Annotated in this window: 58 protein-coding genes and 2 pseudogenes (1 of these 60 only partly in view); 21 read left to right on the top strand and 39 right to left on the bottom strand. The window is 53.7% G+C overall.

The window, feature by feature from the left end:
- On the bottom strand, positions 1-178 hold the start of the coding sequence (locus tag NLX71_RS16975) for a J domain-containing protein (RefSeq protein WP_254364996.1). The gene continues 578 nt to the left of window position 1, outside the view; the window shows 178 of its 756 coding nt (coding positions 1-178); it begins with the start codon at positions 176-178; its stop codon lies off the left edge, out of view.
- A gap of 28 nt (positions 179-206) precedes the next feature.
- On the bottom strand, positions 207-854 hold the full coding sequence (locus NLX71_RS16970; RefSeq protein WP_254364995.1) for a helix-turn-helix transcriptional regulator: 648 nt from the start codon (positions 852-854) through the stop codon (positions 207-209).
- Positions 855-1063: 209 nt separating this feature from the next.
- Between NLX71_RS16970 and NLX71_RS16965 the strand changes: the two genes are divergently transcribed.
- On the top strand, positions 1064-1867 hold the full coding sequence (locus NLX71_RS16965) for a sugar phosphate isomerase/epimerase family protein (protein WP_254364994.1): 804 nt from the start codon (positions 1064-1066) through the stop codon (positions 1865-1867).
- Between the two features lie 161 nt (positions 1868-2028).
- The gene (locus tag NLX71_RS16960; RefSeq protein WP_254364993.1) at positions 2029-2715 is read left to right on the top strand and encodes a class I SAM-dependent methyltransferase; all 687 of its coding nucleotides are present in this window, start codon (positions 2029-2031) and stop codon (positions 2713-2715) included.
- 82 nt (positions 2716-2797) lie between these two features.
- Here the strand turns inward: NLX71_RS16960 and NLX71_RS16955 are convergent, their stop codons facing one another.
- The 6 genes from NLX71_RS16955 to coxB all read right to left on the bottom strand — a co-directional run bounded on the left by NLX71_RS16955 (position 2798) and on the right by coxB (position 8118).
- Positions 2798-3259: a DUF420 domain-containing protein gene (locus NLX71_RS16955; protein ID WP_254364992.1), complete on the bottom strand. Its 462-nt coding sequence runs from the start codon at positions 3257-3259 to the stop codon at positions 2798-2800.
- Between the two features lie 46 nt (positions 3260-3305).
- Entirely contained in the window at positions 3306-4175 is an 870-nt protein-coding gene (locus tag NLX71_RS16950) for a cytochrome c oxidase assembly protein (protein ID WP_254364991.1), read from the bottom strand.
- Positions 4176-4294: 119 nt separating this feature from the next.
- On the bottom strand, positions 4295-4609 hold the full coding sequence (locus NLX71_RS16945; RefSeq protein WP_254364990.1) for a cytochrome C oxidase subunit IV family protein: 315 nt from the start codon (positions 4607-4609) through the stop codon (positions 4295-4297).
- Positions 4610-5233 carry a cytochrome (ubi)quinol oxidase subunit III gene (locus tag NLX71_RS16940; RefSeq protein ID WP_254364989.1) on the bottom strand — a complete coding sequence of 208 codons (624 nt, stop codon included), beginning with the start codon at positions 5231-5233 and terminating at the stop codon, positions 4610-4612.
- A complete protein-coding gene (gene ctaD / locus NLX71_RS16935; RefSeq protein WP_254365005.1) occupies positions 5230-7041 on the bottom strand; it encodes a cytochrome c oxidase subunit I in 1812 nt (603 codons plus the stop codon). The genes NLX71_RS16940 and ctaD overlap by 4 nt, the downstream gene beginning before the upstream one ends.
- A 69-nt stretch (positions 7042-7110) precedes the next feature.
- Complete coding sequence (gene coxB / locus NLX71_RS16930) at positions 7111-8118, bottom strand: cytochrome c oxidase subunit II (protein WP_254364988.1); 1008 nt, start codon at positions 8116-8118, stop codon at positions 7111-7113.
- Positions 8119-8414: 296 nt separating this feature from the next.
- On the opposite strand from coxB, the gene NLX71_RS16925 reads away from it, so the two are divergent.
- From NLX71_RS16925 to NLX71_RS16905, 5 genes are all read left to right on the top strand, one after another.
- Entirely contained in the window at positions 8415-9128 is a 714-nt protein-coding gene (locus NLX71_RS16925; RefSeq protein WP_254364987.1) for a YhcN/YlaJ family sporulation lipoprotein, read from the top strand.
- A gap of 140 nt (positions 9129-9268) precedes the next feature.
- Positions 9269-10771, top strand: a complete 1503-nt coding sequence (locus NLX71_RS16920) for a DEAD/DEAH box helicase (RefSeq protein WP_254364986.1) — start codon at positions 9269-9271, stop codon at positions 10769-10771.
- 99 nt (positions 10772-10870) lie between these two features.
- On the top strand, positions 10871-11461 hold the full coding sequence (locus NLX71_RS16915) for a guanylate kinase (protein WP_254364985.1): 591 nt from the start codon (positions 10871-10873) through the stop codon (positions 11459-11461).
- A 93-nt stretch (positions 11462-11554) separates the two neighbouring features.
- Entirely contained in the window at positions 11555-12076 is a 522-nt protein-coding gene (locus tag NLX71_RS16910) for a DinB family protein (RefSeq protein ID WP_254364984.1), read from the top strand.
- A gap of 55 nt (positions 12077-12131) precedes the next feature.
- Entirely contained in the window at positions 12132-13328 is a 1197-nt protein-coding gene (locus NLX71_RS16905) for a virulence factor (protein ID WP_254364983.1), read from the top strand.
- A gap of 155 nt (positions 13329-13483) precedes the next feature.
- Here NLX71_RS16905 and NLX71_RS16900 read toward each other — a convergent pair whose 3' ends face one another.
- Positions 13484-14428: an MBL fold metallo-hydrolase gene (locus NLX71_RS16900; protein WP_254364982.1), complete on the bottom strand. Its 945-nt coding sequence runs from the start codon at positions 14426-14428 to the stop codon at positions 13484-13486.
- Between the two features lie 152 nt (positions 14429-14580).
- Here NLX71_RS16900 and NLX71_RS16895 point away from each other — a divergent pair, with 152 nt between their 5' ends.
- Complete coding sequence (locus NLX71_RS16895) at positions 14581-15249, top strand: thiamine diphosphokinase (protein ID WP_254364981.1); 669 nt, start codon at positions 14581-14583, stop codon at positions 15247-15249.
- 163 nt (positions 15250-15412) lie between these two features.
- Here the strand turns inward: NLX71_RS16895 and NLX71_RS16890 are convergent, their stop codons facing one another.
- On the bottom strand, positions 15413-15505 hold the full coding sequence (locus NLX71_RS16890; RefSeq protein WP_143006957.1) for a dihydroorotate dehydrogenase: 93 nt from the start codon (positions 15503-15505) through the stop codon (positions 15413-15415).
- A gap of 981 nt (positions 15506-16486) precedes the next feature.
- Between NLX71_RS16890 and NLX71_RS16885 the strand changes: the two genes are divergently transcribed.
- Complete coding sequence (locus NLX71_RS16885; RefSeq protein WP_254364980.1) at positions 16487-16732, top strand: hypothetical protein; 246 nt, start codon at positions 16487-16489, stop codon at positions 16730-16732.
- 131 nt (positions 16733-16863) lie between these two features.
- On the opposite strand, the gene rnhA is transcribed toward NLX71_RS16885, so the two are convergent.
- From rnhA to NLX71_RS16870, 3 genes are all read right to left on the bottom strand, one after another.
- Positions 16864-17526 carry a ribonuclease H gene (gene rnhA, locus NLX71_RS16880; RefSeq protein ID WP_254364979.1) on the bottom strand — a complete coding sequence of 221 codons (663 nt, stop codon included), beginning with the start codon at positions 17524-17526 and terminating at the stop codon, positions 16864-16866.
- 66 nt (positions 17527-17592) lie between these two features.
- The gene (recQ, locus tag NLX71_RS16875; protein WP_254365004.1) at positions 17593-19368 is read right to left on the bottom strand and encodes a DNA helicase RecQ; all 1776 of its coding nucleotides are present in this window, start codon (positions 19366-19368) and stop codon (positions 17593-17595) included.
- A gap of 275 nt (positions 19369-19643) precedes the next feature.
- Positions 19644-20483 carry a glycosyltransferase family 2 protein gene (locus NLX71_RS16870; protein ID WP_254364978.1) on the bottom strand — a complete coding sequence of 280 codons (840 nt, stop codon included), beginning with the start codon at positions 20481-20483 and terminating at the stop codon, positions 19644-19646.
- A gap of 307 nt (positions 20484-20790) precedes the next feature.
- On the opposite strand from NLX71_RS16870, the gene NLX71_RS16865 reads away from it, so the two are divergent.
- A complete protein-coding gene (locus NLX71_RS16865) occupies positions 20791-21489 on the top strand; it encodes a hypothetical protein (protein ID WP_254364977.1) in 699 nt (232 codons plus the stop codon).
- 178 nt (positions 21490-21667) lie between these two features.
- Here the strand turns inward: NLX71_RS16865 and NLX71_RS16860 are convergent, their stop codons facing one another.
- The 3 genes and pseudogenes from NLX71_RS16860 to NLX71_RS16850 form a co-directional block, all read right to left on the bottom strand.
- Positions 21668-22051, bottom strand: a complete 384-nt coding sequence (locus tag NLX71_RS16860) for a hypothetical protein (RefSeq protein WP_254364976.1) — start codon at positions 22049-22051, stop codon at positions 21668-21670.
- A gap of 74 nt (positions 22052-22125) precedes the next feature.
- Positions 22126-22320 (bottom strand): annotated as a pseudogene (locus NLX71_RS16855) (CcdC protein domain-containing protein); the annotation flags it as partial.
- A 60-nt stretch (positions 22321-22380) separates the two neighbouring features.
- Positions 22381-23121: a YheC/YheD family protein gene (locus NLX71_RS16850; protein ID WP_254364974.1), complete on the bottom strand. Its 741-nt coding sequence runs from the start codon at positions 23119-23121 to the stop codon at positions 22381-22383.
- Positions 23122-23238: 117 nt separating this feature from the next.
- Here NLX71_RS16850 and NLX71_RS16845 point away from each other — a divergent pair, with 117 nt between their 5' ends.
- Positions 23239-23583 (top strand): hypothetical protein, encoded by a 345-nt coding sequence (locus NLX71_RS16845; protein WP_254364973.1) that lies wholly within the window; start codon positions 23239-23241, stop codon positions 23581-23583.
- A 99-nt stretch (positions 23584-23682) separates the two neighbouring features.
- Here the strand turns inward: NLX71_RS16845 and NLX71_RS16840 are convergent, their stop codons facing one another.
- Positions 23683-24297, bottom strand: coding sequence for a nitroreductase family protein (locus NLX71_RS16840; RefSeq protein WP_254364972.1), 615 nt, complete (start codon positions 24295-24297; stop codon positions 23683-23685).
- 261 nt (positions 24298-24558) lie between these two features.
- On the opposite strand from NLX71_RS16840, the gene NLX71_RS16835 reads away from it, so the two are divergent.
- The 3 genes from NLX71_RS16835 (at position 24559) to NLX71_RS16825 (ending at position 27765) form a co-directional block, all read left to right on the top strand.
- A complete protein-coding gene (locus NLX71_RS16835; RefSeq protein ID WP_254364971.1) occupies positions 24559-25566 on the top strand; it encodes a diguanylate cyclase domain-containing protein in 1008 nt (335 codons plus the stop codon).
- Between the two features lie 207 nt (positions 25567-25773).
- The gene (locus NLX71_RS16830) at positions 25774-26679 is read left to right on the top strand and encodes an SDR family oxidoreductase (RefSeq protein WP_254364970.1); all 906 of its coding nucleotides are present in this window, start codon (positions 25774-25776) and stop codon (positions 26677-26679) included.
- A gap of 135 nt (positions 26680-26814) precedes the next feature.
- A complete protein-coding gene (locus NLX71_RS16825) occupies positions 26815-27765 on the top strand; it encodes a helix-turn-helix transcriptional regulator (RefSeq protein WP_254364969.1) in 951 nt (316 codons plus the stop codon).
- A gap of 85 nt (positions 27766-27850) precedes the next feature.
- On the opposite strand, the gene NLX71_RS16820 is transcribed toward NLX71_RS16825, so the two are convergent.
- From NLX71_RS16820 to NLX71_RS16765, 12 genes and pseudogenes are all read right to left on the bottom strand, one after another.
- Entirely contained in the window at positions 27851-28684 is an 834-nt protein-coding gene (locus tag NLX71_RS16820; RefSeq protein ID WP_254364968.1) for a protein-glutamine gamma-glutamyltransferase, read from the bottom strand.
- 87 nt (positions 28685-28771) lie between these two features.
- Entirely contained in the window at positions 28772-30088 is a 1317-nt protein-coding gene (locus NLX71_RS16815) for a deoxyguanosinetriphosphate triphosphohydrolase family protein (protein WP_254364967.1), read from the bottom strand.
- Between the two features lie 289 nt (positions 30089-30377).
- Positions 30378-32321, bottom strand: coding sequence for an LTA synthase family protein (locus NLX71_RS16810; RefSeq protein WP_254364966.1), 1944 nt, complete (start codon positions 32319-32321; stop codon positions 30378-30380).
- Positions 32322-32570: 249 nt separating this feature from the next.
- Positions 32571-33515: a TRM11 family SAM-dependent methyltransferase gene (locus NLX71_RS16805; RefSeq protein WP_254364965.1), complete on the bottom strand. Its 945-nt coding sequence runs from the start codon at positions 33513-33515 to the stop codon at positions 32571-32573.
- A gap of 111 nt (positions 33516-33626) precedes the next feature.
- Positions 33627-33908: an ABC transporter permease family protein gene (locus NLX71_RS16800; RefSeq protein WP_254364964.1), complete on the bottom strand. Its 282-nt coding sequence runs from the start codon at positions 33906-33908 to the stop codon at positions 33627-33629.
- Between the two features lie 136 nt (positions 33909-34044).
- On the bottom strand, positions 34045-34728 hold the full coding sequence (locus tag NLX71_RS16795; RefSeq protein ID WP_254364963.1) for a carbohydrate ABC transporter permease: 684 nt from the start codon (positions 34726-34728) through the stop codon (positions 34045-34047).
- A gap of 222 nt (positions 34729-34950) precedes the next feature.
- Positions 34951-35037: pseudogene (locus NLX71_RS16790) on the bottom strand (S26 family signal peptidase); the annotation flags it as partial.
- 50 nt (positions 35038-35087) lie between these two features.
- Positions 35088-35729, bottom strand: coding sequence for a GTP pyrophosphokinase (locus NLX71_RS16785; protein WP_254364962.1), 642 nt, complete (start codon positions 35727-35729; stop codon positions 35088-35090).
- A gap of 189 nt (positions 35730-35918) precedes the next feature.
- Positions 35919-36380 (bottom strand): hypothetical protein, encoded by a 462-nt coding sequence (locus tag NLX71_RS16780; RefSeq protein ID WP_254364961.1) that lies wholly within the window; start codon positions 36378-36380, stop codon positions 35919-35921.
- A 31-nt stretch (positions 36381-36411) separates the two neighbouring features.
- Positions 36412-38616, bottom strand: coding sequence for an MMPL family transporter (locus tag NLX71_RS16775; RefSeq protein ID WP_254364960.1), 2205 nt, complete (start codon positions 38614-38616; stop codon positions 36412-36414).
- A gap of 83 nt (positions 38617-38699) precedes the next feature.
- Positions 38700-40076 (bottom strand): sensor histidine kinase, encoded by a 1377-nt coding sequence (locus tag NLX71_RS16770; protein ID WP_254364959.1) that lies wholly within the window; start codon positions 40074-40076, stop codon positions 38700-38702.
- Positions 40073-40753, bottom strand: coding sequence for a response regulator transcription factor (locus NLX71_RS16765; RefSeq protein WP_254364958.1), 681 nt, complete (start codon positions 40751-40753; stop codon positions 40073-40075). The genes NLX71_RS16770 and NLX71_RS16765 overlap by 4 nt, the downstream gene beginning before the upstream one ends.
- A 372-nt stretch (positions 40754-41125) precedes the next feature.
- Between NLX71_RS16765 and NLX71_RS16760 the strand changes: the two genes are divergently transcribed.
- A complete protein-coding gene (locus NLX71_RS16760; RefSeq protein ID WP_254364957.1) occupies positions 41126-41263 on the top strand; it encodes a substrate-binding domain-containing protein in 138 nt (45 codons plus the stop codon).
- A gap of 76 nt (positions 41264-41339) precedes the next feature.
- Here NLX71_RS16760 and NLX71_RS16755 read toward each other — a convergent pair whose 3' ends face one another.
- Together NLX71_RS16755 and NLX71_RS16750 are read right to left on the bottom strand one after the other, a co-directional pair.
- Complete coding sequence (locus tag NLX71_RS16755; RefSeq protein ID WP_254364956.1) at positions 41340-42983, bottom strand: MDR family MFS transporter; 1644 nt, start codon at positions 42981-42983, stop codon at positions 41340-41342.
- Positions 42984-42992: 9 nt separating this feature from the next.
- Positions 42993-43433 (bottom strand): MarR family winged helix-turn-helix transcriptional regulator, encoded by a 441-nt coding sequence (locus NLX71_RS16750; protein WP_254364955.1) that lies wholly within the window; start codon positions 43431-43433, stop codon positions 42993-42995.
- A 263-nt stretch (positions 43434-43696) separates the two neighbouring features.
- On the opposite strand from NLX71_RS16750, the gene NLX71_RS16745 reads away from it, so the two are divergent.
- Positions 43697-44770 (top strand): phosphotransferase, encoded by a 1074-nt coding sequence (locus NLX71_RS16745; RefSeq protein WP_254364954.1) that lies wholly within the window; start codon positions 43697-43699, stop codon positions 44768-44770.
- A gap of 104 nt (positions 44771-44874) precedes the next feature.
- On the opposite strand, the gene NLX71_RS16740 is transcribed toward NLX71_RS16745, so the two are convergent.
- From NLX71_RS16740 to NLX71_RS16705, 8 genes are all read right to left on the bottom strand, one after another.
- Complete coding sequence (locus NLX71_RS16740; RefSeq protein ID WP_254364953.1) at positions 44875-45744, bottom strand: riboflavin biosynthesis intermediates N-glycosidase; 870 nt, start codon at positions 45742-45744, stop codon at positions 44875-44877.
- 324 nt (positions 45745-46068) lie between these two features.
- The gene (locus tag NLX71_RS16735; protein WP_254364952.1) at positions 46069-47124 is read right to left on the bottom strand and encodes an RNA-guided endonuclease InsQ/TnpB family protein; all 1056 of its coding nucleotides are present in this window, start codon (positions 47122-47124) and stop codon (positions 46069-46071) included.
- Positions 47125-47128: 4 nt separating this feature from the next.
- Positions 47129-47527 carry an IS200/IS605 family transposase gene (tnpA, locus tag NLX71_RS16730; RefSeq protein WP_254364951.1) on the bottom strand — a complete coding sequence of 133 codons (399 nt, stop codon included), beginning with the start codon at positions 47525-47527 and terminating at the stop codon, positions 47129-47131.
- A gap of 208 nt (positions 47528-47735) precedes the next feature.
- Positions 47736-48368, bottom strand: coding sequence for an NAD(P)-dependent oxidoreductase (locus tag NLX71_RS16725; protein WP_254364950.1), 633 nt, complete (start codon positions 48366-48368; stop codon positions 47736-47738).
- Positions 48369-48423: 55 nt separating this feature from the next.
- Positions 48424-49077 (bottom strand): DsbA family oxidoreductase, encoded by a 654-nt coding sequence (locus tag NLX71_RS16720; protein WP_254364949.1) that lies wholly within the window; start codon positions 49075-49077, stop codon positions 48424-48426.
- Positions 49078-49168: 91 nt separating this feature from the next.
- The gene (locus NLX71_RS16715) at positions 49169-49597 is read right to left on the bottom strand and encodes an Rrf2 family transcriptional regulator (protein ID WP_254364948.1); all 429 of its coding nucleotides are present in this window, start codon (positions 49595-49597) and stop codon (positions 49169-49171) included.
- Positions 49598-49714: 117 nt separating this feature from the next.
- Complete coding sequence (locus NLX71_RS16710; RefSeq protein WP_254364947.1) at positions 49715-50827, bottom strand: GIY-YIG nuclease family protein; 1113 nt, start codon at positions 50825-50827, stop codon at positions 49715-49717.
- A 55-nt stretch (positions 50828-50882) separates the two neighbouring features.
- A complete protein-coding gene (locus tag NLX71_RS16705; protein WP_254364946.1) occupies positions 50883-51752 on the bottom strand; it encodes a GNAT family N-acetyltransferase in 870 nt (289 codons plus the stop codon).
- A gap of 557 nt (positions 51753-52309) precedes the next feature.
- Between NLX71_RS16705 and NLX71_RS16700 the strand changes: the two genes are divergently transcribed.
- The 5 genes from NLX71_RS16700 to NLX71_RS16680 all read left to right on the top strand — a co-directional run bounded on the left by NLX71_RS16700 (position 52310) and on the right by NLX71_RS16680 (position 56904).
- A complete protein-coding gene (locus NLX71_RS16700; protein WP_254364945.1) occupies positions 52310-52669 on the top strand; it encodes a hypothetical protein in 360 nt (119 codons plus the stop codon).
- A gap of 72 nt (positions 52670-52741) precedes the next feature.
- Entirely contained in the window at positions 52742-53434 is a 693-nt protein-coding gene (locus NLX71_RS16695) for a DUF5819 family protein (protein WP_254364944.1), read from the top strand.
- 14 nt (positions 53435-53448) lie between these two features.
- Entirely contained in the window at positions 53449-54777 is a 1329-nt protein-coding gene (locus NLX71_RS16690) for a DCC1-like thiol-disulfide oxidoreductase family protein (RefSeq protein ID WP_254364943.1), read from the top strand.
- Positions 54778-54803: 26 nt separating this feature from the next.
- Entirely contained in the window at positions 54804-55931 is a 1128-nt protein-coding gene (locus tag NLX71_RS16685) for a serine hydrolase (protein ID WP_254364942.1), read from the top strand.
- Positions 55932-56007: 76 nt separating this feature from the next.
- The gene (locus NLX71_RS16680; protein ID WP_254364941.1) at positions 56008-56904 is read left to right on the top strand and encodes a M23 family metallopeptidase; all 897 of its coding nucleotides are present in this window, start codon (positions 56008-56010) and stop codon (positions 56902-56904) included.
- The last annotated feature ends 351 nt before the right edge of the window (positions 56905-57255 follow it).

Below are 57255 nucleotides of genomic sequence, written 5' to 3'. Positions count from 1 at the left end.
GCTCATGGCTGAGCTTCTTTCCGATCTGTACGGCCATCGGAAGGTTGACGGCGCCTTTGCTTAGCCGGGTCTTCCAGCTTTCCGTCAAATTCGTCAGCGCCGCCACAACCGGAATCAACCGCTCATCCGTCACCGTAATCTTCTCAGGGTCGGGGGAGCCCATTATCGTATCGTCCATTCGCTGCACTCCTTTTCCGCTTCCAAGTCTAGGCCTGAACCGAGTTGATTCTATACTGGCACTTCCGCCCGCCTTCGGCCATGCATTCTGTGCGGACAACGGGGACGGCAAGCAAAGCTTGAAACAGCGACAGTTCGCACTGGCATGCCTGCCGGTAGCGGACAGCCACCTGATAGATCGGGCAGTTCGCTTCCTCGAAGACGAACGTTCCGTCCCCTCTCTTTTCTACCTTAACCATGTACCCTTCCTGCTCCTGCAGCCGTGCCAGCCGCTCCACCCGTTTTTCCAAATCCAGGCCTTGAAACGAATCCTCATGCTTCTGCAGCCATTTCTCTTTCCGCCGATCGAACAAGCGGCTGACCTGGTTCACCCCGAATTTATCCTTCACTTCGTCGATCAAATCGGTAACTAGCGCATCGTAGCCGTTCGCAAACAAAGCGCCCGCCTTTTCCGTAAGACTGTATAAATAAGTCGGTCTCCCCGCGCTTTGGCGTTGAATATTCGTCTGCACATATTGATCCTTTTGCAGCTCGTGAATATGGCGCCGAACGGCGACCCCCGATATGCCTAGCTGCTCCGCCGCTTCCTGAACGCTGATTTTGCCCCGCTTTTTTAACAAGTTCAGAAGCGCTCTCCGGGTCGAGCGATCCTCTTGATGCGAGCTTCGAATGTTCACGGTTCGTTTACACCTGCCTATCTTTTCATCATTTTGATCTCCGGACGGTTCCATTATTCCCCATTATATACCGAACGAAATAGTTTTGTACATGGAAAACTTTTTTGCTTTAAGGAAACTTTTATTTTTATCGGGCGCTTGAAAAACCGCTTCAGGTGTTGGTAAAATATGTAGAATCTATCATTCTATCAGCATAAGGGGATTGGATCATGAACCGAAGAAGATTGCAAATGGGGATGTGGAATGCATTCAGCGAAGAAAAAATGGAACGTTTCGGTTCCGATGCAATTAGCGGCATTGAAATTTGCCAGTATCGCGATAACGAAAGCTTATTGTATACCACGAAAGTCTGTAAAGAGAAGGGTCTTTCCTTTGGCATCCATACGCCGGTTTTCGGCGGGCAGCCTTACAGGCTCCCGCGGATTACATCCACAGACCGGGAGGAGCGAGAAGAAGCGTTGCGCTGCGTAGAACGGGAAGTCCGTACAGCAGCGGAATATGGCGCCGATTATATTTTGTTTCATTATCCTTTCGTGCCGATATTCCCATTGGAAACGAAACACGATTATTCGAATATGCCGAAGCCGGGCGAACGCTATGAAGCCGATCAGATCGATGCGGCGCTGTTTACAGACATCTCCCTTCAATTGTTTGATGCGCTTTGCGAGCTTCAAAACCGTTATGGGCAGCGTATCGTATTAGAGCACGATTTTTGGGGTGAGCATGAGAAACTGCTTACGATGATGTTCCGGGAGCACCCGGAGATTGGGCTGGTCGTAGATACGTCCCGGTTGGATATTTCCGCGAGAGCGTTTCATACTATCGAACCGATGCGCTGGCTTGAAGATATAGCGCCTTATGTTTATTTGGTCCATTACAGCAACGTCCGGTACGAGGAAGACCGGTTCATTCATCATCTTCCCGTTCTGCCGGAGCATGACGAGGACGACCGATTTGGGGACGCCTACACTTATCTCGCCTACCTGGCGCAGCGACCGCGATCTTCTGCTTGAGCTTTATGCCCGGACGGAACGGCTGTTCAAAAGCTCTCTGGAAGAGTCCGCCCTGGCCTAGACGGATAAATACACAAACGGGTTTTATTCCCCCTTGACCTTCACGTTACGGAAAGGTGTACGCTATCGGTGTAACGACATCCGATGAAGGAGAGGTACTTATGCCGAAACATGATCAAATTTATGCCCAGCAAGCCGGGCGCTACCACCGCTTAGTCAGCAAGCAAGCCGAACTGACGCATATTGTGCAATCCATCAAGCCGTTCGCAGGACTCGACATCGTCGATATGGGCGCCGGAAGCGGCAGGCTTTCGTCCGTCTTGATCGGACAAGCACGGTCGCTAACGGCAACCGATACATCCGCCGCGATGCTGGGCGTCCTGAAGGAACGCATTGCCGAAGCGGACCGTCCCCGCCTGCGTACAGTCGTCGCGGATCACCGCGAGCTGCCGTTGCCGGACGCCAGCGCGGACTTGATCGTATCCGGTTGGAGTCTGTGCTACTTGGCGAGCAGCAACAATCCGACCTGGTCGTCCAACCTGGAACGCATCTTGCAGGAAATAAACCGGGTGCTTCGTCCCGGCGGAACCGTCATCATCTTCGAAACGATGGGCACAGGCTTCGAAACGCCGAATCCACCCGATTTTCTCTTGAGCTATTATGCGGCTTTGGAGCGGCAGTATGGCTTTACCCACCAATGGATTCGCTCGGATTATACATTCGAGAGCCTGAGTGAAGCGGAAGAGCTAACCCGCTTTTTCTTCGGCGATGAACTGGCCTCCCAAGTCGCCGCAAGAGGCTGGACGACCGTTCCCGAATGTGCCGGCATCTGGTTCAAGCATTACTAAATATTCCCGGCAAGGCAAAGAGGCTGTTCTCCCCGAGCGGTATCCCCCTCGGACAGACAGCCTCTGTTTAGTTTAGAACGGCCTACAGCCCCAAAATCGCATCAAACATCGACTTCGTCTCCCCGCCCGGGTACAGCAGGTAGAGCAAAATGTACACGGCCACACCGGTCGGCGCGGTCAGCAGCCACATCACTGCTGTCCAGCGGCCGATTTTGCGGTGCTTCGCAAACCTCTTATTGAACGCGTGCAGCAGCGTTACGATGCCGAAAACACCTGCGAGCGTTGCGAGCGTAATATGGAAAAACAAAAACAAATGATACGCCAGCTTCAAGTTTTCCGGTCCGCCGAAGGCCGTATTGCCGACAAAGATCGTCCGGCTGGCATAAATCAGAAAGAACGCCAACGCAAATCCAGAGCCCCAGAGCATCAGCTTTTGGTGCGTTTCCCGGTTCCCCTTCACAATATGGTACCAGCCAAACGCAACAAAGACGGCGCTTATTACAATAAAAGACGTACTGATCGTTGGTAAAATCGCTATTTTCACGTGTATCCCACCCGTTCACTTCGCAATAAACATTTCACCTTGCCCATTAGGCCCGATTGGCGCTCCCTGCCGGAAAATAAGGCTCGTCGGGGAGCTCGTCGTCCTGCTTGCGCTCCCTCCGATACCAGCGGAAGAAGGTAAAGCCCAGCGCAATACCGTACACAATCTCCTGTACGATCTTCATGATGACGCCGCCAAGCTGCTGATCGTCGAGCATCGGAAGCAGCAAGAACTGCTCCGGAACGGCCGAGTACATCGCATACATCGGATCTTTAGCGAAAATAATCAGCGCACAGGCCGGTGTCAGCAAAATCCCGTTTACGAAAATATACGCCATCCGTTTCATTTCAGACATGGTGTTGTATTCTGGCAGCGGACAAAACACCGGGAACCACATTTGGAAGGCGGCCAGCAGGAAAAAGATTTTATAAACGAACAACGCTGCGGCGTTGGCCATCAAAGCATCCATGATCATCGGAATGTGGTACATCGAGAAAATGAAGTTAAATAGAAACAGCGACAGCAGCGGATTGGTCAAAAAACGCATGACCCGTTTGGCTGTCTCTCCTTTTAACGCAGGGCGCAGCAGCCACCCCGGCAGGCCAAGCAGCAAACACGGCGGCATGATCAGATACAGAATCGACTGCTGGAACATATGAACGCTGAAAAAGTAGTGATGGCCGTAATAGGAAAGCGGGCTGCCTTCCGCCGCGTACCATAAAGCCAGTCCGAGCCAGAACCACAGCTTTTGTTTCAATGCTACCGGCTCGCTATTCGCAAAGTCTTTACGCCAGCGGCCTACCGCAAGCGTATATAATACACCGACAACAATCAACAGCAGCAAAAAACCGGGGCTCCATAATGCAGCAAACGTAGGGCCGGTTTCGTGCCCTCCATGGGACATCGTAGGGTCCAAGACGATTATGCTCCTTTCCCAACCCGGTTTTTGCGCCGGGAATTGTGTCGAAACGGTGAGAATGTCTACCGTTACGCAAAAGAGAGGGGCCTGCGCAACGCAGCCGCCTCTCCTTTATCTTACCACCAAACCCAATATACGGCCATGATGACCGCCGTTAATGCAATAATCGCGCCGAATGCCAATCCCATGATCGGGAAGAAATGCCCCCGGTCTTTCATGTGCATCCAATAGGCCAATTGGAATATAATCTGAACAATCGCCAATCCGACGATAAAGAACAAAATAAACGAACGGTCCAACCCGCCGTACAGCACGACGGCAAATGCCAGCATCGTGAGTACAATGGAGATAATGTACGCCAAGTAGTGATTTTTCGGACCTTCCAAACGATGACGATCACCGGCAGACGACGAATGGTGTTGATTGCTCATTTATGGACCCACCTTCCCCATCAGGTATACGACCGTAAAGATGAATACCCAAATGACGTCGATAAAGTGCCAGTATAAGCCGGCGACGTAATATTTGGGCGCCGTGACTACAGTCAAGCCTTTCTTGAAACCGTTGATAATCAAAAGCGAGATCCACAGAACACCGAAAGCAACGTGAGCGCCGTGAAAGCCTACCAATGTATAGAAGGAAGTAGCGAACGCGCTTTTCGTGAACGTATGACCTTCATTGACGTAGTGTACGAACTCGTAAATTTCAAGGCCCAGGAAGGCAAGACCGAGCAATACGGTAACGGCCATCCAAGCTTGAAGCTTTTGGAACTGGTTGCGGTGCAGCGCCATCGTGGCGAACACGCTGGTCAAAGAACTGGTAAGCAAGATAAACGTCGAGATAGCGACCAAGTCGAGCGAGAACAAATGCTGAGCCGTTGGGCCGTCCGGCACCTGATTGCGCAGTGCGATGTAGGAGGCGAAGAGCGAACCGAACAGTACGCACTCGCCGCCAAGGAACAGCCAGAAGCCTAGAACTTTATTTTTGCCTTCTAATGTTGCCGTTTCTGCGTGAGGTGGCAAAGCGCCGCCCACTTCATGATGTGCTGCACTCATGCCTTCGCCCCCTTATCGTTTAATTCCTCCGGTTCGATATGGAAACCGTGATCATCGTACACCGAACGGAAGAACATGCAGATTAACGTCATACCGATACCGAGGATACTGACAATATACGTGTGATACATAAATCCGTACCCTGCGATAAACAACCCGACAGACATCAGGAACGGCAGAATCGAAGGCGACGGCATGTGAATCGAGCCGATCGGTTCGGCCGGCGTCATCTCTTTGTTGCCTGCCATTTTTTCTTTCCAGAACGCATCATATCCGCGAACCAGAGGAGTTTGCTTGAAGTTGTACTCTGGCGGCGGTGAAGGAATCGTCCACTCCAGCGTACGAGCATCCCACGGATCAGCCGGGGCATCCATCGGTCTTCTCAAGGAGGCAAAGATGTTGATCAAGAAAATAATCGTACCGATCCCCATCAGGAACGCGCCGATGGTACTGATAAAGTTCCCTTGCTCAAGTCCGACGCCCGAGTGATACGTAAACACGCGGCGCGGCATCCCCATCAAGCCCAAGAAGTGCTGCGGGAAGAACGTCATATGGAACCCGATAAAGAAAGTCCAGAAATGAATTTTACCAAGCGTTTCGTTCAGCATGCGGCCGAACATTTTCGGCCACCAGTAGTACGAAGCCGCGAACAAGCCAAGTACGAGACCTCCTACGATAACGTAGTGGAAGTGAGCTACGACAAAGTACGTGTCATGGTATTGGAAGTCAGCTGCCGGTACGGCAAGCATAACCCCGGTAACTCCACCCATAACGAACGTCGGGATAAAAGCCGTTGCAAAAATGTTCGCTGTTGTGAAACGGATTTGTCCGCCCCACAGGGTGAACAGCCAGTTGAAGATTTTGACCCCGGTCGGAACCGCGATCGCCATCGTGGCGACCCCGAAGATCGCATCTCCGACGGGACCGATTCCTGTTGTAAACATATGGTGAGCCCAAACCATGAATCCCAAGAACCCGATCAGCGCTGTAGCGAATACCATCGAGCTGTAACCGAACAACCGCTTTCTGGAGAACGTCGCAACGACGTCAGAGACGATACCAAAAGCCGGCAGGATCAAGATGTAAACTTCGGGGTGCCCGAAAATCCAGAAAAGGTGTTCCCACAGTACCGGATTACCTCCCTTGGCTATATCAAAGAATGCGCCGCCAAAAATCCGGTCGAACATCATTTCGACAAGCCCTACGGTAATGGCCGGGAAAGCGAAAAGAATCAGCAAAGAAGTAATGAATGCAGTCCAGGTAAACATTGGCATTCTCATGTAAGTCATGCCTGGCGCACGCATGTTGATAATCGTAACGAGGAAGTTAATCCCCCCGATCAGCGTACCGAGACCTGCGATTTGCAGGCCGAGAACGTAGAAGTCTACGCCCTTGAACACGCCGCTAGGGTCAATGATGCTTGCAAGCGGCGGATAAGCCGTCCAACCCGCTGCCGGCGCGCCGCCGAGAAACCACGACGTGTTCAACAGCAAGCCGCCGAAGAAGAACAACCAGAAGCCCAGTGCGTTCACGAACGGGAACGCTACGTCGCGAGCTCCGATCTGAAGCGGTACGATCGCATTCATGAAAGCGAAGATGACCGGCATCGCCGCAAGGAAGATCATCGTCGTGCCATGCATGGTTGTCAATTGGTTAAACGTATCTCCGAAAAAGATTTTTTGATCGGGGTAAAGCAGCTGAACCCGGATCAAGATAGCCTCAAGGCCGCCCAGCAAGAAGAAGATGCCGCCCGCAATCAAATATAAAATTCCGATCTTTTTATGGTCCACCGTGGTAAGCCAATCCATCAGCCCGGTGTACCGTTTTGCCGTGTGTCCGTGAGCCACCGTATAAACCTCCTTTTTCCGCGATGCTCGTTACTTTAACTTCAACGAATTCAAGTATTTGATTACTTCATTGATTTCGTCGTCCTTCAATCCGACAGTAGGCATCTTATTGCCCGGTTTCACCGATTGAGGATCGGCGATCCACTCCTTCAAACTTTGTTCGTTGTGCGGCAAAATGCCAGCAACGAGCTCACGGGAAGCAAAGCCGTTCAAGTTCGGACCCGCGCCGAGTCCCTGTGCGTTAACCGCGTGACAGGACAAACAGTTACTTTTGAAGATCTCTTCGCCTTTCTTCGCGTCGGCCGGAATGGCCGCAGGCGTTTTCATTTTGGCGACCCACTGATCGAAATCGGCTTGTTCCATCGATTTCACTTTAAAGTCCATCAAGGAGTGAGAGGCGCCGCAAAGCTCCGCGCACTTTCCTTTGAAGACATCCACTTCGTCTGCTTGCAAGTAGTACACGTTGGTGCTTCCTGGGTTCGTGTCCATTTTACCGCCGAGCGACGGAACCCAGAAGGAGTGCTTCACATCGGAAGCGGTTAATTCGAAGGCGATCTTTTTGTTGGTTGGAATGACTAAGTCTTGAGCTGTTGCGATCCCCAACTCCGGATATTCGAATTGCCACCAGAAGGCGTGAGCCGTCACTTTAACGTGCAGCGCTTCTTTGTTGTCTCTGTGGTCTTCCAAAAGCTTAAAGGTATACTGTACGGTAGGAACGGCCAAAATGAGGAGCAAAATGATCGGAATAACCGTCCAAATAATCTCCAGCGTATGACTGCCTTCCACCTGCTTCGGAATGATGTCTTTATCGCCTTTTTTCTTTCTAAAGCGGACCAAGACATACAAATAAAGGACAAAAACGACCACGACAACCAGAAGCATGATCCCGAAGCTTAGCTTCATCAGGAACAGTTGATCTCTGGCCACCGGACCCCTTGGCTTTAAGGCGGAAATCGTCTGATCTCCACACCCCGTTAACAGCAACATCATCAACCCAAAAAGAGGGATGAATCGCCACAGATTTTGCCATCGAATCATCTTAATCAATCCCACCTTATAAAGCAAATATTTTTCGATCAAAATAGGTCATAAACTTGTCAATGAACCTAATCACCATATTAACTATAAATTCGGACCTGTTTTTTGTCAATGAATCTGAGGAAATTCACAAATTGTTCGGAAGTCTCGAATTTGCTGGGGTTAAGCGTTTTCGCCTCTACTTGGTTATTTCCATATAGCGGTGCTTTTATGCATCATTTGGACCTCGTTTTCCTGCGCATAAATCGTCCCCGATAATCAATCCTAAGAAGGAGATTTTTCAAAGGAGGGCAATCATGATGCGTTATTTCCGATGGATCGGATCGGCGGTCGCCTTGGGCCTCGTCATGACGATGACCGGCTGCTTTTCATGGTACGACTACAACAGCGCCAACAATTACGGCAGCAAGCGGGATATGCCGAGGCAGGACACGTCGCGCGCTTATCAAACTCAGCAGCAGTATGCCCCCGTTTCCCACAAAGTAACCAAACTGGAAATGAATCAGCATTTGTCCGATCAGGTGACTGCTATGGACGGAGTCAGCAGCGCGATCGTCATGATGGGCGATAGTACCGCCTATGTCGCCATCACGATGGATAGCACCGCCAGCGGGACGCGGGGAGGCGACGTCGCCGGGACGGAAACGAACAATTACGGATTGGTGAAAGGGCTGTACAGCACGTACGACGATCAAAGCGATTACGCCCCACCCGACCAGTTGATCAGCAGAGGCAGCGGCGGGGAGACGGAAATGCACCACGAGCATCTGTCGCATTTGTTCAAACAGAAGATTGCGGAAAAAATTCGCCTGAATCAGCCGACGGTACATGACGTCTATATTTCAGCCAACCGAATCGTCGTCAACGCGTTCAACCGGATGGCGCAGGACAGCTGGAGCGGAAGAAGTCTGGAGCCATACCGCGCCCATTTCGCGAAAATGATGGAACAGACGTTCGGAACAGACGTTACGGTTCCGAATCAAGCGGAAGGGAACGGCCGGGAGTATTGAGCTTAAGTCCCGCAGAAAGCATACTGCACCCGGTCTTTTCAGCCCCGTGCAGTTTCTTTTTGCCGCCGGTTCCTGTAGAATTGCATCTATAATTGAAGGTTCTCTTAGAAGAATAATTCGAATTATGAGGAGATACTATAATGAAGAAAAATAATTTTGCCCTGCTCGGGATCGGGAGCGACTTGGCCGAGGCCATGCAAAAACATGGATACGACGAGCCGACGCCGATCCAACGCGAGGCGATTCCGGTTGCTCTTGCCGGGCACGACATCATCGCTCAAGCGCAGACCGGTACGGGCAAAACGTTGGCTTTTGCGCTGCCGATTCTGGAAAGCGTCAACCCAGACAACCCTAACGTACAGGCGCTGATCGTTACCCCGACCCGTGAGCTTGCCATTCAAATTACGGAAGAAATCAAACGCTGGGCTCCGCTCAAAGGCTTGCGCGTACTGTCCGCTTACGGGGGGCAAGATGTCGAGCGACAGATCCGCAAGCTGGAAGGAAATATACATATCATTGTAGCGACGCCCGGACGGCTCCTCGATCATCTGCGCCGGGAAACGGTGCAGCTTCATAAGCTGTCCGTTCTCGTGCTGGACGAAGCGGATCAAATGCTGCACATGGGCTTTTTGCCGGAGGTCGTGGAAATTATTTCGGTGACTCCGAGCCGCAGGCAGACGCTGCTGTTCTCGGCTACGATGCCTCCGCGCATCCGTCAGCTGGCCAAAGAGTACATGCGTCAGCCGGTTGAGATCGAAGTGAAATCGAAACGCGTGACGCTGGACGAAATCGAGCAGGTCGTGATTCAGACTACCGATCGCGGAAAACTGGAAGCGCTCTGTAAATTGATCGACGAAGAAAATCCGTATTTGGCGATGGTCTTTTGCCGTACAAAGCTTAGAGCGAGCAAGCTGATGAACGAGCTGGCGGAACGCGGGTATTCGTGCGACGAGCTGCATGGAGACTTGACGCAGGCGAAGCGCGAGCAGGTCATGAAGCGATTTCGCGAGGCCAAAATTCAGCTGCTTGTAGCAACTGACCTCGCGGCGCGCGGGCTCGACGTCGAAGGCATCACGCACGTGTTCAACTACGACATTCCACACGATGCCGAAAGTTATATTCACCGCATTGGGCGAACGGGACGCGCAGGCCAGACGGGAAAAGCGATTACGTTCGCCGCGCAGCGGGATGCCATGTACCTGGAGCAGATTGAGCGGGGCATTAAGGCGACGATCGCGAAGCGGCCGGGGAAACCGGCGGCAGAGCGCGGCGACACGGACGCGAGCGCAGGCGTTGCTCGCGGGCGACGCAGTGGCGCGGACGCGGCGGCAGGCGCAACTCGCGGGCGGCGCAGTGGCGCGGACGCGGCGGCGGGCGCGGCTCGCGGGCGACGCGGCGGCGCGGATGCGAATGCAGGCGCTGCGCGCGGGCGACGCGGCGGCGCGGATGCGGCAGCTGGCGCGGCTCGCGGACGGCGCAGTGGCGCGGACGCGAATGCGAATGCGGGCGCGGCTCGCGGACGGCGTGGCGGCGCGGACGCAGGTGCGGGCGCAGCACGCGGGCGACGCGGCGGTGCGGACGCGAGCGTAGGCGCGGCTCGCGGGCGGCGGGACGGCGGAGGCGGCAGGCAACGGAAGCGATGAAACGCTTTCAAAAGCATCTTTACCTCCTCTGAGAAACCATGTAAAATAAAGGCTAGCACTCGGCAAGGAACTGCACTTCCCAAATGAAGGAGGGTTTCTATGTACGAACTGAAAGAAAAGGAACTCATTTTTGCATTCACGGGTCCGAATGGAGCCGGTCGCCGAACCGTCGCTCAGATGTCCGGCAGCACGCTCGGCATCAAACAGGTAATTTCGTACACGACCCGCCCTCCCCGCTCTTCGGAGGTAGACGGGCAAGATTACCATTTCGTCACTCGGAAGCAATTTGAGGAAGCCGAAGCAAACCGGGAGTTCATCGAAGTGATCGAATTGGACGGGAACCGGTACGGGGTCAAAGAATCCGACGTCGCCGACATGGTCCAAAAGCACGGGGCCGTCTACTTGATCTTGAACCGCCAAGGCGCGGAGACCCTGAAGTCCCTGTACAGCGATCGAGCTGTGCGAATCTTCATCTACGCTGATCGGGAAACGGTCAAGCGCCGTGAGGTGGAGCGCGGGGATTCGCCCGAGCTCATCGACCGCTATATGTCGCATTACGAGGAAGAAATGGCGTATAAAGACTCCTGTGAGCACACGTTTGAAAATTTGGATCTGGCTCATACCGTCTTTGATCTGACCAAAGCGTTGGACGACAACTACCTGCACCGTAATTTGCTTGATCTGGATTAAGAGTTACACCCAAGCTAATGCAGACAAGAGACCGGCCTGCTCTTTCGAGAGCGTCGGTCCTTTTTATTCAATCCGGAGGAGAGAAGCCGAACGATGAGCAGACCAGAAGCTACAGAATATGGAATGCACTATCAAGAGTATATTGCACAGGTTCCCGATGGGGATATTCAGGAACTGCTCCGCATCCAACTGAAAGAGACGACCGAGCTGCTCCACTCGCTAACCGAGGAACAAGCCCTCTTTCGCTATGCCGAAGGCAAATGGAGTTTAAAAGAAGTCCTTGGCCACGTCACGGATACCGAGCGGGTCTTAAGCTACCGCTTGCTGTGCATCGCGCGTGGCGATCAGACCCCGTTCCCTTCCATGGATGAGCATCTCTATGTCTCTGGCGCAAATTTCGACGACTTGCCGCTTACTTCTCTATTGGCAGAATTTGCAGCAGTCCGGCAGGCGACGCTGACCCTGCTTGCGGGCTTGCGTCCAGAAGCCTGGCTGCGCCAAGGAACGGCGGCCGACTGTAATACATTCGTGCGAGCCCTGGCCTATATTATCGCGGGGCACGAGCTTCACCACGTTCGAGTCATCCAAGAACGTTATCTCGCGGTACAGCCGTAAATCCAGATCCACACGAACCAAAATCCAAACAATCAGGCAGACAGGAGGTATGACCATGCCTATTCTCTCAATCGAACCAACGCCCAGCCCGAATACCATGAAAATCAATTTGGATACTTCCTTGCCAAAAGACGTTCGCGAAACGTTCAACCGCGAGCAGGCCAGTCAACTGGCAGATCCTCAGCTTCAACAGCTGCTCACCATTGAAGGCGTCAAAAGCTTGTACCGCGCGGCGGATTTTATCGCTTTGGACCGGATAGCTAAGGGAGATTGGCAGCACATTCTCGCCGAAGTCCGGGACATTCTGGGCGTCGCTACTTCCGGCGCAGCGCAAAACCATACAGAAGCAGGCGCTCAAAAGCCCGCTTCCCCGGACAACCCGGTGGAAACAACCGATGCGACATTCGGCGAAGTCAAGGTGCTCCTGCAGCATTTTCGCGGCATTCCGCTGCAGGTCCGGGTAACGAATGGCGCGGAAGAACGGCGAGCCGCCCTGCCCCAACGGTTTAGCGACGCCGCCATCCGCGGGGCGGCGGCCGCGCCGAACCTGATCAAAGAGCGTTCCTTGGACGATTGGGATACGCGCTACGGCGAGCTTCAGGACATCTTGGACGAAGTGGTTCAGGAGCTGGATGCCGCCTACAGCGACGAACAGCTCGAACGGCTGATTGCCCAAGCCGAGCTGGGCCCGGCTCAAGGCGATGTGAAGGAGCTGGCAGCTTCCGGCCGTACGACGCTGAGCTACGAAGAAACTGAGCGAAAGCTGCAGGACCCCGATTGGAAGCAGCGATATGCGGCACTGGAGCAGATCAAGCCCTCCGAAGAAACGCTGCCGCTGCTGCTCAAAGGTCTGGATGACGAACGTTCGACGGTCCGGCGCTTGGCCACCGTCTATTTGGGGGATTTGAAAGAACCGCATGTGCTTCCCTACCTGTACCGTGCTTTGCGCGACTCTTCCTCCTCCGTCCGCCGGACCGCAGGGGACACGCTGTCGGATATCGGGGACCCCGCAGCACAGGATGCGATGATCGGAGCTTTGCAGGATTCCAACAAGCTGGTGCGCTGGCGGGCAGCCCGCTTCCTTTATGAAGTAGGCGACGAAGGAACGATCCAAGCCCTACAAGCGGCTCAGGATGACCCGGAGTTTGAAGTGCGGATGCAGGTACGCATGGCGCTGGAGCGCATCGAGGGCGGCCAGGCGGCCGTCGGATCGGTCTGGCAGCAGATGGCCCGACGCAATGAAAATACATGAACGACAAAAGGCCAAGCCAACGGATAACCGCCAGAGGCTTGGCCTTTTTGCCATCTACTTCATCGCATCCATTACATGGCTAAATCTGTGGACTCTTAGCTAGTTAACGCACGCAAGCCATTTCTGTTTTGCAGACTGTCTTGTGCTCTGCGAGGCTATTGCCGCAGCGTCTCCCCGAGAAGCAGTACCCGCAGCCGCTCCGGGTCAAGCTGCCGTCGCGTCCATTCCGCGAGCAGACGGTCGAGCGCCTCGCGCGGCGTGTCGTCCGCTAGCCGGAACGCGCCGTAATGCATCGGCACGAACAGCTCGGCCCCGCAGTCGAGGAACGCCTTAACCGCCTGTTCGGGGCTCACGTGCTGCTGGGACATAAACCATTCCGGCTCGTAGGCGCCGATCGGCATCAGCGCCCACTTGATCGGAAAGCGATCACCGATCAGCTTAAAGCCCGGGAAATAGCCGCTGTCCCCGGCAAAATAGATCGCGAGCCGCTCCCCGCCGTGGTTCGTCGGCCGAACGATCCAGCCGCCCCAATGCGACGTATTCATATCGAACAGCGTGCGGCGTGTCCAATGCTGCGCCGGAACAAAATGCAGCTCCAACGAGCCGAGCCGAAGCTCTTCCCACCAGTTAGCCTCGGTTATGTGCGCGAACCCGCAGGAGCGAAGCTTGGCCCCCAGCCCATCCGGGACAAAAAGCTGCATTCGGGCATTGGCCCGGGCAAGCTGCCGCAGCGTCGGCAGGTGCATATGGTCATAATGACTGTGCGACAGCAGTACCGCGTCGATCGGCGGGAGCTCCTCCAATCGCAAACCGGGCGGCGCAAGGCGCTTCTCCAGCCCCATCCGGATCGCCCATACCGGGTCGGTAATCAGATTTTGGCCCTCCATCTGCAGCAAAAACGTCGAGTGCCCGATCCAAGTAGCGGTCGGTTGCGTCCGGTTGCTGCGCAAGTAATCGAGCTGCCGCGCTTCGGCCTGCGGCACGCGGTAGGACAAGTCTTTGATTTTCGCTTTGCGCTCCTTGCGCCATTGGCGCAGATGGGCTAGCTTTTTGCGGTTTTGGCTGCCGTCCAAATTTTCGTACCGCCGACGAATGATCACGTGCCGTCCTCCCCCTTTTCTCCAGCCTTAGCTGCTCTTTTATCCAAACTATACCTTACTCGCCCCCTTCATCTCAATTTCACCTGCATATTCTCTTGATCTCAATCATGGTATAATGAATTCCACTCAGTGTGGTAGGAGGCAGCGGACGGATGGAACGGAAACGGATTCTTATTTTCTCGGGGGGCCGGCTAGGGGGTTGGGCTTTTCGGGAAATCCGCACAGGCGATGTGCTGGTCGGGGCGGACCGCGGGGCGCTCTTTCTGGTGCGGCACGGATACCGGCCGGATATGGCGCTCGGGGATTTCGACTCCGTCAGCTCGATGGAGCTTGAGGAAATAAGCCGGGTCAGCCGAAAGTTCCTTGCCTGCGATCCGGTGTGGAAAGACTTGACTGACACGGAGATGGCTTTCACTTGGGCGCTCGAACAAAACGCCGAGGAAATCGTGCTGCTGGGCGTGCTTGGTACCCGATGGGACCATTCACTCGCGAACGTCCATCTGCTGCGCAAAGCTTTGGCCGCAGGCATCCGCTGCCGCATCGTCGACGCCTGCAATGAGCTGATGCTGATGGACGGCAGCGCGCTGCAAACGGTCAGCCGGAGCCGATTCACCCATGTGTCGCTGCTCCCGCTCAGCATCGAGGTCACGGGAATTACGCTCGAAGGGTTCCAGTATCCGCTGAATGAGGCGACGCTGACGATCGGGCAATCGCTCGGCATCAGCAACGTGCTGCTTGGCGAAGCCGGACACATCCGCATCCGAGACGGTCTGCTGTTCGTGATTCAGAGCCGGGATGAGGAGGAAGCGGTGCCGGAGTAAGCAGCCGGAAATTCCTCGAAACTGCGGACACGTCTCGCCAAGAGCTGGCCGATTACATTCACTTTCCCGCGAACGAGTTGCTGCTTTAAGCTTGCGGGGTGAGGTGGCCGAACATACAAAAGGAGCCGCCTATTGGCGGCCCTTCTGCATTAGTTTGCTTAAATTAAATAAAACAGATGCTGCAAGCGACGATAACAAGCAGAATGAAAAGAACCAAAATAACACCTGTAGAAGTAAACCCTCTAACGCTGCTCATTAGTCAACACTCCTTAAATAATATTGAGTATCGGCCTGATCCCTCCCGAATACCCATGATTTAGTGTATTCGATGGCTAAAAGATTGTTTGGACTGATGGCGGGTAGTAAATGACCTGCAATTATGTACCCCACATATCTTGGTGTCTATCCCTTGGTTGAACTGATATCTTAATGCCAATATCAAAGTATAACGTAATCGTTTTTCAGCATAAAATAAAAAAGAGCCTTCGCCGCTGTAACGGCAAAGACTCCAGGACAAAAAGCTGTGGCAAACCCCACGGCGCGCAAAGATTGAATCTAAGCGAAACCCACCGTTAGGCGGCAAACCTTACGCGGTGGGTTTTCGCTTGTTTAGCAAAGCGAGGAAATCCAATAGTAATTTTGCAGCATTTGCATCCTGTAGAAATACTAAGAACAAAGAAGAAAAATGACGAATTCGAGAGAAAAATTAGGTTTATCGACAAATAACTAATTATTCTGAATATTTACAACACTTTAATAATAGGCTATCCTAACAGTAAGCAAGATAAATGATTTACCTGATTAAGCCTACGGATATCACCCTGATTCACACCGAAGTTTCTCTCGTTTATATCTTTCAATCCGGATTTGGTTTAAAGCATTTGGCAGTACCGGATTGAAATTGATATAAAAATAAACAAGGGAAAGGGGATAGTCCATTGAAGTAAGGAAGCGAAGCATGCCCCGCCGCGCTTACCTGAAATCCGTACTGTACGCGCACCGAATGAAGGCTATACCGAGGGCATGCCGGAATCCGATAAGACCTGTTACTCGTTCGCGTACCCTAACGACAGCTTGATTGGAGTGTGTTTTTCGAAAATTGAATAAGCAACCTATACCAACATAGGGATTCTGGTTATCACGGATAAGCAGGGTCCCTATTTTCGTTGCGTCATACTTCCGGGCCATCCGGGCATACTAACGGGCGAAGCGACGTTTAAGGAGGGTTATGGCAAGTATGGCAAACGATAAAAGCATGCCTCCGGTATCCGGCGAAGAAGTCGAAACGGATGGCATTTACGAGAACGAGTGGGGCCGGGAGGAAACGCTCAAGCGCGGCGACGAATTTCCGTACGACGAAGCGATGGGACAGACCGAGTGGGAGCTTGTCAGCCTTCCGCTCGAAAGTCAAGAGGAAGAGATGTATAAGGACACGAAAAATAACACAAAACCGCGGCTGCATATCGACCGAGGCGATAAATAAGCCGTGCGTTACCCGTGTGAAAAGAAAAGCGCTCCCCCGCCGAAACGGAGAAGCGCTTTTTCGTATGGTTTTTATGCGGCCGGGGAATGGGGTTGGGTCGTTCAAAGGCAGCGCTATCTGCGGCCAGTCTCTTATTTCCGGCCGTAATCCGCCTTGATCTCGCCCCATGCCTTCGTGTTCCACTTGATGATTTTGTTCTTGTAGGAGTTGTTGCGCAGCCAAGCTTCCGCGCGGTCCACGAGCGCCCAGATTTCCTGAGTCGAGGCGTCCCGTACCAAGGTGGATGCGACCGTTTTATTGCGCACCCAGCTGATCGCCGTTACCGAATCGCTGTAAATCGTCATGTCGCTGCCTTTTTGCTTCAAATAAGCGAGCCCGTGAACGATCGCGAGAAATTCGCCCATATTGTTCGTGCCTTTGGAGATCGGCTTCTGCTGAAATACGATTTCGCCGGTGCGCGTGTACACGCCTTTGTACTCGACGATGCCGGGGTTGCCGCTGCAGCCTACATCGACGGACAAGCTCTCGGGATCGAACTGGCCCGCGGCCTCCGCGCCTGCGGCTTTGGAGGTCCGTCCACCGCTCTTGCCCGTACCGCCGGCTCCTGCGCGCACCGCGGCTCCGAACGCCTTCTTCCAGCCGGCGGCGAACATCGCTTTGGCCTCCGCCTCGCTCTCGTACGCCTTGAACTTGGCCTGCGGGAATCCGTTCGTCTGGGCTTGGCATTCGGCCCATGTTTTATAGATACCGGGCTGACGCCCTTCCCATACGACGTAATACTTTGATTTTGCCACAGTGTTCCTCCTTGGTTCGGCGCGACGTCCCCATAGATGATATCCCCGCGCCGTCCGAAATCGCCGCTACCCCTGACGCTGCTTGAAAAACTCGATGAAAAATGCCCCGTACTTGAAAAATTTCGCTTCCCCGACGCCCTTGATCTTGAGCATAGCCGCCGGGTTCGTCGGCTGCACGCCGCACATCTCGCGCAGTGTGCTGTCCGGGAATACGATATACGGCGGGATGCCTTCACGCTTCGCAATCTCTGTACGCAGTTTCCGCAGCTCGTCGAACAGCTCCGCTTCGACATCCTGAACGACCGGGGCGGACGGCTTCAGCCGGATACGCTGCACGACTCGTTCCTTGCCACTGAGCACATCGGACGCCTTCGACGACAGCCGAAGCACCGGGTATTTGCCTTCCGTGAGCTGCAAGTAGCCTTCGGCGACAAGGAGCTGGATCAGGTCGATGATGTCTTTTTCCGTCCGGTTCCTCATTAACCCGTGAGTGCTGAGACTGTCGAAGCCGAAATCCAACACCTTTTTGTTGCGCGAGCCCTTGAGCACCGAAGCGACCAGCGTCATGCCGAACCGTTCCCGCATACGCTTTACGCAGGAGAAAATCTGCTGCGCTTCGAGCGTAATATCCGTCAGCTCCATATCCGGGCTGACGCAGTTGCTGCACTGTCCGCAGTCTTCTTCCGCTTCCCCGCCGAAGTAACGGACGATGTACCGCTGCAAGCACTGCGGGGTGTGGCAGTAGTCGGCCATCTGCTGCAGCCGCCGGTATTCCTGCGCCTGCCGGTCCGGGTCCGAGACGGACTGCTCAATCAGAAACTTCTGGATATGAATGTCCTGCGGGCTGAACAGCAGCATGCAGTCGCTCGGCTCGCCGTCACGGCCCGCACGTCCGGCTTCCTGGTAATAGGCTTCCATATTTTTTGGCATATTAAAATGAGCGACATACCGCACGTTCGACTTGTCGATGCCCATCCCGAACGCGTTGCTCGCCACCATGACGCGCACCTCGTCGTACAAAAACCGCTCCTGCGCATCCGCGCGTTCCTTATCCGTCAGACCGGCATGGTATTTGCCCGCAGCCACGCCCTGACGCAGCAAATATTCGCACAACTGGTCGACTTCCTTGCGCGTCGCCGCATAGACGATGCCCGCTTCCCCGGCATGCTCGCGGATGTACCCCATTAGCACATCGCGCTTGTTCTCGCCCTTGATGACCGAAAACGACAGGTTCTCCCGAGCGAAGCCGGTCACGAACACCTGCGGCTCACTCAGCTTCAAGTGCTTCACGATATCCTCGCGCACCTGGTCCGTCGCCGTCGCCGTATAAGCGGCCAGCAGCGGCCGGTCCGGCAGATGCGAGACCAGTTCGTTGATCCGCATGTAGCTCGGGCGGAAGTCGTGTCCCCACTGGGACACGCAGTGCGCCTCGTCCACGGCTACCATCGGCACGACAAGTCCGGCGAGCAGCTCAAGAAAACGCTCCGATTCGAGCCGCTCCGGCGCGACATAGAGCAGCTTGTACTCGCCCCGCTCAGCCTTGCGGATACGCATCTCCACCTGCGCGTATGATAGCGAGCTGTTAATATAAGCCGCAGGCACGCCGATGCTGTCGAGCCCGTCCACTTGGTCCTTCATCAGCGAAATCAGCGGCGAAACGACGATCGTCGTTCCGCTCATCATCAGCGCCGGAACCTGATAGCAGATCGATTTGCCTCCGCCTGTCGGCATAATGCCAAGTGTATCCCGCCCGCTCAGCAGGCTTTCGATCACCCGCTTTTGCCCTTCGCGAAAATCCGGGTATCCGTAATATTTACGCAGCAGCTCCTGCGCTTCCGTCATCGTCCCTATCGGTTGCCCCGGCTGTCGCTTAACCGCCTGCGGCCGGCGGACCGGCGCTTCGAACAAATCCGTTTGGACGGACCGCCGGTTGCGGAATTCCTCGTTTCCTGCCGCCGGCCTCCCGGCTTGGCGGTCATTTTCTCTGGCGCCCCGGCCCGCCTCCCGCGGGTCGCGGTAATCGTAATCGGTCGGCGGCTCGTGCCAGCCATCGTCTGGCGATGGGCCCGGGTCCGCAGGTCCGGGGTCCATCGGATCGTACCAATCATCCTGTCGTTTCATACTTCCCTAATTGCTCCTCCCGCTTGTTTCGCCCGCCGCGATACGATCGGCTCCCCGTTCCAGAGCAGCTCCGTCTCCGCACGGCGCGCTTTGACCTCCGGCTCCTCGAGCAGAAGAAAAAAGTTTTTGGTTGGCAGCTCTCCGAGCCCATGCTTCGCTGACAGCTTGTCCAGGTAAGGACGCATATCCTCCAAATTGCGGGACATATTGTTCCCGCTGCCCGCAAACGCATAAAGCGCGCTCGCCGCCGGTACGCGTTTGACCCGAAACTGCTCCGCCACCCGCAAGTAAAAATCCCAGTCCCAGTAATGATGCATCTCCGTATCGAACGGACCGAGCCGCTCATGCAGCTCCGGACGATACAGACAGCCCGACGAGAAAAACGTCGAGAACCTCCGCATCGCCTCGAATTCGTGCTCATAGGCGAACACAAACCGTTTCGTCGCCCGGCGCACTCCGTTGTCCACAATATAATCGAAAATTTCCACATCCGGATAGACCAGATCGCTGTCTTCGATTTCGCGCAGCATCCGCTCCACATGCGACGGCAGCAGCAAATCGTCATCGTCGCACAGCATGATATAATCTCCCCGAACCAGCTCCAGTCCGCGGTTGCGCGCATGTACATGCTTGAGATTGTTTTCCATATCGACCACGGTCAGATCCAGCTCCGGATACAGCTCCTTAAGCTCGTCGATCGGTTCCCCGTTATCGTTAACCACAATAATCTGCAAATGACGGTACGTCTGCCGCCACAACGATTCGATCAGCTCGGCCAAAAAATCAAGCCGGTTATAGGTTGGAATAATGACAGATATCAGCGGCTGCCGATTCATCCCCTTCCCCTCGCTCTCATTTCTTCTACTGAACACTATACCGAAAAATCGGCGAAAGGGAAACTAGCCAAAAATGAAGAACCCGATGCTGCGGGTGTGAGTCAAGGAGCTATCGGCGCGATCCGATTAGACGCAGAAGATTGGGTCGCATGAAAGAAACGGGCCCTCTGGGAAAGCGTGGAAAAATATTTTTCCGCCTGCAGCCCTATGATACAATGGAGGAAAGCCATGGAACAATCGGTAGAAAAGCTCTTCCACGAGACTGCCGAGACGGCTAAGGCCGGACTGAACGAAGGAGGATTCTGCCATGCCACCAAGAAAACAAGAGCCGCCCGTCCGTTCGGACGCGGCGGAGAAGACCGACGTGAACGGAAAGTCTTTGGAGGAAGCCGAAGCAGCCTCCGCTGAAACCGTCACAGCCGAACGGCAGCAGCCGGGCTCCCTGAGGAAGCGGGGCGCCAAGGCAACGACGGACACGAAGCCGACGGAGACGAGCGACGCAGCGGCGAAGCCGCGCACTTCCAGGCGCAAGGGCGCAGCAGGCGTGCCAGCCCAGACGAGCGGCGTAGACGGTGACGCGGCAGCGAAGCCACGCACTTCCAAGCACAAGAGCAATGTGGGAGATCAACCGGCGGAGCCGCAGCCTAAGGAGGCTCCCGAAGCTGCCCCGCTGGCAGAAGAGGCGACGCTAACGGTTGCCCCGGCAGCGGAACCGGCTGGCGAGTCTGCCTCATCCGCCGCCACGGCCGAGGTGGACACAGCGGCGACCGATACGGCAGAGGAAGCGGCTCCGGTGCTGCAGCTGCTGGAAAGCCGTCTCAAGAAAAAGGAGCGCAGCGAGACCCACGACAAGGACCGGGTGTTTATCCGTAAAGATTTAAAGCTGCTTCTGGATGCCCTGGCCGAAAATCGCAGCAAAGGCTTCAAAACGCTGCTTCTGAACTACGGCTTGGAAAAGGCGCTGGACGAATTGGAGCAGGCCGAAGCCGCGCGGCAGGAAAACTGATCTCGTGCTTTTGCCGTTACTCCTCTACCACACTCCTGTCCGAACCTAGTAGAACGTAACAACTTTGCCGAAATTCCCTTCACAAATCCTATCTAATCCGTGCTTATATCAATAAAAAAACGGCCTGCGCGAAAAGCGGATTTCCGCTTTTTCATGCAGGTCGTGCTTCGGGCTTGCTTCAAATGGGCAGTAAAGCGACGTTGTCGCGTTGCTTGAGGTTCTCGACCATCCGGTACCATGCGTCCGGTTTTTGCGGGAGCACCGCATAATAGCGCTCGAGAAAGCTCCAGACCAGCGAGGCCGGGACCGAGGCTTGCTCTTCGTCGGCAACGCTTGCTTCTTCGGATAACGCCGAGGACCGCGGCGGGCATTTTCGGCGAACGAAGATGGTGCGCGGACTTTTTCTGGCCCGGTCATGACGCTTGAGCGGAAGCTTGGCAAGCTCGGCGGCCGGATCAAATGCGAAGGTCAACGGTTTCCCCACCCATCCGAACCATGGCACGACGAACAGCGCAGCCAGCCCAATCGCCAGCAGCAGCGCCAGATCCAAAGACCACTCCATATTCGTTCACCTCCTTTGACGCGATTTCGCTTACTTAACGTTAACGGGGCCGACTCCAATTCGTTTCACTGCCGTCAGGCGTTCCCTTGCTGAGCCAAGAGCTTACGGTATTTTACGAAGCTGACGATCCGCCAAGGCACGATATAGGCGACCGCGATCAAGAAGAACAGCATTCCCAGCTCGGCCGGATCAAGCCCGGACAAGTAGCTGAGAAGCGCGAGCCGGATAACGATGAGTCCTACCAAAGCGAAAATAAACGCTTTGCTCTTTTTCGGATAAAGAAAACGACAAAAAACCCTTGCCTTGCAGCGGCAGGGGCTAAGTCGGCTTTAAGACCTTTTCTGCATCCGGGCGTAGGACAAAATGCGTCTGTACATTGTTTTGTTCTTCAGGGCGTTAAAAATCGATTTGTCCGGCTTCGTATTGACTTCGAGAATCCAAGGTTTCTTCTTGGTATCGATCGCGATATCGATACCAAGAGCGTGAAATTTCGGGTACTTCACGCTCATATATTCGCTGATGCCGCGGCTCAGGTTTTTCAGTTCTCGAACGTAACCTGTCCGGCGCTTCCCGTGCATATGCGGGGATAGCAATTTGTTTACCGGCATCGGGGTTCCCCCGTTGTGATAGTTGGTGACGATCTTTCTCGGCCTGGCCAGCCGGCCGACCATCCCCGTCGCGTCCCACCCCTTCTGCCGGTTACGCTGGACCATGACCCGCAGATCGAACGGGCGTTTCTTGTAATGCAGCAGCAGGATTGCTTTTTGCACAAGGAAGCTTCGCCGGGCCATCTGTCTGGAGACCGCAGAGTACAAGCTGCCGAACGAATGAAACGTCCGGGTGGCGTAGCCACTTCTGAGCGTATAGCGCCGGTTGCCCGCGCGCGTTATTTTCATGATCCCGTAGCCGCCGGTGCCGTTGTTCGGCTTCAGATAAATCGCTCCCCAGCGCTTGAGCATAGACTTGACCGTAGCCTGGCTCGCCCGTTGCGTCTGCGGAAGATATGGCTTCCAACGTGCGTCGGTTTTCAAATAACTGTATTTCCCCCACTTCGTGTTGGCATAAACCAATCGATCACCTCCCATTTAAGCCATGGTATTGTATGTGCGCTGCGCGGCTTTGGGAACAGGCGCATGCATCACCTTTTCAGTTCGGGCGGCAATAAGTTTTGCAAAGGGATGACGAACATGCTTTCTTCTGCCATGAAAGCAGCAACCGCTCTCTGGGTCAATGACTATTCGGACTTGGTTACCGGGAGCCGCAGGAAACGAACGATTCCTTGGCTACGGAAGCAAGCCAAGGTCGAACACCCGTGGGTCATGCTGCGGAAGGAAATCGGCTCACTGATGGAGAAAGCGATGAATCAGTTGGCCAAAAGCTCCTTCGACCCGGAAATCGACGCGCTGATCGAGGATGCGAACAAGCAGATCGCGGAGCTGAACCGCCAAGCCCCAAGCCTGTCCCTGCACCGCAGCCGCTTGTCCCGCGAGAACCTGCACGAACAGTATAACCGCTGGTATGCGGATAAGTGACTTGACTGATGCCTAACATGAAAAATAACCCCGGAGCCTTTACTCCCTGTGAAGAGGGAGCGCTGCCGGGGGTATTTTGTCGATATCGGTGTTGCCGAATTAGAACGACTCGTGAATGACAGTGTCGCCGAGCGGCAGACGTTCTGTCGCGCGTGCCGGGCTAGCCGCTTTCCCGATCGGGAGAAGCATAACCGGAATATAGCGTTCCGGGATGTTGAACTCTTGGATCAAAGCAGCCGGATTGTAGCCGCCCATCGGAACGGTGTCGTAGCCTTTCGCGCGCGCTGCCAGCATAAGCTGCATAGCGGCCAGCGAGGCGTTGCGGATCGCTTCGTCGCGGGCTACCGTCGGATTGTTCGCGTAGGCACCGTTAATTTGACCGAGCATCATGTCGCGGACTTCCGGCGTCGCCTTTTCATAGACGATCGGAGCGGTCAAGTTCGCTTGCAGGTCGCCGAGCACGACAACAACCACGGATGCGTCGGATACTTGCTGTTGGCCAAACGCGATCGGAAGAAGACGATCTTTGTTCGCCTGCTCGCGAATGACCAGAAAACGCCAGTGCTGCAAGTTCCAAGACGAAGGCGCGTTTGCGGACAGCTCCAAAATTTCATTCAGCTCCGCATCCGGGATGACGACGTCCCGTTGATATTGACGGATGGAATGACGGGATAAGATTACTTGCTCGGCGGTTTGTTGTTGAACTTGGCTCATAATGTCCACTCCTTTATTGTATTACTCTATTTAGTATCATAACGCAATTAACTTACTTTTTTTAAAGTAACATACAAAAAATTATGACCCTTGATTTACACGACAACGCATATAGTCTTTATCTTGAATCCGGTAAGTATTAGCATGCAGGTGCTTCCTTTTCCTGCCTCGCTTCGCAGCGTCCGGCAGGGAGAGTTGTATAGATTTTGTTCATATTTATTTGCTATAATAGCTCGGATAAACGAAAGGAGTTGTTGCACCGTGTTCCACCTGTCGCACGTCCTTGGACGAATCAGAAACCGCTGGTTTGCGGTGGCTTCGTTCGTCACGGGGAGCGTGTGGTCCACGTATGTGGCTGTGCTTGTATTTCATCTGGACGACAACGTGCGCTATGATACGACTCTAACCTTCATTTCTTTACTTGCTGGCATCATGACGACGTTCCTTATCTTTCATCTGGCTCTGTTCGGAAACAAAAGCCGCTTTCGACTGGCGGGCGGCGGCTTGCTCACGATGATCGGGATGGCAACGATGTATATAACAGGCAGCGAAGCCGTCATCGCTCCGGATAACGACAGATCCTCCCTCGTCCACTCCGTTCTTCGCCCGGTAGATTTGTTTTTGCTGTTCGGCGTTCTTGCCGCGATGTGTCTTGTGTATATCGTTGTTTGGCAAGCGATGCGCCTCCAGCGACAAGCACTCGAAAAGTTGGCGTATACCGATCCTCTGACCGGTTTGCTCAACCGGAACGCGTGGGACCGCTATGCCGAGAAAAACGCCGTAAACCGGAATACGGCGTTCTTGTTTTTGGATTTGGACGGGTTCAAGTCCGTCAACGATACGCTCGGACACGACATCGGGGATTTGCTGATCGGGGAAGCGGGACAGCGTTTAAAAACGTTCCAGAACAAGCATCAGCATATATTCCGGCTCGGCGGGGACGAATTTCTGCTGGTCGCTCTCCAAAGCAGCGAGGCGTCGGCCAAAAAAATGGCTCGCGACATGCTCGAAACCATCAAGGTGCCTTACCGCTTGGCAGGAAATGTGCTCTATGTATCCGGCAGCATCGGTATCTGCTTCTGCTCCGATCCCGGGTCCAGCTGCAACGTCATGCTGAAAAAGGCGGATGCCGCCATGTACCGTGCCAAATTGTCGGGAAGAAACCGGTTCTGCACGTATCGCGAAGGAATGAGCCATTTTTTTTTGAACCTGTCGCGCGGTACGGGCAAAGGCTTGCCCAAGAGCATATCCAGAGGCAAGGGAGCCTAAGTCCGGCACGAAATATAATGGCTGGCCTATCGTTCATCCGGAATAGTCCGACGCCCCCACCGAGGGGGCGTTTTTTTTGTTTGTGCTTAGATTGGAGGAAGGAAAGTACGAGAATGACCCGGACGTAACTCCTGAGCGCACCCTTGGCGCCCAACGAGAATACACTATCGGCAAAAGCCCATAGTAACGTTTGATCGGAGGTTCTTTATGAAGCCTTACCCTGAATACCCTTATTATGCGATGGAAACGGAATGCCGCGAAAAGCCGATTGCGTTCCCGCCCCAGCATCAAGAGCGGCAGCCCGGACTCGAATATTTGATGAACCCGCAGCCAATCTTCGACAATCCCGCCTATGTCGGCAGCGGCAAGCTCCTTGGCAAAGTAGCCCTGATTACGGGCGGAGACAGCGGAATCGGACGCGCGACGGCCGTCGCCTTTGCCAAAGAAGGGGCCGACGTCGCCATCGCCTACTTATATGAGCATCCGGACGCGGCCGAAACGAAACAGCATATCGAGCAGCTTGGCCGCCGCTGCCTGACGATGCCGGCAGACCTGCGGGACAAAGCTTCTTGCACGGGCGTCGTCGCGCAAACGCTCGCCGTGTTTGGCAAACTGGACGTGCTGGTCAACAATCTGGGCGTTCAATACCCGCAGTGGAGCCTCCTGGATATTTCGGAGGACCAGCTGATCGAGACGTTCCGAACGAATATATTCTCGTTCTTTTTCGTCACTCAAGCCGCTCTGCCCTATATGAAGGCGGGCGACTCCATCATTAATACGGCCTCCGTCACCGCCTACCGCGGCAACCCGCAATTGATCGACTATTCGTCTACCAAAGGAGCCATCGTCACCTTTACCCGGTCGCTGGCTCTCTCGCTGGTCGAGCAAGGCATCCGGGTGAATAGCGTAGCTCCCGGTCCCGTCTGGACCCCGCTGACGGTCTCCAGCTTTCCCGCCGAGCAGGTGAAGACGTTCGGCACGGACACGCCGATGGGCCGGGCCGCCCAGCCGTTCGAGCTGGCGCCGGCCTACGTATACCTCGCAAGCGACGATTCGAGGTACGTCACCGGCGAGACGCTGCATGTGAACGGAGGCTCGTTCATCACCTCCTGACGCGGCAACGCCAAAAAGGGACTACAGAGATGACCTCCCCCCAAGCCCTAATATGTCAACCCTTGTCATATTGCTGTGATACAATGAGAAGATCAGACGACGAAGCGGATCTTAAAAATACAAGGGGCGATTATCATGCGTGCTGACCGACTTTTATCGATTTTATTGCTGCTTCAGAATCGCGGCCGAATGACCTCGCGGGAGTTGGCCGAGCGACTGGAGGTATCGGAGCGGACCATCTTCCGCGACATGGAGGCGCTCAGCAGTTCCGGCATTCCGCTCTATGCCGAGCGGGGTTCCGGCGGCGGCTGGGTGCTGCCGGAAGGCTACCGCTCCCAGCTCACGGGACTTAAAATCGATGAAATCCGCTCCCTCCTGCTCGCCCATGCTTCCGGCATGATGCGCGATTTAGGCTGGCGCGAGGCTTTCGAAGCGGCCTTGTTGAAGCTGCTTGCCGCCCTGCCCCCCTCCCTGCGGCGGAATGCGGAGGCGGTCCGCGAACGCATCCACGTGGACGGAGCCGGGTGGTACGGACCCGCGGAGGAGCTATCTTGCCTGCCCGTCGTGCAGGAGGCGGTGTGGGAGGAACGGCTGCTTGCTATTCGCTACGGGCGTGGCGACGAGGTTGTCGAGCGCGAGCTCGGCCCGCTTGGGCTGGTCGTCAAAGGAAACGCATGGTACTTGATCGGGTTCGTAGACGGCCAGATGCGCACCTACAGGGTTTCCCGGATACGCAGCGCAGTTATACGGCCGGAGCGGTTCGAGCGTCCGGCAAATTTCGATCTGGCCCGTTACTGGGAGCAGTCGACGGCCGACTTCAAGTCCCGGCTGCCCAGCTATCTCGTGAGGCTGCAAGCGGATGCTTCTACTCTTGCTCTCCTGCAGGAGGAGCACTTCGTCAAAATCCGCGAAACCCGCCCGGCTGCCGACGGCCTGACCGAGCTTACCGCCGATTTCCAAACGGCGGAGTACGCGCTGCGGATCATTCCGGGATACGGCGGCGGGCTACGGGTGCTGGAGCCGGAAGAGCTGCGCGCAGGCATCCTCCGGTTGGCAGAAGCGATCCGTCAAATGTACGGTCAATGAACCGGGTGCTGACGCTTATTCCATGCAGCAAAAAGGGATCTCCGTGCGCGATATCGCGTGCCGAAAGATCCCTTCAAGCCGTGCCTTAAGCGTAAATGTTGGTCCTCCCGCCGATTTTGACGATAATCCGGCCACGCGCTTCCGGCGGCAGCCAAGCAAGCGCCGTCTGGGAGATCGGAACCCGGGACGACGACGCCTCGTACAAATAAACAAAATTCGGGTACGTCACCTGATCGATCATGTAAGCGGACTTTGTGGCGCCAGGCTTGCGTTGCTTATTGAGCTTGGCAATGATACCGGCGGCATTCGTAATGCCGATCCCATGGCCGAAATAGTTGTCGTGCCCAAGCTTCACCACGTTTTCCCCCTGCCACTCCATCCATGCCGGATCGACGTCGGGGTTTTTGAAATACAGGATATCTCCCGGATATGTCGGCATTTTCTCGGCAATCGTAATCAGCCGCAGGTCGCTGTCTACCTCCCACGAGTACAAATACAGGTCGGTGAACAGCCGGTTGAACTTCTGATCTCCGATCGTCTCCAGCACCGCTTTGTACAGCACGATAATGATGGCGGTGGCGCATTCGAACGCATAGGCCCGGCCGTGCGAGAAAATATCCCGGATCGCCGCAGCGGGCTGTACGTCTCGCCTCATCTTAAATCCGCCATCCTCCGTACGGGTCCAATAGGCTGCGTTGCAGCGCGATTTCTTGAAGGAAGAGAACGACGCAGCGCTGTTCTGCATATCTCTGGCCGCTTGGACAATCGCCGTCCGCAGCCTGAGCTCGAAGCGCAGCGCTCCTTCCGAATCATATTGGTACGTCGTGGGGTCCCTGTGTTTCTCCTCGTAGATGTCCCTCTCGGGCGGTTCCCAGCCGGATATATCGACCGACGTTTGGCCGTCCGCAATAACGATCATGGGGATCGGTCACCTCCTCGTCAGAGATGCGATTAGCGCTCGCTCCCAGTATATGCCGGGGAGGGCAAGGATCAGACCCCAAAAGCCTTAATCCATCTCGTAGATCGAGCCGGATTTGCTTGCGAACAGCTCGGCGTATACCTTCTCTGCGTAGGCGTCCGTCATGCCGGAGAGATAGTCGGCCACGAAGCGCGGCCATGTCCAGCGGTTTTTATGCCGTTCGTAATTTTCCATCCAGTCAGGCGGAATGATCAAACGCCCTTCCTCAGGCACCTTGAAGCTGTCCCATAGCCGCCGGATCATAATTTCGCTGCGCTTCTGGAGCCGCTGCACGCGGAAGTCTTTGATCAGCGTCACCCAAGCGAGCTTTTTCAAAATTTCCATCGTCCGCAGCAGTTCCAAATCCTGCTGTCCGTCGCGAACGAACGTGACCCGCTTCCAGCCTTTCTTCGGATCGTCGATCATGCCGACCCGCCCGGCAAAAGCGCTCACCCAGCGGGCTTTCATCTCTCTGCGGGTCCGCGAGGCCTCGTTGTCGCACTCGGCGTAGATTTCCTCCCACTGCTCCAGATACGAAGCCAGTACGCGCTTGACCATCGCCTTGATATCGACCTGGTCCCAGCCAACCTCCAGGTTCCCCTGATCGCCTTCAATCTCTTCCACCAGATGCATAGCCAACCGGTCGTCCTCGAAAAAGGTCCGGTTCATCTGAATTTTGCCCGCGCGGATGCCGTCCTCGATATCGTGCGTCGAATAGGCGATATCGTCGCTCAAATCCATCAGCTGCGCCTCCAGCGTCGAGCAGCCTGCCGGCATGTTCCATTTGTCGCGAAGGTAGCTGATGCCTTCCCATTCCATCGGATACACACCCTTAATCCGTCCGGGCGTGTCCAAATTATACGGGTATTTATTAATCCCAAGCAGCACCGCCGCGGTTAAATCCAAGCCGCTGCCGCTGCCGGCACGCTTCTCCAGAAACATCAGCAGGCGGAAATTTTGCGCGTTGCCTTCGTAAGCCAAGCCGTGCTCTTCGGCCAGCAGCCGGTCCAGCACTTCTTCTCCTTTGTGCCCGAACGGCGGATGTCCGAGATCATGCGCGAGCGCAGCGCATTCCACGACAGCCGGGTCCAGTATCAAGCCGGGATGCTCCTTCCGCCCCAAAAACTCGTAATGCTCGCCAAGCCGCCGCGCCGTCTCGCGGGCAATTTGCGACACCTCGATCGAATGTGTCAGTCTTGTCCGATAGTAGTCGCCGGACCCGGCGCCGAATACCTGCGATTTGCCCTGTAGCCGCCGAAAAGCCGGGGATTGGATGAGCCGTGCATAATCCCGCTCGTATTCGTCCCGTTCTTCGCTGAACGTCCCGGCCACCGGTTCGTCCAAACGCAGTTTACGCAAGTCCATCATGAATCCCCCCGCTACTTTGCTCTCCTATGTCATGAAAAATAACATCATAGGTCGTTGAGCAAATTGTAGCATATTCCTTTTGCAAAGGAAAAGGGGCGTCTCCGCTGAGATTCTCAGACCTGAGCTTCCCGTCGGCCGCGGGGTGGCTTGTGCTTTCAGCATCGATTCCATAATGTATACGCGGAAAGGCAGTCGTTTGCCCGCCAAAGCAAAAAAAGCGCAAAAAAGACGGCTGGACCAGTGTCCAACCGTCTGTTCGCTGCTGCGAGCCATTTCCTATCAGACGCTAATGCCTCTTGGCATTCGGCCCGGCTCCCCCACCGTCCGGCTCTGCTGCCCCGGCGGTAGAAGCGGCTCCGGTATATTTGGCGAGATATTGCTTTCCGAACAATTCATCATATTGAAGCTCCCGGTACTTCTCCACATCGGCAGCGACCGAGGCCGGTACCGACGTAAACATCTGTCCGTCCGAATCGATGACGAGATTGCGCAGCAGGCCCGGAATCTTCTTGGACAGCTCGGCATTGTACGCCAGCGCGGCCGGCTTCTCCATCTGCAGCCGGTCCAGCACGTAGGCGCTCAGGAACGAGTTGCTCAGCACCGGCACCTGCTCCTTCGCCATGTCCAAGTTGGACCACATCACAAAAGGCACGCTACGCATCTTTTTCAGCTCCTCCAGCGACCATTGATCCGATTTGGCCGTAGAAATGAACCCGGACTGCACGTACACGTCGTAATCGTACCCCAGCATCGGCATATGGTCGCCATAGAACACGATAATCGTCGGCTCGTCGGACTTTTCGAAATGATCGATCAACAGTTGCAGGCTGCGGTCCGCATCGCGCGCGCCATGCGCGTACGTTTCCAGCGTATCGCGAGCCGTATCGTCAAGCGTCCCTTGAACCTTGATGGGATTGTCGCTGCCGTAACGGTGATCGTCGTAAGGGCCGTGATTCTGCATCGTGACCGCATAGATGAACGTCGGGTTGTCGTTGGCCTCCACTTCCTTGATGATGCTCTTGGACACCTCGTCGTCCGCGATGAAAGCGCCGTGGTATTCGGGATTCTGGAAGCCGTCCTTGCTCAGGAAGCTGTCGAAGCCCATATGCTTGTAGACGTTCTCCCGGTTCCAGAACCAGCCTTCGTACGAATGAATGGCCGCGCTCTTATAGCCGAGGCCCTTGAAATAGCTGGCCATGCTCGGAATCGGCTTGCTGATGTACTGCTGATACGGCACCGACCCGGCCGGCAAAAAGCTCATGGACTGCCCGGTCAGCACCTCAAATTCCACATTGCTCGTACCGCCGCCGAACTGCGGCGAAAGCAGATAGCCTGACGTGCTCTCCTGCTCAAGCCGGTGTACCGTAGGTACCGGATCTTCGCTGAAGGTGACGTTCGGCAGCAAGGTCGGGTCCCAGAACGCCTCGTTCATTATAAAAATGACGTTCGGCTTGACTCCGCTCGCGGCGTTCACCGTCGGCGTTCCGACCATTTCGTTGAGGCTTTCCGCCAAGCTGGCCATCGTAGGCTCGCTGTAGCCGGGCGGCTTCGGTATGATCGTATTTTTTACGTTCATGGTGAACGCCAGGGACAACCCGTTCATTCCGTAGTTTTCCTGCTGGTTCCAGACGATCTCGTTCACTCCCGCCCGGTCCAGCAGCTTTCCGGTCCACGGAGCCTTCACGCCGAAGCTGTACAAAGCAAAGACGCACAGCGCGCCGAGAACTACCCGGGTTACAGGCCGCAGCGACAGCCGCGGCAGCCACAGGCGGGACAGGAAGATCACGGCCACGACGGCGAAGACCACCCCGATCCGCACAAGCGCAGCATGAGTCGTAACCAGCGGCAGGATGTTCATGCTCTCCTTGCTCAAGACAATATCCCATGGGAAGAAGGGCTCGCCGATCAGCTTTACCTTGAAGTAACTGATCAACGATACAATCGAAAGCAGCAGGGCGCTCATGCCAGCAGATAGCACCAGCGACCCGATCATACAGTAAATTAACGCAAACACCAGAAACACAATCAGAGCATTCAATCCGAACAGCTTCCAATTGGCGATTAGCCAGGTCCAAGTCTCATGTACGGTTCCCCGTCCTATCAATTCCATGCCAAATACCAGAAGCAGGGGAATTCCAATCATTGCGGCAACGATTAAGCTGTTCCATCCCATGCGGGCAAGCTTTGACCGTGATGACTTTGGCTGTCCTTGGACGACCAAGGGACGCATCGCTTCTCACTCTCCTATCGGCCCGCAGTTCCTTCTTGTTGCGGAATCAATATTTTAACATATTGTAAAGGTTAAATATTAAAGAAAAATGAATTTAAGATGAAAGGGAGAAATTGGTCCTTGCGGCTCAGGACTTTATCCCTGTTATCAGTAAGAAAGAGCAGGGCTCGCTCCGGAGAGGTGGCCTGCTCTTTCTTATTACCCAGATTTACAAAAAGAAAACAGCGCCGACCCCGGGCGGGTCCGCGCTTAACGGCATATAGCAATGTGCCGGGAAAACGAGCCTTTGCGCACAACGCACCGGCCTGAAACGGTGAACCCGGCCTGCCCGGCGAGCGCCTCTATCGGTTCGGTGGAAACGATGACGGCCCGCTCCGCCAGCCGCCGGACGTTCCCGAGCAGGCGAAGCTGTTCTTCCAGCGAAATGACCGAGCACAGGTTGTACGGCAGGTCGAGCACGGCGGCATCGTACCGGCCGCTCACGTCGCCGATATCCGCCACGCGGACGACGTTCGGCAGCCCAAAGTGGGCGAGATTCGCGCGGGCGCCGCGGACCGCAAGCGGATTGATGTCGGAGCCGACGATGTCGATCCCCATCGAGAGCGCCTCGATCAGCACCGTGCCGATGCCGCAGCACGGATCAACCGCCCGGACGCCGACAGGCTGCGGCACGGCAAGGTTGGCTACCGCCCGGGCGACCCGCGTGCTGAGGGCGGTGGAATAATTATGCGGCTTCCGGCTGTGCTTCAGCCAGACCGCTTCGTTCTGCCGGCAGGGGCCGAGCACCCAGCGCCCTTCGCCGGTGCAGGCGAAGCCCAGCAGCCAATCCGGCTGGCGCATATCGGCCCGGCCGCGGATGCGCGCGCCAAGCTCCCGCTCCATGGCGCGCTGGTCCTCGTACGCGGCATGGCAGTCGGCCTTGACGAAGACGACCTTGAACGAGCCGCCATCCAGCTCCAGCGTCCCGGCCAGCTCCCCGAGCTCCTGCAGGCTGGCGGCCTCGCACAGCACATCGACGCGCTGCTTGACGAACGGACTGCGGCTCGGATCGACGTCGGCCGGACTCTCCAGCCAGCCGTTCCGCGCTTCCGAGCCAAGCAGCGTGCGCAGCTCCAGCGCGCACAGATCCGCCTCATCCTCGTGACAGGCGTAGGTATACAAGGATGACACCGGTCTCGCACCGGATAATTTCATGGACAGGTCTCCCCTTATTTTTACGCAAGCCTTCAAATCTGCTTGTAATCTTATCAAAGGGGACGTCCGTATTCAAATCAGCACCCGTTTTTTCTCAGGAACGAGCCTCCGTCATATTTTAATGGCGCCCGAGGTCAAGCCTTGAACAAACTGCTTCATGCCGAAGATAAACAGCAGCAGCAGAGGAATACTCGCAATCGCATACCCGGCCATCAATTGCCCGTAATCCCCCGGATAGCTGGAGGTGAGGAAGGCCAGTCCGACAGTCAAAGGCCGTTTCGCCGGTGTCGTCAGCGACACGAGCGGCCAAATATAATTGTTCCACTCGGCAACGAACACGTTGATCGTGAGCAGAGCAATCATCGGCCTAAGCAGCGGGACGGCGATCCACACAAACGTTTGACATCCTTGACCAACATTTGCAGCATGATGAGAAAGGGATAGAAAATAAACAGACACGTGACGATCAGAAACAGGTGCTTGCCGGCTTCAGCGGCGCTGAATTTCGATCGAAATGCCATGCGTAGCCTCACTCGCTTTTGATGAACTTCATGGCTGTGATCGAGATGACCAGCGCAATCATAAACAGCAGCAGCCCGACCGCCGACGCATAACCGAACTCCGTATTGCCTCCGAATGCTTTTTGGTACATATACAGCCCCGGGACGAGCGTGGCATAGCCGGGACCTCCTCCAGTCATGACGAGCTGCGTGCCGTAGCTGGTAATCGTACCGGAAATCACGCCGATCAGGTTCAATTTGAAGTGGCCCTTGAGCAGCGGCAGCTCGATCTTCAGCGCTTGGGTGACGGGACCGACGCCGTCCATCTTGGCCGCGTCCCAGATCGAACTATCCACGCTCTGCAAGCCTCCGACATAAATGAGGGCGGCGATCGTGCCGATCCAGGGAAAACCCATGAAGATGAGGCATCCCAGAGCGAGGTCCGGATCGCCGAGCCACAACTGCCGGTATTGACCCCATCCGACGACCGTCAGCAGTTGGTTGAAGAAGCCGAACTGCGGGTTATACATAAACTGCCATAGCAGCAGCGTCACCAGCCCGGGCACAACCATCGGCAGGCAGAACAGAATCCGGTAGACGTATTGCGAGGCGGCGCTGCGGAGGCGGAACAGCACGATGCAGGCCGCCAATGTCGGGATCATCAGCACGATATGAACATGAACAGGATCGCCATATTGCGGACCGAGATCCAAAAGACGGAATCCGCAACGATTTCCGCAAAATTGCCGAAGGCTACGCACCGGAGCGAGTGATTGTTGCAGCGGACGGAGACAACGATGTCGGAGTAACCAACGTGCTTCACAATCGGCTAGCGCGGATCGCGGACAAAAAAATCGGCCCTGCCGCATAAACTGCACAAGCAAGGCCGATTTTCCACGAAACTCCATATTCACAATTGTGTTCTCTTCCCTTGTTTACGGAAACTTCATAATTCCCATCACGTGATCGAGAGGAATATAGCCGATGTTTCGACTGTCGCTGCTGTTATTCCGATTATCCCCAGAAAGACAAGACTTTTGCATCTTGTCTTTCTCCATCCGTGCAGCCGATTTTACTGAATCCTCGCATACGGCGAGTCCAGGTGTCCGATTTCGTCGCTGATCTCTTTCATTTTCGCATCCAGTTCGACGGTTAGGTGCGCGGCGGACAGCAGCTCCTGCTTCAGGCGGTCCGGGATGTCCTTGTTGTATTTGTAAAAAATTTTATGCTCCAGGCTGGCCCAAAAATCCATCCCCAGCGTACGCAGCTGAATTTCGGCCCTGACCAGCTGCTTTCCCTTAGAGAGCAGCACCGGAACTTCGACGATCAGATGCAGGCTCTGATACCCGTTCGGCTTCGGATTGCGGATGTAGTCTTTGCATTCGATAATTTTCATATCGTGCCGGTTTTTCAGAATTTCGTACAGATCGTAAATGTCGCTCAGAAACGAGCAAATAATCCGCACGCCGATAATATCGTTCAAATGGTCTCGCGCAGCGACAAGGCTGATCGGCAGCCCTTTGCGCTGCAGCTTGTTGATAATGCTCTCAGGCGATTTGATCCGGGTCTTGATATGCTCGATCGGATTGTAGTTGTAGACGTGCATAGCCTCTTCGTTAATATGCCGGATGGTCGTGCTCAGCTGCTCCATCGCAAATTTGTAAGGCAGGAACATCTCTTTCCATTCGCCGGCCGCTTTCAATTGATCGATCATAATCTGGCCCCTCGTTAATTAAGTATTGGATTAGACCACCCAATGGAGTCCTCTTTTATCATAAAAAATTATGGCGCCCGAAGCAATTTTGTGAAAATATTGTGGACAAAATCCCGCCCTGTCCGGCGGCCTTATAAACGGCAAAAACCCCCGGCAGGCGGCGCGAAGCCGTCTCCCGGAGGGTGCCTATTAGAGCTTCAAGCTGACGATCAGCATAACAGCCAGCGTTAGCGTCATGCAGCCGGCCGTCGCGGCTACATAGCCGCTGATGCGGGCCGGGGCGGCCACCCCAGTCCCTTGCCCGTTCTCAGCGTTCAGCCGCTTCTTCAACCGGCTGCTGAGGATACCGGTCAGAATGACCGCGAGCAGGATGACCATCCCTCCGCCTTTTTCCATGACTTGCAGCCATAGCGGCTTGCTCTGCGCAGGAATATTCATTTGGACGATCATGACGACGCCCGAGATCAGAACGACTAGTGCGCTTGGATGAGCGATTGTGCTGATTACGCGAAGCGTTTTGCGGGCCAAGGCGCGCAGCTCCCCGGAGCCGGGTCTTTGGTTAAGCAGCGGCAGCATCACGACCGCCGTCAGGCCCGAGCCGAGCCATAGGGACAAGCCGGTCAGGTGCAAAAACAACAGAAAACCGAACATGAGATATCCCTCCTATATTCAGTGATTATCGCTAAGACGAGTGAACCTGCGTGCTCTTCGCACTCGACGGCTTGCGTTTTCCGGTCAGCACCAGAATCGAGGGCAGCAGCAGCCCGCGGACGAGGAACGTATCGATCAGGATCCCGAGCGTCATCGTCAGACCGAACAGAAACAGCTCCTGCAGCGGCTGGGTCATCAGAACTCCAAAGGTCGCCGCGAGGATGAGGCCTGCGGAGGAGATCACCCCGCCCGTTAACGACACGCCGCGGCTGACCGCTTCGCTCCACCCCGTCTTGCGCGCCTCTTCCTTCACCCGGGAGACGAGCATGATGTTGTAATCGACGCCCAGCGCGACCAGAAAGACGAACGTATAGACCGGCAGCCGGTAGCTGATCGCGTCATAGCCAAGCAGGCTGTGTGCAATTCCCCAGCCGAGCCCTATCGTGGCCGCATAAGACAGCAGAATGGTCAGCATCATGTAGACCGGCATCAGCAAGGAGCGGGTCTGAAGCCCGAGCATGATGGTAATCAGCAAGCCGATCAGCGAAAACAGGACAAGCGTATCCCGCTCGTTCATCGCTCTGACATCGAGCTGCTGCGCGGTTTGGCCGGCAAAATGCAGCGAATCGCGCAGCGGATCGAAGCCGCTGTCCTTCAGCATCGCCTCGGCGTTCCCCCGCCATGCGTTCAGCGCATCCAGCGCCGCGGGATCGTACGGATTGCCCTTGACGAGCAGCTGCAGCCGGACGGACTGGCGGTCCTGCGACAACATGTTCGCGGGCCATTCGCCTCGTGCGGTGTCCGGTTTGGACTCCACCGATTCGACGCCCGTCTGCTTGGCGAGCAAACCCGCCAGCGAGGTCAGCTTCTCCCGGAACTGCGGCTCCTCCGTCAGCGGACGATCGGACTGCAGGATGACCGTAACCGGGGCCAATTGGCCCGGCGGATACGACTGCTCCAGAAGCTCGAACCCTTGCCGGGAGGACGCCGTATCCGGGAACGACTTCAGCAGATTGAACGAATATTTCATGCCGCTGATATTTAACGAAGCGAACAGCAGCAGCACGGTGAGGATGCCCGCCGTCATGCCGGGGCGTCTGGCGACCAGCGAGCCTGCCTTGGCCCATAGGCCCGCGGGCCGGGCGTCCCGCTCTTCCAGCTTCGGCACGAAGGGCCAGAACGCTTTGCGCCCGACCAGCGTGAAAACGGCTGGAATCAGCGTCAGCCCGCTTAGCAAAATGACGACCATAGCCACGGCAAATACCGGCGCAAAATAGTGGTACGGCTTAAAGACGGCCGTGAACAGCACGAGCACGGCAACGAGCACCGTTCCGCCGCTGAACAGAATCGGCTCCGCCACCTGATTCATCGCCAGGCGCATGGCGTCGTGCTTCGAGCCGACCTTGCCGAGCTGCTCCCGGTAACGGGAGAACACGAACAAGCAGTAATCCGTTAAGACCGCGAACAGCAAAATCATCATAATGGACAGCGCCTGCTTATCCACGACGAGCCAGCCGTTCTTGGCGGACAGCCCCAATACCCGGTCCACGGCCTCATATACGACGCCCGAGATGACCAGCGGAAGCACCGCAAGCAGCGGCGAACGGTAAATGAGAAGCAAAATGACGAGAATCAATCCGACCGTCGCGAGCATGAGCACGAAATCGGCATTTTTGAACAGCGCTATCGTATCTGCGGCAATGCCGGCCGGCCCCGTCATTTCAAGCTGCAGCTCCCCGAGGCCGATCTTCCCAGCCTGCTCCCGAATTTGCTTCAGGGTGTCGTAGATCCGGTCCGACTCCAGGCCCTTCTCCAGCGTTACGTTCAGGAGCAGCGTCTTGCGGTCCTCCGAGAACAGCCGGTCCTGCGCGGCTTCGGGAAGCCGGTGGAACGGCAGCGCTCCGGTGACGTGCTCCGGCTTACTGCCGGAGGCGAGCCATTCGCTGAGCTGGCGGATTTTGGCCCGCTCCTCCGCGGCCGTCGCCTGCTTCCCGTGCAGCACCAGCAGGGCGGTTAAGCCGTCGGCGGACGGAAACTGCTCGTCCATAATCTGCTGGGCCGCCGCAGACGGCGTAATTTCTTTGACGCTTCCTTCTCCGCTGCTGATGGCGAATTTTTTGGCGGACGGCGCCGCTGCGGCCAGCACAACGAGAAGCAGAAGCCAGCCGGCGACGATGCTTTTGGCCCCTTTGGGGCTGCTTACCCACGAGGAAAATGTATGCAAAGCGCGAAGCATTTTTTCAATTCAACCTCCTGTCCTTGATCTCACTTCGGATTCTAGGACAGAAATATGAATGGAAGATGAATGAGAGATTACGATTATAAGCGGGGCAGCCGGACGGTGAATACCGTTCCTTCGGAGACGCGGCTGTGCACGTCAATCGTACCTTCGTGGAGCTCGACGATTTTTTTGATAATGGCGAGCCCCAGACCGCTGCCGGAGCGGGAACGGGTTCTTGCTTTGTCCGCTTTATAGAAGCGGCCGAAAATATGAGGCAGCTCGGACTCGGGAATACCCATACCGGTATCGGAAACTTGAACGATGATGTCCTCCTCCACCGAAATACCGATCGTCAGCACGTCGCCGGAATCGGAAAATTTGATGGCGTTCGTTATCAAATTAAGCCATACCTGATGCAGCAGCTCGCGGTCGGCATGGACGACGATCTCCGGAAGGTCCAGTTCAACGGTGATGCCCTTTTCCATCCACTGCCATTCCGTCACGAGTACCGCCTGCCGAAGCTGCTCGTCCAAGCGGAAGCTCGTTTTCTTGATAACGCCCGCTTCCTTGTCCAAGGCAGCGAGCGTCAGCAGCTGCTTGCTGAGCGACGAAAGCCGTCTGCTCTCCTCCTCGATAATGTGCAAATACCGCTGCGCTATCTCGGGCGGCAATCCCCCCGACTGGATCGCTTGGGCAAAGCCCTGGATTGACGTCAGCGGGGACTGGATTTCATGGGAGACATTGGCGACGAATTCCTGCCGCATGCTGTCGAGCTGGCGGAGCGCTTCAGCCATATGCGCGAAGTGACGCGCCAGGTTGCCGATTTCATCGGTGCGCGCAACGTCGAGCCCGATCTCGTAATTTCCTCCGACAATGCGGGTAGTCGCCTCCGTCAACGCTTTGACCGGCTTGACGATATACCGCGTGCAGACGACGATGAGCAGCATGCTGAATGCAAACGTCGCCGCGAGCAGCACCGCCATGAGCAGACGGACTTCCCCGATCTGCTGCCCCAGGGCCGGCCGCAAAAACAACGCGTGGCGTTCTCCCCGGATATCGATCGGGATGCCGACCGTGTTGCGCAGGCTGCTTTCGAAAAAGCCCGTAATCGTCAGCAGGCGGGGCTCCTCCGTGATGCCGCGGTAGATTTCGCCGTCCAGCACGCGGCGGATTTGATCCGGCGCGCTCTGCGTATGCCGGAACGGCTCGCCGTAGAAGACGCCCTGCCCTTTGCCGTCCACAAGGTACATCTGAAAGCCCAACTGGGCGATGCTGCGAAAATAGCCGTCCGGATCGGTATCCGGCATCCGCTCGAACAGCGTCCGGATTTCTTTGGCGACCTTCATGATCTTCTGTTCGTTATATTCCCGGATCTGGGTCCGGTAGTACACGTTAGCCACCAGCAGGGCAAACACGCCGCTAACCATGGCGATCAAAATATACGTTGCGACGATCCGCACATACAGCGTCTTCATTCGCCCCGCACCTCTAGCTTATACCCCAAGCCGCGCACCGTCGTGATGACAAAATCGTCCGTCACCGGAGAAAACCGCTCCCGCAGCCGTTTCACATGAACGTCGATGGTCCGGCTGTCACCTTCGAAGTCGGGACCCCAGATAAGCTGCACCAACTGCTCCCGGGTAAAGATGCGCCCCGGATAGCTGGCCAGTTGGCACAGCAGCTCGAATTCTTTGAGTGGGAGCGTCATCGTCTGATCGCCGACCCGGATCTCGTAGCTGCTGCGGTCAATGATCGTCTCGTTTAACCGGATTTTCGCCGACGATACCATCTGGTACCGCCGCAGCAGCGCCTTGATTCGAAACAGCAGCTCCTTCGGCTCGAACGGCTTCACGACGTAATCGTCGGTTCCCGACAAGAAGCCTTTTTCCTTGTCCTCGACCTCGCCTTTGGCCGTAAGAAGTATGACGGGAATGTCATAGTGGGCACGAATGTCATGGCACAGCTCCCAGCCGTCCTTGCCGGGCATCATAATGTCTACGACCGCCAGATGGATCTGCTCGCGCTCCATCAGCTCCGCGGCGGCCACTCCATTGTCCGCTTCGTAGACGACATAGCCTTCCCGGCTTAGAAAAAAGCGGAGCAGCTCGCGAATATGCGCGTCGTCATCCGCCACCAATATATGTACTCTCAAGTCGATTCACCTGCCGCTAGGAAATACGTTCCGCCAATCCGCCAATCGCTGCGAATCGTTTGAAGGATCGTTTCACTCTCATCATGCCCGATTTACCCTTCGTTTTCAAACGAGAGGTTACCCGCCCGGAAAATAAAAATCGGAGCCCGTAAGTGGGAGCTCCGATCATGAATAACCTGGACTTGGAGGAATGCCGGACATCAACTTTAAAATCGCGATTTTCTTTGCAACGGCATAGACAGCAATAATAACGCAATCCCGACAGCCAAATACCGGCCTTTCCCCTCATACGAAATCATAAGGACAAGCTCCCACCAAGTGGAGGGACCGGAATTGACACAACCATCACAGTAAGGATAAGAGAGCGAAGATATGTACTGCCTTCAATTGAGGACGAAGCACGGGGAACCGATTTTGCGAAAATCGTGGATGATTTACCGGAAGGAGTCCTTGCATATTTCGTTGATTAAAGCGTTTGTCGACTTTATCAAAGAGCTGAAGCTGATGTGATGGAATTTATCGAATTCGATTAAACCCCAAAAAAACGGACCCGGACCAACTCATGGTCCAAGCCCGTCTATCGGTTTTACCCGTTCGCCGGCTTCCCGCCAAGGCGGGGCGACGGTTCGCCGTCCGTTTCCGCAGCTTCCTGCGGCTTCGGCCCTGGGCCGCCGCTTCCGGTGCGCAGCGGAATCTCCTTCAGGAAGAACGTCAGCACAAGCGCGACCCCAAGAAGCACAGCCCCCGCCAAAAACACATTGGCCAACGAGTAACTGAGCGCCTCGCGGAGCGAGTCGATCATCCGGCTGAACACGGTCTGCAGCTCCGGCGGCAAGGCTGCCTGAACCTGCGCCAGCTTCGGCTGATCGAGCAGCATTTGCGGATTATGGAACGCGGCGAGCTTCTCGGCCACCTTCGGGTCCAGCTTGCTCAAGTCGACGCCTCGCCCGCTTGCCAGGATCTCTTGCAGCTTGTTCGTCATGCCCGTCGACATAATCGTCCCCATGACGGCAATGCCGATCGTACCGCCCAAGTTACGGAACAGCTGCGAGGAGGCCGTAGCGACGCCAAGATCCTTCGGCGATACGGCGTTCTGAACGGTCAAGGAAAAGACCGGCATCCCCAGACCAAGTCCGAAGCCGAACACAATCATGCTGAGCAGCGTCACCGAGATCGTATTCATGTAATACATGATCATCATTCCGATGACCATAATGATAATCCCGATAATCGCGATCCGCTTGTATTTGCCCGTCTTCGTCATAAGCTGTCCGCTGATCGCGCTGGTCACGACCATACCGATGGACATCGGCATCGTTACATAACCGGAATAGGTCGGCGAGATGCCCATCACGCCCTGAACGAAGAACGGCGTATACATGAGCGCTCCCATCATCCCGGCGTTCATAATAAACCCGATGACATTCGAGATTGTCACAATCCCGTTTTTGAACAACGAAAGCGGCAGCACCGGACTTTTCACCCGGCTCTCCACCCATATGAAAAGAACCAGCGCCACCAATGTACAGGCGAACAAACCGAAAATTTGCGACGAGCCCCAAGCATACTTCGTGCCGGCCCACGAGAACGCGAGCAGCATCGGCACAATCGTCAACGTAAGAAACAGCGAGCCGAAATAATCGATCGACTCCGACGGCTTGCGCTCCACTTTCGGGAACATCGTCAAAATCATCATAAAAGCGACAATGCCAAGAGGAAGGAAAACCCAAAATACCCAATGCCACTCAAAATGATCGACGATATAGCCGCCAAGCGCCGGGCCGATGACGCTCGCAAATCCGAACACTGACATCATAATCCCGGACCATTTCCCGCGCTCGCGGGGAGCGAACAAGTCGCCGACGGCCGTAAAGGCCGTGGCCATGATGATCCCGGCGCCCACCCCCTGGATGCCACGGTATGTAATCAGCTGAATAATATCCATGGACGTCCCCGCCATGAACGCGCCGATCATAAATAAGACGATCCCCGTAAGAATAAACGGCTTCCTGCCGTAAATATCGGACAGCTTACCGACCAGCACCGTCGCGATCGTCGAGGTTAGTAAATAAATCGTAATGACCCATGTATAGTAGTCCATCCCGCCGAGCTTGGCGATAATCCGCGGCAGAGCCGTTCCGACGATGGTCTGGTTAATAGCTGAAAAGAACATCGCCGCAATAATGGCGATCATAATCGTGATTTTGCGTTTATACGATAAGTGTTCCACGTTGCTTTCTTACTCCTCTCCCAATTGCTCCATGTTGTTTAGCATCCGGTTAAAGAAATGGAGATGCTGCCGGAGCTCCTCCTCGGATAAACCGGCGAACAGCGATTCGACCAGCTTCGTCTGCTGCTCTCCGAGCGTCTTCAGCTCGCTCAAGCCCCGTTCCGTTATTTCCAGATACACGACCCGCCGATCGTCTTCTCCCCGATACCGCGTAGCATACCCCTTCTCTACCAATTTATCGGCTTTGGCGGTAATGGCGCCGGACGTCAATTCGAGCGCCTCAGCCAAACCGGATACCTTCTGTGGCCCTCCGCGAAGCTGCCGGAGCACCATAAACTGGGCCATCGAAAACGACTTGTCGATATGCCGGCTCCACAGGTACGACATTTCTTTGACGATCTTCCGGAACGTGCGGGCCATTTCGCTTTTTAATTGATGATCTTCATTCAAATTTAGAAACGCCCCCTTTCGTATCATGACAGTTTCCTTCCAAGACAAGGTTGTTTTCAAGAAAAAACCATTAAATCTCGAAACAATTTAACAATAAACGATTAAAATATTTACTTATTATACACCAAAGGCAATCGTTTGTGAAATTTTTTTGAAGCGGCTGGACACTTCCACCAAATTTATGTGTTTATCCCGTTACGCGATACGGACAGCCGCATAAGCTAGGTATATCATTGTACTGTCACGAACGGGGAGGAACACATATGACTCATCGAACCCTCAAAACCAGATATCGGCTGCTGGCCCGCCGTTACGGACTGCAAATCAAGCGAATCATCCCATATGACTCGCTTTACAAACGCAATGCCGCTTACCGTGCAATCACCGATCGGGGCGACTTCCTGATCAAGCCGTTTTGCCGGAGCCGTGTCCTTGGTCAGCGCACCGCCAGGCAGCAAATCGAGCGCATTTCCTCTCACATCCGCACTTTGCAGAAGGCAGGCTACCCGCACCTGCCGAAGTGGCTGCGAACGTCTTCCGGCCGTTACTGGACCTTCTATCAAGGCAAACCCTATTATATGACGGAATGGATTAAAGGCCGGGGACTTCAAAACGACGCGCAGGACTATGACAATCTAGGAAAAGCGTTGGCCGGGCTTCACAGCGTCTGCCAAAGCTCCCGTTTGCCTATGTCCCGCTTCACGTTAAAGGAAGTCGGAGCCCTGAAGCGGCGGGATGCATTGTTTCGCCGTCAGCTCGTGCGGTTGGATAGACGGCTGGGCCGATGGTTTAGAAAGCATGGGGCTGAATGCATCGCCTTGGCGGACGAAGCCTGGAAGATCATGGAGACTCCGGAGATACAACGGCTGCTGCAAAAGGAACACGAGCCTCCCGCTCTCATTCACGGCGACGTTACTGTTCCGAACGTCATCATCCGGCCTGACGGGCTGTTCCTGATTGATTGGGACCGGGTCCGGCGGGGATCGATTTATCTGGAAATCGCCAGAACGCTGCTGAATACAGCGCTTTTCGAACCGCTGTACATGGAAGCGATGCTGCGCGGATACGAACAACTCAAACCTCTGCTGCCGGAGGAACGTCTGTTAATCAGCGCCTTTTTCCGGCTGCCGGGCGAGGCTTGGTTGTCCGCAAACCGCATCGCGTTCGGCCGCAGTCGATACGTGGACCGCGTGCTGACAAAAACGTGGGGCCGGCGTTTGAACGCTGTTGGCTGGATGGATCGTTGGGCCCGGGCAACGACAGCGCCGGACGTATCAGGCCGCGATGCATTAGAAGAGGTGAAGATAAACGAAGAAGGCGAACCGACTGCGATTTGAATCGCTGTGGTTCGCCTTTAACAGCTTGGTCATGAATATGCTTTACTCAAAGATGAAACCACTGAAGTTGAATGTATTCGGGAAAAATGTTTATGACAACGGATTTACAAATCTTGAAATTGTGACCAGTCCACCTTGTCATAGTTTTGATATACTGTTTTTATCTCATCTCTTACTTCCATTAGAGCAAATCCAAGCAAATTCAAGCCTCGCCAACTCTTTGCATTTGTAGCCGCAGGATTGCTTTTTGAATAACCAATCCCCCATATTGTGTCTAACGGGCTTGCTTCTACAAGAATTTTATTGCCTGTAGCTAACAGTATATCCATCATTTTTTTATCTTGAGTAAACTTATAATAATTACCCTTCAACACAATAGAATGTTTTACCTTATCCCATGTTTTTTCGTCAAAATTTTTAACCTTTCTCCCAAGTGATTTCATCTGTTTTAGGTCAGAGGTTTTCATAATTGCTTCCTCAATTTCTTCATCTTCAAAAACTTGGGCTTTAGCTGCCATCATATACTGTTCTGTGCAGGTAAATCCATAAGCGTTTTCAGTAAACTCGGAATATTGCCATTGTCCAAAACAACATTCCGGCTCATATTCAACATCTCCGGGCTGCCAGAAAAAAACAAACTCTTCGTCTGAGCTTTGATTAATTAGCCAATCTTTTGAATACTTCGGCTCCCCGTTCTTGTTCCAAAAGATTATGCCACTATCGTGGACATAGCTTTCATATTCTAAGTCATCATCGTTAGCATCGCTTAAAAAGCTTCGCCAAGTTTTAGGCTTTGGAAACATAGCTTGATACTGTTGTCGTTCATCTTCTGACAGCGTTTCAATCCAGTTATTAAAGGTATACTTATAGGATTCGCCATAACCCATGCGCCAACCTATACTGTATCGGGTTATATGAGGGTACATCAGCCATAACGGCGGCATAGGGTTATCTATTGTAAATGATTTTCCCATAATCTATTACCAACTTTCATTTAAATTATACTTTCTTACCAATGTAGCAAAAATTAGTTGGCTTCACAAATGAAATTTTATCGGCTTTTCTGCTTCTTTTTTAAGCCAATAAACCTAAAGATGAAGAATGGTTTACACTTACATTCTAATGTTCCAAACGGCGTTTCTCAGCGCAATAATCGTTCGATTCAATTTGAGCCTCCAACACGGCTAAAGCCATGGGATTCTTAGCTAGTTAACGCACGCAGGCCATTTCTGTTTTGTGCAGACTGCTAAGTTAAGAGCTAGCTCATTAGCTCATCCTAGATCAGAGCGTATAGCTATCTAGGCTGATAGACTGTTACCATCTATCACAGGTTGGCGCATAATGTTGATGGCTCCAACCCTGTCGCGGTGCGCGCGATACCCGCATGAACACTCATACGTTCGGTCTATTGCCTTGTTCCGTTTCTCGCAGTTTGGACACGTTTGGGAGGTGTACGCCGGATTGACTTCGATGATGTTAATCCCGGCCAATGCCGCTTTGTATGCGATAAACGTTTGCAATTGGTGGAACGTCCAGTTATGCAGGTTTTTGGCGTTTTTACGACTTGTTCTTGTCGTTTGGCGAAGGTTCGTCAGCTTCTCCAGCTTGATGACCGATACTTGTTCTTCGATCGCCATGTTCACGATCTTACGGCTGATTTTGTGGTTTTGGTCTTTCATGTAGCGATGTTCTTTATTTTCTTGCTTACGGATCGCAGACAGCTTCTTTAACTTGCCCATCTTTCTTCTGCGCTCTTTGTATTTGCGGCGTATGTACTTGTTCTGTCTGCCATTGCCAACAAATTTCGTCCTTCCTGTTGAGGTGACGACAACGGCAGGGACTTTTAAGCCCAAGTCAATTCCCATCGTGACATCGCCGGTTGTTTGTTCTGTCTTTCTTTCAACAGAAATTTGTACGTACCACTTGCCCGACTTCTCAACCACTTTTAAGAGGCCAAGCTTGCCGCTGGATAGTAACCGCTGTTCGCGTTCCGTTACATGAGCCGGAATCTGAAGTCGCTGTACGTTTCCGTCCAACATCACAGGAAATGCAACGCTTTGCTCCCCGAGTGAATAGTTCTGGTTATTGACGTAGTAGACTCTGCGCTTTAGAACCGGACGTTTTCCTTGCTTTTTCGTCTTGTTATGAATGCTTCGCGCATCTCGAATGGCTTGGTTCTTTACGGCGGATGGAAGTTTGGCGTCGACATCCTTGGAGGTGAGCTTTGGAAAGGCGCCCGATGCTTCCGCTTGTTCGGTGAGGAGATTGACCGTTTTGATGTATTCGTCCCCCATCTCCTTCAGCAGGGAAACATCGTTTGGGAATATTCGAATTTGAACGGTTACGGTTGGCATGGCTTCACCCCCTTTTCTTTTGCTCTTCAACATAACGTTGGATGGTTTCGCTCGAAACATTCCCTGCCGTGCTGACAAAATACGAACGTGTCCAAAGGCTTGGTAGATGCTCCAAGTGCTTAAATTCTTGACGCAAACATCGCGAGGTCGTACCTTTCAATTTTGCCAAAACGTCCGCTGGAGAATCCGTTGGCAGCACGTTTACGAATAGATGCACATGATCTGGCATGACTTCCATCGCAACAATAAGCCAATCGTTTTTCTCGCATAGCTCTTGCACAAGCTCTTTAAATCTCGCTTCGACTTGACTCACAAATACCTTTCTTCGATATCGCGGGCAAAACACAAAATGATAGTTGATGGGTGATACAGTTGTGGTCGTTCTTCTATATTCTTGTCCCATATACCAATTGTATCAATTTTAATATAAAACTGCAACAACATGAAGGAATGTAGGACAATTAAGCTGTCTAAAGACAGCCCTTGTCCTAAGCCGATTCATCCCATGCCTAAAGGCAAGGGATGAATCGGCTAAATCTGTAAACCAAAAAGGCGATCTGTCCGCAATGGAATCATCGCGGGAATCGCCTTTTTTTATTTCGGATGATGGATTAATAACCGACCGTAAACCGTTTGCGGGAGAAGCGCGGACGCTCCGCCTCGTCCAGCATAGCAACGGCATAGTCCTCGGCCGAAATGCGGCTGTTCCCTTCGGCATCTGTGACGAGCCGGTTTTCTTCTGTGCGGTATTGCCCGGTTTTCTCACCCGGTTGGATCAATGCGGCTGGGCTCAGGTTCGTCCAGTCGAGCCCGGAGCTGCGGTATACTTCCAGCGCATCCCGGTGCGCCAATGCGATTCCCTTCCATTCGGCAGGGAATTGCGGCGTATCAACCAGTTGCACGCCTGGAGCCACTTCCAGACTTCCCGCGCCACCGACGGTCAGCAGACGGCTGACGCCGGACTTTTTCGCCGCATCGACCAACGCTTGGGCGGCCTGAACCAGCTTCTCCTCTTGGCCGCGCGCCGGACCAAAGGCGCTGATCACGATGTCGTGACCGGCTGCCGCTGCGGCGACACTATCCACGTTCGAAACGTCTCCCGTTACCACCTTCAGGTTTTCGTTCTGTTTCGTCACACGAGACGGATCGCGCACGATAGCCGTCACTTGATGTCCCCGGCTCAAGGCTTCCTCTAATATCCGCTGTCCGATCGTTCCCGTTGCTCCAACCAAGGCAATCTTCATCGTGAATCCATCCTTTCGCCTTCTAAAATATTATGGTGATCAAATGTTATCGCAGTTAATTGCATTCCCCATCCACGGTGCAGGATAGCCCTTCGGCAGCCTTGCCGGCTTGACCGGCCAGTTCCTCGGCGATCGCCTGCTCCAGCGTCTCCCGGTTCGCTACGCCTCGCAGCACCTTATTGCCGATAAAAAACGTAGGGACGGCTGTAATGCCCGCTTCCTGGTAAGCATGGTTCATCGCTTGCTGATGAGCTTCCTTGTAATTCCGCGTTTCCAGCGCTTCCCGGTACTCGGCGGCATCCAGTCCGATTTCACCGGCCAGCTTCGCCAGCACGTCCGGGTCCCCGATATTTTGCTCCTCTTGGAAGAAGGCCCGGAACAGCCGGTGGTTATATTCGTTTCCTTTGCCGTGCTCCTTGGCGTATTGATACCCCTCGAACGCAAGGTGGGTGTAGGGATGCGGAGAAACCCGCGGCAGCTTCATATCGATACCCATCCGCTGCGCGTAAGGAGCGATGGATTGCTCCCACATCTTCAATTTCGGCGGATCGTTCCAGGGGTCCAGCGGCTCGGCCGGGCTTGGGCGCAGCTCGAAGGGCATCCATTCCACCTCGACGTCCTTGCCCTGCACGGCCTGCTCCAGCGGTCCTTCCGCCAGAAAGCAGAAGGGACATACGTAGTCCGAATACACTTGAATTTTGACGGTCATCTTAAATTCACCTCCTTTATAAAGTCGTCCGAGTCTCTTCTTTCCATTCACATGTAACTAAAACAGTTACAGGAAACGATAAAAAAAAGGGTTACCGGTCAGCCCGCACCAAATCGAACACAATCTGGTCCAGCGTAACTTTCGCCAACTCTTTCTCCATGGCCGACTCCGCCCGTTTGAAGACGGTGTCCAACGTCTCTTGAATATTTCGCCCGACAAGGCATTTCGGGTTCGGCTTATCGTGCGCCGCGAACAACTCCCCCGGAGGGTCGTTCTGTACGGCACGGTACACTTCCAAAAGGTTAATCTCCCGGGGCGGACGGGCCAGCGATGCGCCGCCGACGCCAGGACTCGTATGCACCAGCCCGACTTTGCCCAGCAGACCGATCACACGGCGGATCACCACCGGGTTCGTATTGACGCTGCCTGCGATAAATTCCGACGTATTGCGGCCTTCTTTATTAATATCGAGGAGAGCCAAGATGTGAATCGCTACGGCAAAACGACTGCTGATCGACAATTCATATCCTCTCCTCTCTGTTGTATTCTATCACCTGTAACCATTGTAGTTACAATTATTCGTTTTGTCAACCCGACTTTTCTGTACAATTGAGCGACCATCCGCCTCGCCGTCCGCTCACGACTGCTTCCCATCGCGTCCGATCCGGTATTCGTAGTTATCCTTGCACAATTGCAGCAAATCGTATTTCAAGCCCCGCTTGGGCGTCGTAATCTTGATCACCCTGCCTCCCGTTCTCCGCAACACGGCACGCACCGAACCGGGGTCGCTCACTTTGTTGACGATGAGCTCATCCGGCCCCTCGGCTTCCCCATAGCGGCTGACCAGAAAACGGTCGCAAGCGACCTCGTCGTACGCGCGCTCCAATTCATGCATCTGAAAATCCCGCAGCATGCCCTCCTGTACCTTTGCGATCAGCACCCGCTCCTCGCCAAAATATAGCACATCCTGATGGATCGAGCCTTCCCGGTCGACGATCTGCTTCTCCGGCATTTCCTCCAAAATGCGCAGGTGACGGAGCATGCTGCCGGCTTTCTCGAATTCCAGACGTTCGGCGTACTCATTCATCTTGGCGCGCATCGCGGCTATCAGGCTCTCGCCTTGGTTCAGCAGAAGACCGGCTGCTTGCCGAGCCGTCTCCCGGTACGCCTCCTCCGTGATTTTCCCTTCGCATACGCCGCTGCACTTGCCAAGATGGTACAGCAGACAGACCCTCTTCGGCATCTTGTCGCATGTCCTCAGCTTATAATGCTCTGTGACAAAATCGAGCACGGCATCGCGGAAGCGGGCGCTCCGGTAAGGACCGAAGCGCAGCTCCTTGCCCGGAGCTGCGGCTTTGTCCGCTCCGCCCCCGCCGCGTACGGCCCGGAGCCTGCGGTCCCGGTAGTATTCGCTCAGCCGCGGAAACCGCTCGTCCGTCATCTGCAAATAAGCATACCCGCTGTTGTCCCGCTTGAGTGCCCGGTTATACGGAGGCTTATGGATCTTGATCAGATTGTTCTCCAGCAGCAGACTTTCCGATTCGTTGTTGACCAGTACCACTTCAATGGACGCGATGTCCAGCACCATTTGACGAATGCGCCTGCGCTGATCCCGGTTTTGGAAATACGAGCGCAGACGGCTGCGCAAATTTTTGGATTTGCCGACATAAAGAATGTGTCCTTCGGCATTTTTCATGATGTAGCAGCCCGGGCGTTCGGGATAATCGCCCGCTTCGAACTGAAATGGCATCGCAAACTTCCCCTTTTTCGCGCGGTTCCGCGCACGGCTCTCCCGCACGGACCTTTTAGAAGCTTTTGTCCATTTTAACCTGCTCCACAGCGACCGTAAACCCTCCGGCCGTCAAAGCCTTCGCGCAGACGGACGTCCCCGGCACGTTTAACGCCCGCTTCCGCAGCGCATCGGCTCCGGCAAACACTTCCGAGCACAGGAGCCGGACGATTCCGTCCATTTCAGGGGCATCCGGGCTCGCTACGCATTGGTACAAGATTGTCGAAGTATGCTCACCCGACGCATCGTATACCCGCTTAGCAAGCGCGTAGCCGACGGGGTGGCCTTGCGGGTCGGACGCGATAACGGTATGCCCGTCCTTCAAGCTCTGCCATCCCGTCTGCCACGCGGCGTTTGCCTCGTAGAAGGGAAGCAGCGCCGCCTCATGCGGAACGGACCAGCGGACCGTATAATCCCCACGTGGAAGATCTCCCGGCTGCCAAGCCTCGGACGATTCCAGAACCACCAGTTGATCAGTTACCTCGTAGCCTATTTGCCGGTATAAGGCAATGGCCTTTTCGTTCTGCTTGAACGCTTCGAGCGTCGCCCGCGACACGCCTTCCTCGCGGTACAGCCGAATGGACGCTTCCAGCAGTTGTCTGGCTACGCCGTGCCTCCGGTGCGACGCAGCAACGGCTGTCCCCCCGTTCCAGGCCGTTTTGGCGCCGCTAATCGTACGGATGCCGTTCAGAATGATCCCTACCGGCTCGTCCCCGTCAAACGCCACAAAGGAATAGTCCGGGGACAAGCCCTCGGCCACCATTCGCGCCAAGAAAGCATCGACCGTCATGACGATCTGAACATAGTAATCCTCAAACCCTTTGTTCCAAACCTCTACCGCCTGATTCAACGTACACTCGGATAGCCGCTTCACATTCAGCTCCATTGCTAACTCCCCCATTGCGTAAGACTTAAGCGGAACATGACGTTCCCCTCTCTATTCCCAGATTCTCACACAGCCCCCTGAATTTCAAGATGCTGGGATATCCTAATTTGAACCGTCCACCCATACCATGTGCGCACACCATATCTGCTTAGGAGGCATGCATGAGAAGGTTCATCCCGGGTGGGGCCTTTCCGCTGCTCTTGCTGACCGGGATCACGTTAACCGGATACACGCTGCAGTGGAAGTCGAAGCCAATTACCGTGTACTCGGATTGAAAGGTGGTAGAAATGATCTTGGATTCCACCCACGACGCCCTCCCGATCTATCCATGCCGGAGCATGATGATGTTTCCGCTATCATCGACCTGAATCTCAGGCGCTCCACCGCGTTCATACTGTACCAGCGGATTAACACTGCGTATTTATGGGAATATTTACGTATAAATTATTTATACCTAAAATAAGGAATTATAGGTTCAAGATGTTTTTTTTGTAAAATATAGCTGACACATATTAACAAATGAAGTAATATAAAACTATTAAAAAAGGAGGTAAAGTATGAAAAAATTAATAGTTATTGGAATTTTATCTTTGTCTGTTATGGGAACTAGTGTTTACGCTTCCGAATCAACTAGTCAATTGCCTACAAGCGAAGTAACAATTGCTCCAAGTTCAACCAGCAATGTTAACATGATTCAGCCTGCTGGTCGGCTTACGGGTATTGTACAAGCGGTGGGCCAAGCGGCCAAAGTTGTGGGTAATGCTGTGGGTAATGCTGCACAAAAAGCATGGGTGTACGGAACGGAGGCCGCTAAGGTCCACGCTTGGGACGTAATCGGAAACGTGTCGGAGGCTGTGGGCGGCGCATCCAACGATAACCTGATTCAAGAAGGCACTGATATTATCTTCGATAAGTAAAGAACGGTTGCCTAGTAGACGAAAGAGCGTACTAATCCTAGTACGCTCTTTTTTAAAGAGGGGGATTAAAGTATGAGCAAGCTGAAGCTATTCTCAATCATTACAGTGTTAAGCCTGTTTGTCGTAGTTCATTTTTTAATCATTTTACTTACTGTCGGACCAAGTAACCCAATTTCCATGACAATCAGGCCATTTTTAATTACGTATAGTTCCGTTTTCTTTGCGCAAAATTGGCATTTGTTTGCTCCGGAACCCATATCAAGGAATTCGTATGTGTACATGCAAGTAAAAAAGGAGAATGAAATTGACAATAACGAAGAGAGATGGATTGACATAACTAACCCCGTTATCCATAAAAACAACGAAAATCCACTCACTCCATATAATAGAATTGTAAGAATCGTTGAAGGAATGGTAACGGATTACTACGGACAGCATCAGGATGAATATATTTTTAAGTACAAGACAGCTTTAGAAAAAGAGAAGAATGCCGATCAGATTGAACAGGACGAGATTGCAAAAATTATTAAAGAGGAAGAGAAATCCAAGAATAAAAAAGGAGAAGAGAGGCTTTACCGGTACGCCTCCTCATACGCAAAGGCAGCTTATCCCAATGAGAGAATCGAAGCCGTACGTATTCGAGTCATGATCTATGATACCATCCCGTTCTCTAAACGGAATGAAGCTGATATTGAGCCGAAAAAGATGGACGATGTCGTTCTGGAATGGAAAAAAATAAACGACGACGTCATTAAGTTCTTTTAAATGGAGGCGGGTTAATGACGACGAGGGTAGATTCGATTATAAATTTCTTTATCAAAGACCGATTTCTAATTGGAGCAAGTATTTTAAGACTTTTATTTGGTTCCCTAATTTTGTATTATTATTTAATACATTACTCTCAGCGCTACTTTCTATGGAGCAGTATCGGTTTCAATGTCATTGATGATGAGTTCAAAAACGCTACTTATTCTTTATATAACTTCAGTGATAGTTTGCTTTATTTTGATGTTATTTTTCATTTAGGAATCATCTTTGCATTTTTATATACGATTGGTTACCGGGGAAAAGTTTTTTCTATTCTTAATTTTATTTTTTACTATTCTTTATATAAAAGAATGATGTACATCGGTGACGGCGGCGATAATTTAATGTGCGTTGCCCTCTTTTACCTGTTATTCGCGAATAGTACCGCTTATTTTTCGGTCGACGCCAGCCGTAAAAGCACGGCGAATCCGTTTGTCAGCATCCTGCATAATTTCTCGATCATCTTGTGCATTGTGCAGCTATGTATTGTTTATTTTACTTCCGGCTTTTATCAGATTATGGGCAGCTTGTGGAATAATGGTACGGCCATTTATTACATCGCTCAGGTAAAGACGTTTTCCGGACCCATCTTAAAAAGCTTCTCGGATCATTTCGTGTACTTGTCGATCATTGCTACCTACTTAAGCATTTTTGTCAAAATTTCGTTTCCTTTTTTGCTGTTCAATCGGATCTCGAAGATTGTGATTGTCACCGCTATTATGCTCTTCCACCTTGGGATTGCAATTGGCATGGGTCTCATTACGTTCTCAATCGTGATGATTTCAATGGAGGCGTTGTTATTTACGGATGACGACTACCGAAAGCTGTACAAGGGGATGAGCAGTAGATACTTCCTGTTGAAAGAAAGACTGGTCCAGCGAACCGCCCGATTCGGGCATCAATATTTATACAAGTTTAAAATCGTTGTGTTTTACGATGGCTGGTGTCCGATGTGCCGGCAAGTAAAAGCGAGCTGCGAGAAGCTGGATCTCTTTCATCTGGTTGATTTTGTTTCATTTCGGGAGCCTGGTGCTATCGACACCTACGCGCTAGATCGCGCCAAGCTTGAAGTTCGTATGCACAGTAAGAAATTAAACAGTTCGGATGTTGTTGATGGAATCGATTCAATTATTCAACTTGCAAGCCGTGTTGTGGCATATTGGCCTCTGTTGCCGTTGTTGCTTACATCGAAGTATATGGGGATTGGGCAAGCCTGCTACGATTTTATCGCGAAGCGGAGAATGATCGTATCTACGAATCACTGTACCGATGCGTGCATGCGAGAGCCGCTGAACCCATAAAACTTGCTACTACTGGAGGGATTGATTTGTCCGTTATCATTTGGATCATCGTGGCCATCTTTCTGCTCGTTGTCGCTTTTTTTGCATTAGCGGCGGTACTTCAATACGTAGATAGCAAAAAAACGGCACAGCACGTGCTGGACTATTTCGTGAAGAACAGGGACAGCAGCTCGATCTGTTTGCTGCATAATAATGAGCCTTTGCTTGAATACCATGCGGACAGAGTCATGCCGCTGGCCAGTACCGTTAAATTAATCCTTGTCATCGAGTATGCCAACCAAGCGGCCCAAGGGCTTGTTGATCCTGAAGCGCGTGTCCACCTGAATGATGTGGAACGGTACTATATTCCGGGCTCGGATGGCGGCGGTCATTCAAGCTGGAAATATGATTTGAAGGAGAAGCTTGAAGCCGGACATGAATTAACACTGGACGAAGTCGCCCGAGGCATGCTTCAGTTCAGTTCGAATGCTTGCACGGAGTATATATTTGAACTGCTTGGCGGAGACAGAATCAATGCAAGCTTGGGAGAGCTGGGCATGGAGCACCATACCTCTATATTCCCGCTCTCTTCCGCGATGCTGACCTCGATGTATGTCAAAGACAAAGAAGGGCTGAGCGGCAAGAATCTGATTCGTCGGATGCGCGAAATGAGCCAAGAGGAATATATTTCGCTGGCATATGAGATGCATAACTCACTAAAGCAAGAATCCGATGCTGCTACAATCCAGAAATTAAACCGGAAAGAAGGGTACAAGCGAAGTCTTCAAAAGCTGGAGTCCGAACGATTGCCGGGCGGAACGACGAAGGAATATGCTTCGCTTATGAATAAAATCAACAGCGGCACCTATTTTTCACCGGATGCCCAAGTGATCTTGGATCGATTGGTAGGAAGACCGCCCTCTGAAACATCCCAATATCGCAAGATCGGCTTCAAGGGCGGGACGACGATCTATGTGGTTACGGCGGCCATGTATGGATGCAAGAAAAACGGAGAAACGTTAGAACTTGCCGCCTTCGTCAATGATTCTAAGGGAACGGAAAACGCGTGGTTGAAAAATAAGATCGATGAGTTTTTGGTCGCGATCATGAAAGATGACGATTTTAGAAATAAAGTTATCAAGAAACTTTCTTCGTATGTCCATGAAACGTTATGATTCATAGGTTGCGACACAGCCGCCTAATCGCAAGCGGCCTTGGGTTATTCCCCGATCAGAATGGATTTGATACTTAATGCTTAAAATGTTCGTTGTCCCGGCAGTTGTTGTGCTGCTAGTTTACTATCCTTTTAGATCTATTTTGAATTGGATGCTATATGTTCTTTTCGCCTTAACCTACTTTACTTGGCTGTATAACATCGCTGTCTGGGGAGAGTACAGCTATTATCTTAAATACATTTACCTGTTAATTCTGGGAATAAGTATTGCGCTAAGCTTTATAGCTGAAAGGAGAAGGCAAGAGCATCGTCGCCCAAAAAACGTTTGGTTGCCAAGGTTGTTCCTTGCGCTTCTCGCCGCAACACAGCTTATCATGACAAGCTATTCGCTGAGCCTGCTTCAAGCTCCTGATAAAGAACGTGGAGTACGTTTAAAGTTTCCTTTTAAGTCTACCGGCGTCTATTATGTACTGCATGGGGGCGGAAGCGAATCGATCAATTACCATTACGCGAATGTGTTTCAAAAGCACGCTGTAGACATTGTCAAACTGAACAAGTTTGGAGCAACCAAGGGGTTGTTCGATCTTTCGCCTGCGTTGCACAAGTTTGAGATATATAATGAAGCCGTATACAGCCCCTTGCGCGGTAAAGTGATTAAAGTAGTCAATCATTTAATCGATCAGCCCTACAAAAGTCCGGATGAAGAGCGGCTCGGCAATCTGATTGTGATCGAGCATGAAGATGTTTATGTTTATCTCTTTCATTTAAAGCCAGGAAGCATCATTGTTAACACCGGCGATGTTGTGGAAGAAGGGCAGGAGTTGGCCCGGGTTGGCAATTCAGGCAACTCCTTTGAGCCCCATTTGCATATGCATGCGGTCCGCAAAGAGCAAGGAACCGCCATCTCGATTCCTATGTACATAGAGGGACGCTATTTGGAAAGAAACGATATCGTTCGCTTAACCGGTCCGTAGCACAAAGATTGGGGAGAACACGTGGCATTTGTAACACCTTGCACTAAAAAAGCATGGCGAGCACTGCCCTCTACGACGTTTCATTTGCAATCCCTCTACAGGGGGGCTTCCTGCAAATCTCTAAAGATGATTTCGATGTTGTTCAAGGACAGGCCCAGAAGAATCCATAGTAGTTTATAATAGAGCAGGGTATATCCGGTATATCCCTGCTTTTATTTTTTATTTCAGGAGGGATTTCATAAAACCGGCTATGAGGATAGTTTTAAGTGTAGCACTAGTAGTCTCTCAATTCTAATAGTATAGATTGGATGAATGTGGTATAGTGATGCCAAAAAGAGGAATGACATATGC

The sequence above is a fragment of the Paenibacillus sp. MZ04-78.2 genome (assembly GCF_024213375.1).
Lineage (GTDB): Bacteria > Bacillota > Bacilli > Paenibacillales > NBRC-103111 > Paenibacillus_G.
Note: the sequence above shows the minus strand (reverse complement) of the source record. Positions and strands in the feature narration are given on the sequence as shown.

Excerpts from the sequence above, each read along its gene's own strand:
- NLX71_RS16965 (WP_254364994.1), top strand. The coding sequence starts at position 1,064 with ATGAACCGAAGAAGATTGCAAATGGGGATGTGGAATGCATTCAGCGAA.
- NLX71_RS16960 (WP_254364993.1), top strand. The coding sequence starts at position 2,029 with ATGCCGAAACATGATCAAATTTATGCCCAGCAAGCCGGGCGCTACCAC.
- NLX71_RS16945 (WP_254364990.1), bottom strand. The coding sequence starts at position 4,609 with ATGAGCAATCAACACCATTCGTCGTCTGCCGGTGATCGTCATCGTTTG.
- NLX71_RS16940 (WP_254364989.1), bottom strand. The coding sequence starts at position 5,233 with ATGAGTGCAGCACATCATGAAGTGGGCGGCGCTTTGCCACCTCACGCA.
- ctaD (WP_254365005.1), bottom strand. The coding sequence starts at position 7,041 with ATGGATTGGCTTACCACGGTGGACCATAAAAAGATCGGAATTTTATAT.
- coxB (WP_254364988.1), bottom strand. The coding sequence starts at position 8,118 with ATGATTCGATGGCAAAATCTGTGGCGATTCATCCCTCTTTTTGGGTTG.
- NLX71_RS16925 (WP_254364987.1), top strand. The coding sequence starts at position 8,415 with ATGATGCGTTATTTCCGATGGATCGGATCGGCGGTCGCCTTGGGCCTC.
- NLX71_RS16920 (WP_254364986.1), top strand. The coding sequence starts at position 9,269 with ATGAAGAAAAATAATTTTGCCCTGCTCGGGATCGGGAGCGACTTGGCC.
- NLX71_RS16915 (WP_254364985.1), top strand. The coding sequence starts at position 10,871 with ATGTACGAACTGAAAGAAAAGGAACTCATTTTTGCATTCACGGGTCCG.
- NLX71_RS16910 (WP_254364984.1), top strand. The coding sequence starts at position 11,555 with ATGAGCAGACCAGAAGCTACAGAATATGGAATGCACTATCAAGAGTAT.
- NLX71_RS16905 (WP_254364983.1), top strand. The coding sequence starts at position 12,132 with ATGCCTATTCTCTCAATCGAACCAACGCCCAGCCCGAATACCATGAAA.
- NLX71_RS16895 (WP_254364981.1), top strand. The coding sequence starts at position 14,581 with ATGGAACGGAAACGGATTCTTATTTTCTCGGGGGGCCGGCTAGGGGGT.
- NLX71_RS16890 (WP_143006957.1), bottom strand. The coding sequence starts at position 15,505 with ATGAGCAGCGTTAGAGGGTTTACTTCTACAGGTGTTATTTTGGTTCTT.
- NLX71_RS16885 (WP_254364980.1), top strand. The coding sequence starts at position 16,487 with ATGGCAAACGATAAAAGCATGCCTCCGGTATCCGGCGAAGAAGTCGAA.
- recQ (WP_254365004.1), bottom strand. The coding sequence starts at position 19,368 with ATGACGGAAGCGCAGGAGCTGCTGCGTAAATATTACGGATACCCGGAT.
- NLX71_RS16870 (WP_254364978.1), bottom strand. The coding sequence starts at position 20,483 with ATGAATCGGCAGCCGCTGATATCTGTCATTATTCCAACCTATAACCGG.
- NLX71_RS16865 (WP_254364977.1), top strand. The coding sequence starts at position 20,791 with ATGCCACCAAGAAAACAAGAGCCGCCCGTCCGTTCGGACGCGGCGGAG.
- NLX71_RS16860 (WP_254364976.1), bottom strand. The coding sequence starts at position 22,051 with ATGGAGTGGTCTTTGGATCTGGCGCTGCTGCTGGCGATTGGGCTGGCT.
- NLX71_RS16845 (WP_254364973.1), top strand. The coding sequence starts at position 23,239 with ATGCTTTCTTCTGCCATGAAAGCAGCAACCGCTCTCTGGGTCAATGAC.
- NLX71_RS16840 (WP_254364972.1), bottom strand. The coding sequence starts at position 24,297 with ATGAGCCAAGTTCAACAACAAACCGCCGAGCAAGTAATCTTATCCCGT.
- NLX71_RS16830 (WP_254364970.1), top strand. The coding sequence starts at position 25,774 with ATGAAGCCTTACCCTGAATACCCTTATTATGCGATGGAAACGGAATGC.
- NLX71_RS16825 (WP_254364969.1), top strand. The coding sequence starts at position 26,815 with ATGCGTGCTGACCGACTTTTATCGATTTTATTGCTGCTTCAGAATCGC.
- NLX71_RS16820 (WP_254364968.1), bottom strand. The coding sequence starts at position 28,684 with ATGATCGTTATTGCGGACGGCCAAACGTCGGTCGATATATCCGGCTGG.
- NLX71_RS16815 (WP_254364967.1), bottom strand. The coding sequence starts at position 30,088 with ATGGACTTGCGTAAACTGCGTTTGGACGAACCGGTGGCCGGGACGTTC.
- NLX71_RS16810 (WP_254364966.1), bottom strand. The coding sequence starts at position 32,321 with ATGCGTCCCTTGGTCGTCCAAGGACAGCCAAAGTCATCACGGTCAAAG.
- NLX71_RS16805 (WP_254364965.1), bottom strand. The coding sequence starts at position 33,515 with ATGAAATTATCCGGTGCGAGACCGGTGTCATCCTTGTATACCTACGCC.
- NLX71_RS16785 (WP_254364962.1), bottom strand. The coding sequence starts at position 35,729 with ATGATCGATCAATTGAAAGCGGCCGGCGAATGGAAAGAGATGTTCCTG.
- NLX71_RS16780 (WP_254364961.1), bottom strand. The coding sequence starts at position 36,380 with ATGTTCGGTTTTCTGTTGTTTTTGCACCTGACCGGCTTGTCCCTATGG.
- NLX71_RS16775 (WP_254364960.1), bottom strand. The coding sequence starts at position 38,616 with ATGCTTCGCGCTTTGCATACATTTTCCTCGTGGGTAAGCAGCCCCAAA.
- NLX71_RS16770 (WP_254364959.1), bottom strand. The coding sequence starts at position 40,076 with ATGAAGACGCTGTATGTGCGGATCGTCGCAACGTATATTTTGATCGCC.
- NLX71_RS16760 (WP_254364957.1), top strand. The coding sequence starts at position 41,126 with ATGTACTGCCTTCAATTGAGGACGAAGCACGGGGAACCGATTTTGCGA.
- NLX71_RS16745 (WP_254364954.1), top strand. The coding sequence starts at position 43,697 with ATGACTCATCGAACCCTCAAAACCAGATATCGGCTGCTGGCCCGCCGT.
- NLX71_RS16740 (WP_254364953.1), bottom strand. The coding sequence starts at position 45,744 with ATGGGAAAATCATTTACAATAGATAACCCTATGCCGCCGTTATGGCTG.
- NLX71_RS16735 (WP_254364952.1), bottom strand. The coding sequence starts at position 47,124 with ATGCCAACCGTAACCGTTCAAATTCGAATATTCCCAAACGATGTTTCC.
- tnpA (WP_254364951.1), bottom strand. The coding sequence starts at position 47,527 with ATGGGACAAGAATATAGAAGAACGACCACAACTGTATCACCCATCAAC.
- NLX71_RS16725 (WP_254364950.1), bottom strand. The coding sequence starts at position 48,368 with ATGAAGATTGCCTTGGTTGGAGCAACGGGAACGATCGGACAGCGGATA.
- NLX71_RS16720 (WP_254364949.1), bottom strand. The coding sequence starts at position 49,077 with ATGACCGTCAAAATTCAAGTGTATTCGGACTACGTATGTCCCTTCTGC.
- NLX71_RS16710 (WP_254364947.1), bottom strand. The coding sequence starts at position 50,827 with ATGCCATTTCAGTTCGAAGCGGGCGATTATCCCGAACGCCCGGGCTGC.
- NLX71_RS16705 (WP_254364946.1), bottom strand. The coding sequence starts at position 51,752 with ATGGAGCTGAATGTGAAGCGGCTATCCGAGTGTACGTTGAATCAGGCG.
- NLX71_RS16700 (WP_254364945.1), top strand. The coding sequence starts at position 52,310 with ATGAAAAAATTAATAGTTATTGGAATTTTATCTTTGTCTGTTATGGGA.
- NLX71_RS16695 (WP_254364944.1), top strand. The coding sequence starts at position 52,742 with ATGAGCAAGCTGAAGCTATTCTCAATCATTACAGTGTTAAGCCTGTTT.
- NLX71_RS16690 (WP_254364943.1), top strand. The coding sequence starts at position 53,449 with ATGACGACGAGGGTAGATTCGATTATAAATTTCTTTATCAAAGACCGA.
- NLX71_RS16680 (WP_254364941.1), top strand. The coding sequence starts at position 56,008 with ATGCTTAAAATGTTCGTTGTCCCGGCAGTTGTTGTGCTGCTAGTTTAC.